The organism is Micromonospora sp. KC723 (assembly GCF_004348595.1).
Taxonomy (GTDB): Bacteria; Actinomycetota; Actinomycetes; order Mycobacteriales; family Micromonosporaceae; genus Micromonospora.
Genome location: NZ_SMKD01000025.1, coordinates 1 through 55,399, shown reverse-complemented (window position 1 = coordinate 55,399; position 55,399 = coordinate 1). Strand labels below are relative to the sequence as shown.

Below are 55,399 nucleotides of genomic sequence, written 5' to 3'. Positions count from 1 at the left end.
ATCACGAGACAGGTTGCGAAGGGTCCATCGCTGGTTCGCGCCGCCGTTGCACGACCAAAGGATGATCTTCGTGCCGTTGGCGCTGGCGGCACCACTCGCATCCATGCACAGTCCGGACTGGGCGTTCGTGATGGTGCCGTTGGCGTTGATGTTCCACTGCTGGTTGAGTCCGCCGTGGCAGTCCCAGGTGATGACCGTGGTGCCGTTGCTCGTGCCTCCGCCGTTCGCGTCCAGGCACTTGTTGCCGAACACGGTCAGCTGCCGGCCGGCGGTGTGGGTCCACCGCTGGTTCGTGCCGCCGGAGCAGTCCCACAACTGCACCTGGGTGCCGTTGGTGGTGCTGGAACCAGGCACGTCGACGCACCGGCCGGACTGGCCGCCCACGATCTGGCCGTTCTGCTGACTCCCGCCGCTCTGCTGCCTGACGATCGACCTGGACTCGGGTGACCGATTGCCTTGGGCGTCGAGGACGTAGAGCCGGTACTCGCCCGGCGCCGTCGGAACAGCTAACGACGTGGCGGTGCCGTCCGCCCTGGTCATCGTCGGGCCGGCGACGAAGGTGGTGGTACCGGAGGGGGCCAGCCAGATCGTCCTGGTCTGATCGCCGGTGCTGCGGACCGGAATCGACGACGTCCCGCTGCTGACGGACGTGCTGGCCGGTAGTACGTAGTCCGGCAAGGAAAGATTGCTCTGCGGGATGATGTCCTGATATGCGCTCTCAAGGCCCGAGTTCACGGCGATACCATATGCTGCCGCCGGCCAGACATAGTCGGAGGAGACGAGAATATCCTGGACGGTGCTGTTCGGCAGATTCTTGTTGGAGACCTTGTTGATCGGGCCGTAGGTCTGCGTGATGTTCAGGTCGTGCTTGCGTCCGAAGTCGTCGGAGTTGATGAGCCACGTGACATTCTTGTCCACGCTCAGGACGTTGTCCCGGAAGGTGATGTACGCCGAACCCTCGTCTGGGTGCAGCCCGTACTTGTGGCCGGCCGGGACGCCTTGGAGATAGTTGTCGTGGATGGTGGTCCCGGGCTGGCTGCCCAGCGTGTATATGGGAGCGGTGTCGCTGAGCCGCTGCACCGTGTCGATGATGTGGTTGTAGCTGATGTTGTTGTTCTTCGCCGTCGTGGTCGGCCGGTTGGGCGCGATCGAGCCGGATGACCCGTCGAAGTTCCACCACCCCCATCCGAGCGTTATGCCCGACCACGGAGTCTTCTCGATCCTGTTCCGCTGGATCGTGAGGGTGTCGGCGAAGTACGCCGAGATGGGACTGTGCCCGTTGAACAGCACGGCACTGTCATAGATGTAGTTGTTCTTGATCTCGATGTTCTTGGGCAGTCCCTCGACCTGAGGGGGGTACTTTTCGCGATTGGTCGACGTGTGGTCGCCGATATAGACGTGCTGCGGGTGGCCGACGGTAACAGCAGACCCGGCGATGTCGTTGGTGTGGTTGCCGGTCAACTGCGTGTTCTGCACGTCGTTGACCATGTTGATCCCGTCGGCACCGGTGTGCTGGATCCGGTTGCGCTGCAGGACCAGCCCATCGGCGTTCTGGATCTGGACTGTCCCGGGAGTGACGTCGACGTTGCGATAGTAGTAGACGTGGAAGTTCCCCTTGGCGTATGCCTGGGCGCCCAGGTTGCCCTGCTGGGCTTGCTTGAACGCGGAACCGGCCACATTGAACAGGTTCCAGTCGGAGTGCTGTACCGTGAGCCCGGAGAGCGTGATGTTACGGGCGTGGACGCTGGTCGAGGTCCCCGCGACCCGCAGCACGGTGGACACGTTGTTCGGCGCGAAGACCGACGCGGTTGTCATGTTCTCCGAACTGGCCTTGTAGTAGTACACCGTACGGCTGGTCTTGTCGAAGTAGAACTCTCCCGGCGTGTCCAGGAACTCGTAGGCGTTCATGACCTTGTGGCTGCCGCCGATCTGGGCGTTGCCGTTGAACGCGCCCTGGGCGATGGCCGCGCCGGGTTGCTGGAACAGCGCAACCCGGTTGGCGCCGTCAGCTGTCGTGGTCACCTGGCGGACTCCCACGATGGCCGTGGTCCAGGTGGTCGCCGTTTCGATCTCGATATCGTCGTGGTTGCGGGCGATGGCAGGGAAGTCGGACAGGCTGTATCTGGCGCCGTCGCACTGTGAGCCCGATTCCCAGGCCCATGCGGCTTGCCCGGCCGTGATGTTGTACGTCCCGTGGCATCCCGCCGAGTTGATCGTCTTCGAGGCCATGTACGCCCGCTTGTCGTTGACATAGAGCGTACGCAGCTTGTTGGCGCGGTCGAGCGGCGCTTTCCAGATGTTACCGCTGTGCTGGGTCCACCCTGTCACCTGAACACCGGCATCCAGGACCGGGGTCTCGTTAGGGTAGGCGGAGTATATGACCCGGTGACCGTTGGTGCCCGAGTCGCTCGGCCCGAACTCGATCGTGTTGCTCACCGCATAGCTTCCGCCACGGAGATAGACGTAGATATCGCCTGTCATGTTCGCGTTTATCGTGCGAACGGCGTCCCGTGCGCGCTGTACGGTTCTGAATGGTGACGTGATCGTTCCGGTGTTGGTGTCGTTGCCGTCGGGAGCGACATAGTAGGTCGCCTGGGTCGCGGCCGAAGCCGGCTTGTGATCTGTCACCACGGCTGTCGACGCGGCGGCGGCGAACACCGCGACTGCCAGCAGCGACCTGCCAATGATGGAAACGGCTGACTTCACGCACTGTTCCTTTCGGGTCCGGATGCTGAGCCGCGAGGACGTGGGCCATCATGGGCGCGGAGGAACTGCCGACCGCGATCCGGGCCGGGGCCAGTTGTCCCGAGTCCTGCCGCACCCGCGATCTCGAACGCCACGACCGCCATGGCCGGCCACAGTGTCACTGCTTCATGGCTGCTCACTCTCGACGTGGAGATGATGAGATCGGCTGCTCCCAGCGCTGCGACCGCAATGTACGTGGAACATAGGTCGTGTGATGTATGATGTCAACAAGCTTCAATGTCTTGTGGTTAGAGGTGTCGGTGCCGGGGGCGGGTCGAAACACTGGCGCGGGTCCGCCTCGCTGTCGTCGGTGATCGCGACAGGCGCTGGGCTGACTGTCCGCGGGCGCGACCGAGCGCTGGTGGGCGTGCGCCCGCACCGCCACGTGTCGGCCGCTGCGGCGGTCGCTGGCGCCGGTGGAAGGGTTGCGACGTGGCACCGGATCGGTCGGGGCTGACGAGGTCGAGCCTGGGCGGGGTTCGGCGGGTTTCGACGAACTTTCCGAAACATTGCCGAAACTTCTTGACGCGGTTCGCTGTTGTCGTTCACAGTCCATCGCATGGTGCGGTGAGTCACACCACCCAGTGGCAACTTGTCGCCACGTCCCTACACCCTTCTGCCTCGGGCCACTACGGAGAGAGCACTCTGTTAGCGCTAACAGCCAGTGGTGTCGATGCCTGGGCCGCTGCTCGTGCACGGGTGTCGTCGGTGCCCGCACCGACGTGGCGCGCTTCATGTCGGCGGTTCGGATGATCGAAAGGAGAGATGCTATGCCGGTTGGATCTGCGCGCACCGCGAGGTGGCGTCGGTGGCGGTCGGGGTTGGCCGCCTCGGTTGCCGCGGTCGTCGTGGGCAGCGCGCTCGTCACGGTTTCCGCGACGTCGGCGTCGGCGGCCACGGTGGACACCAATGCGTGGTACGTCTTGGTGAATCGAAACAGTGGCAAGGCATTGGACGTGTACAACCTGGCCACCAACGACGGCGCGCGGATCACGCAGTGGTCGCGAAACGACGGAAACCAACAGCAGTGGCAGTTCGTGGACTCCGGCGGTGGCTACTACCGGATCAAGTCCCGCCACTCCGGCAAGGTCCTGGACGTCTCCGGCCGCTCCACCGCCAACGGCGCCGCCATCGTCCAGTGGGCCGACGTGAACGGCACCAACCAGCAGTGGCGACTGGCCGACTCCGACGGCGGCTACGTCCGGTTCATCAGCCGCCACAGCAACAAGGCCATCGACGTCGCCGGCGCCTCCACCGCGGACGGCGCCAACATCCAGCAGTACGACGACTGGAACGGCACCAACCAGCAGTGGCAGCTTGTCCGCGTGGACGGCGGAACGCCTCCCACCACGCCGCCGCCGACGACGCCGCCGCCCGGCACGTGCAACCTTCCGTCGTCGTACCGCTGGACCTCGACCGGCCCGCTGGCGCAGCCGCGGTCGGGGTGGGTCTCGCTCAAGGACTTCACCCACGCCCCCTACAACGGCCGGCATCTGGTCTACGCGACGACGCACGACCATGGAACGAGCTGGGGCTCGATGAATTTCGGCCTCTTCACGAACTGGTCCGACATGGCCTCGGCCAGCCAGAACCAGATGCCGTTCTCCGCTGTCGCGCCTTCGCTGTTCTACTTCGCCCCGAAGAACATCTGGGTGCTCGCCTACCAGTGGGGTGGCCCCGCGTTCTCCTACCGGACCTCGACCGACCCCACCAACGTGAATTCGTGGTCGCCGCACCAGACGCTCTTCACCGGGAGCATCTCTGGCTCCGACACCGGCCCGATCGACCAGGCGCTGATCGGTGACGACACGAACATGTACCTCTTCTTCGCCGGGGACAACGGCAAGATCTACCGGGCCAGCATGCCCATCGGCAACTTTCCGGGCAGCTTCGGCTCCAACTACACGACGATCATGACCGACACGAAGGCGAACCTGTTCGAAGCGGTTCAGGTCTACAAGCTCCAGGGACAGAATCGGTACCTCATGATCGTCGAGGCGATGGGCGCACGGGGTCGCTACTTCCGCTCGTTCACGGCCACCAGCCTGGGCGGTACGTGGACACCGCAGGCCGCGACCGAGAGCAACCCCTTCGCCGGCAAGGCCAACAGCGGTGCCACCTGGACCAACGACATCAGCCACGGTGAACTGATCCGTACCAACGCCGATCAGACCATGACCGTCGATCCCTGCAACCTGCAGTTGCTCTACCAGGGTCGTTCGCCCAGTTCCGATGGCACTGACTACGGCCGCCTGCCCTACCGGCCGGGTCTGCTGACCCTGCAACGCTAACGGCTCGGTTTCCGACCAGGATCACGTAGGACCGCAACGGCGGGCTCGGTGCAAGACCGAGCCCGCCGCTGCAATTCCAGCATCCTCTCGGGGATCGCTCACGTTGCGTGTTGGCCGAGAGCGGCTGACGCTCGGGCCGCCGCAGGTCCGACAGTCTGGTCGAGGGGTATCGGTGTTCAGCCGATACGGGCCCGCGAGCAGTGGATCACGTGTGGGGATGGTTGGTGATGCCGTCCAAGATGGTGATCAGGTTGTGGTGGAAGGCTTCCGCGGCGTCGAGGTGGGCGCCGTCGACGACGATCCGGGCGACGGTGGGGTAGCGGCCTGTTTCGAGCATGCGTGTCAGGTAGGGCCCGAGGGCGGCCTGCCACGCGGACACGTCGGTACCGGTGGAACGGGTGGTGCGGCGCTCGGTGATCTCGCTGCGGAGCGCTCCGACGATGAACGCGTTGAGGACGCCCAGGGCCCGCTGGAGATCGTCGATACCGCGCACGCCGGGGGCCTGAATGAGTGCCGCCGCGGTCGATTCGCCCACGGCGAGCGCGTGAGGTCCCAGGTGTGGTCTTGCGCCGAGCAGGTCGGCGAACCACTCATGTTCAAGGGCGGCGTCGCGGGTTGCGTGAACGATGGCCAGTACCGTGGCGCGCCACTCGGAGTGCTGGCCGGCCTCGGCGATCTGGGCGTACACGGCGTCGACCATCAGGTCGAGCAGTTCGGCTTTGTTGACCACGTAGTCGTAGAGCCGCATCGGACCGACGCCGAGCTCTTTGGCGATCCTGCGTACCGACAGCCCATCGAGACCGTGTGCGTCGGCGATCCGGATCGCCGTGGCGGCGATCTTCGCGCGGCTCAGCGGCACCGGCGTCGCCCGCGGCTGAGGCTCGGGCCGTTCCCAGACGGGCAGCGGTGCGCTACTGTACGGTGTATCCATAGCTTACATCGTACGGTAACGGAGATGAAGATGCGCATCGCGATCGCCGGTGGCGGTTTTGGCGGTCTGACGTTGGCCCGAATCCCGCATCGGCACGGCATCGGCGCGGTGGTGTACGAACGCGAGGCAAGCCGATCCGCGCGATCACAGGGCGGGTCGCTCGACCTGCACCCGGAGTCCGGGCAACGGGCCCTGGCCGACGCGGGTCTCGCCAGCCGGTTCCGGTCCGAGGCGCGGCCGGAGGGCGAGGAACATCGCATCCTCGCCCCGGCCGGACGCACCCTCGTGCACCACAAGCCACAACCCGGCTCGTTCTCCGGACGTCCCGAGATCGACCGCGGCGCGCTGCGTGATCTCCTGCTTGACTCACTCCCCGCCGACACTGTCCTGTGGCAGCACCGGCTCGTCGCGGCGACGCCACGACCCGACGGAGGCTTCCGGCTGACCTTCGCTGGCGGCCACAGCGCCGACTGCGAGGTCCTCATCGGCGCGGACGGCGCACGCTCGGTCGTATGATGCTGTCTCCCACCGCAGCGGACGACGTCACCCGCTTCTTCACGCCACGGCCCACCGAGCCGGCCCCCGCACGGTGACAACGCGCACCCTGCCGGCCCTGCCCCCGATAGCCGCTCCTGCCCTGCAGGATCGGGTGTCCGTTCATCGGGAGGTCGTCGAGGAATCTACGAATGCTCCACTCCGTCAGGTGCGGAGCCGGCGGATGTATCCCGCCGGACCGCCTCAGCGAGCAGTGTCCGCAGGCCTTCGGGAAGGTCGGCACTTTTCGTGACCCGATGGACGAACGGAAGTCGGACGTCGGTGTGCCCGTCCGGTGCCTCGGCGCGCAGCACGATGCCGTCAGCGTCGACAGCGACCGGTACGACCCGCGCGGACACCGCAGTCAACGCCGGATCGAGCAGCGTGACGAGCTGGCCGAAGACATCAGCATGCTGCTGGGTGAGGTGTTGCAGATACTCGGCTTCGTCGGCGGCGAGCGGGTCGGGGCGTGCGGTGCGATAGGCGCTGATGCTCACCGTGGTATCGCTGCTGTCGCGACCGAGGCCGACCTCGACCGGTTCGAACGCCCAGAGCGCCACGGGCGGCAGGTCGAGCAGTGACATGATGGTGTCGCCGTCGCACGAGTCCAGAACAGCCGGGTCGAGCCGGCGCACCGTACCCAGCATCCGTACTCTGGCCCGCACCCGGGACCGTACGGCGACCGGGACGAGTTGCGTGACGTCGAGGCGTACCGCACCCGGTCGACCGCGCGTGGCGACAAGCAGGCCGCCGGTCTGGGTCATCGCGTCAACCGCGAGGACCACCGTGCCATCGGGCAGGACGGCGTGCGATTCGATGAGGTCGACGGTGGCGTCGCCGAGCCGGAGCCGCAGCGACGGCGTGGCGGAGAGAACTGAGCGTGCCATCACGGCGTCGGCATCAGTCAGCGTGGCGTGCGCGCCCGCCACTGACGGTTCCGCTGTCGCGGCGGCGTCAGTGGCGGGCGGGGCAAGCTCCGCGGGTCGCCCGGCTGGGTGCAACGCCATGTCAGTCTCCTTGGCCATCAAGTAAAGGTGAGGTCGGCCTAGGGTTATGACGTTAGTAGGTAAGGCTTACCTTTGCCAAGGCGGCGTCCTGGTGTGCCGCCGTGGCCGGTCCGCCACTGCCGGTATGCCGCTGACCGGGCGGACCGGGTGCCGCGTTCTGTCAGGCGGGCTGGTAGGTGAGGCAGTCGCTGGCGGTGGCGCCTGGTCCGACGGTGATGGACTTGGCGGTACAGGCGAGGTTGGTGTTGTAGACACACTCCGAACGCGCGCAGGCGCCCACCGCGCCGGTCACCTCCGCGATCCCGCCCCGCACCGGAGACTCGACGAATGTCGCGCAGGAGGCGGCATCACCCGTCGACGCCACGGTGATCGCCGGAGCGTGGCAGCCGTTGGCGTTGAAACTGCACGCCGTAGCGGCGCATTCACGTACCGGGGGTGTCTGGAGCAGGGTTTTCACGGGGTGCCCTCCATGCTGTTTCAGACCAGCGGGCAGAGGAATACGTCCGCCCGCCTACTCATTCGTCAGTTCGTAGTTGCCGCGCATGGGGAAGGTGAAACCACGGGCGGCGCCTGTTCTTCGGAACGAACTGTAGCAGCGAAGCGTTACTCATAGCAGGCTGGCCGACGTTTCTGCCACGTGTCGGCGATGAATAATGCTAGCCTTTCTTTTGGTAAGGCAAGGCTGGCTTTACCTTATCGGGAACGAAATCAGGGTGGCCGGCCGTCCGCGATTCGGCTGGAAATAAATAGCTGTCGACCGATTGGTCATCGCCGTCTTGCGGAGGTGGCCGACCGGACGCGGCGGTCCGGCCCGGAGCCGCCGTGTCAGGGTCACGACCGGGACGGTCGAGCCGCCCAGTCGGCGGCCAGCCGCTCCGGATCACCGGTACGGAACTCCGGCGGGTCGTGCAGCAGGAAGTCCCGGTGGCTGATGTTCCAGGCGTACGCGCCGGCCATGGCGAAGAGCAACACGTCGCCCACACCGATCGGTCCCGCCGTGCTTGACCGGGACAGGACGTCCTTGGGGGTGCACAGCTGCCCGACCACGGTGACCGGCCCGCCGTCGGTGCAGGGGCCCCCGCCGTCCCGCCGCCGGTGCACCGTGAACGGCTGCGGATGCCCCTTGGCCGCCGGTGTGCGCAGGTGGTGCGTGCCGCCCGCCACCACCACGAACCATTCGCCGCGCGAGCGCTTCACGTCGATGACCTCGGTCAGGTAGGCCCCGCAGTAGGCGGTGACCGACCGCCCCGGCTCGACCCGCAGCCGCAGCCCGGGGTACGCGTCGAGGACGTCCGCCAGCGCCCGGCCGTAGCCCACCCAGTCGAACCGCACGGCCGGGTCGGCGTAGTCGACGGCCATGCCGCCGCCCACGTCGACCTCCGTGGCGCCGACCTCGGCGACCGACCAGCGGACCACGGCGGCGGCGACCGCGCCGGCGAGCGGGGCGTCCAGCCCGCTGGCCAGGTGGGCGTGTACGCCCCGCACCTCGACGCCGGCGGGTGGGTGGCGGACGCATTCCACCGCGTCGGCCGGGTCCATGCCGAACGGACTGGGCCGTCCGCCCATGATCAGGCTCGCCCCCGGGGCCTCCACCGGGAGGTTCACCCGGAGCAGCACCCGGGCCGGCGTGCCGGCCGCGACGGCCAGTGCGCCGAGGCGTCGCAGCTCGGCCGGCGACTCGACGTGGATGCGGTCCACCCCGGCGGTGAGGGCGGCGGCGAGGTCCTCGTCGGTCTTGCCCGGGCCGACGTACGCGGCCGGGACCCGTCCGGGCAGCACCTCGGCCATCCGGCGCAGTTCGCCGCGACTGGCGGTCTCGAACCCGTCGACGATCGGGGCGAGGATCCGCAGTACGCCCGGGTCCGGGTTCGCCTTGACGGCGTACAGCAGTTCGACCTGCCTGGGCAACGCCGCCCGGACGGCGCGGGCATGCATGGCCAGGCCGTCGAGGTCGTGTACGTAGACCGGCCGGCTCACCGCGGCGCTCCGATCGGGTTCGGCACCGGCACGAACGGCGCGGCGCGGTCGGCATCGCGCCCCCACCGCACCAGGAGGTTGGCCTTGGCCACCAACGGTTCGCCGCGCAGCAGCGCGCGCAGTTCCGGAGGATCGTCGAGGTCGGCGGCGACCGCCGCGAGGACCACGCCGAGCTCCCGCCACAGCTTAGGCTCGATGCCGGGCCGCGCGTCGGCGAGCGCGCCGCAGATGCCGGCCAGGTGGTTGACGAACAGGCAGTAGATGACCCGGCGGCGGGCGTCCCGGGGCTCGTACCCGGCCTGCGACGGGACGCCCGGTGGCCAGGTGGCCCACCGGCTGGTGTCCAGCTTCGCCCCCTCCAGGTCCCGCAGCAGTAGTCGCACCGGGCGACGCTCGGAGTCGAGCACCACGACCACGTTCTGCAGGTGCGCCTCGTACACGACGCCATGACGCAGCCAGCTGTGCAGCACCGCCGGCACGAGCAACCCGACGTACGACCGCCACCAGGCCACCGGATCCACCGCCGGCAGGGGCGCGGCGGCGAGCGCCGCCGCGAGCAGCGGCGTCTCCCCGGGGCCCAGGTGCGGGCGCAAACCGGTGCGCAGGATCGTGCCGTACGCCTCGTCCGCGCCCGGCGCGTCGACCGTGCGGTAGGCGGGCTCGGTGAGCAGTGCGACGCCGGCCGGCAACGGCACCCGGGAGAGCAGATCGGTCAGGGCGACCGCGCCGGTGAGTTCGTACCGGGCGTTCTTGCGCAGGCAGTTGGTGATCCGCACGTGCAGGCTGGTCTTGAGGAACAGATCGGCCTCGGCGGCGTAGAGGGTGCGCACACTCGCCGTGGGGCGCACCGGGACGCCGGCCGGGCCCAGCCGACGCAGCCGGAGATGCGTCGGCGGGACAAGCGCCAACTGCCAGGGATGCACGGGCAACACCTGGTGCCCGGCCGGCGGACGCGGGGGATCGAGGGCCGCCACCAGCGGATCGAACGGCCCCGCGCCCGCGACCAGGTCGTCCGGGACCGCGAGCCAGTGCAGCCGGAACGCGCGACGCAGCTCCGGCGCGTACGCCCGCCAGCTGTCCGCGTCGCCGCTACGCCACTTCGGGGCAGGGTGGTGCGGATGGCCGAAGAGCAACGACTGTTCGGAAGCCACGTACGCGTCGATGGCCGGATCCCCGGTGGGGGTGGGATCCCGCTCCGGCCGCTCGGCCAGCAGCCGGGTCACCGCGTCCCGACTGGCCCGCACCTGGCCGGCGAACTCGTCGTTCGTCCGGCCGGTGCGGGCGGTGAGTTCCGCGGCGACCAGCTCGGCCAGCCGGGCGGCGTCCAGATCCGTCCACCGGTCGCCGTCGAGCCCCAGCTGCACCGGGCCGGCGTAGCGGTGCGCGCCGACCGGTGAGATTCGCGCGACGGCGCAGCGCAGCGCCACGTCGAGGTGCCGTAGCCGGAGCACCGCCGCACCCCCACCCACGGTCATGTCGCCGTCGGGCAGGGCGATCTCGCGTAGCAGGCAGCCGAAGAGAGCGTGCGCGGCGGCCAGGTCGGCGTGCCGGTCGGCGTCGAGGCGTTGCCGAGGTCGCGACAGCGTGTCCGTCAAGGTGTCTCCCGCAGGTAGTTCGGGCCGGTACGCCGGTAGTACTTGTTGACGTCGGCGCAGCCGAGCCGCTGCTTGGGCAGCAGGGTGCCGGCGGTGAGCATCGCCTTGACCGGTAGTCGGGCGGCGCGCAGGACCCGCTCGGTGAAGAACCGCGCCGTGGGCCCGTCGCCCCAGCGGTCACGAGCCGCGGCCAACCTCGGTGCCAGCGCGGCGGCCGGCGACGGTAGGCGTACCCCCCGGGCGGTGAGAGCGAGCAGCGGCGCCGCCGCGGCCAGGTGCAGGGTGATGGTGATGAAGACGTCGGCCAGCTCCTGCGGATCGCGTACCCACATCCGGTCGTCCCGCAGCGCGAGCCCAGCGGGTGCGCGATGAGGCGGGTCCAGCCGGGCGCCGTCGTTGTCCTTGTAGAGCAGGCCGACCGTCCCGTCCGGATGCACCAGCAGGTGGATGTTCTGCGGGTGGGACTCGAGGGCCACCCCGTACCGCAGCCACAGGCAGACGTGCCAGTCGAGCAGCAGGTCGAGGTAGGACTCCACCAGCTCCGCGGGGCGCGCGGCGATCCGTTCCAGCACGGTGCCCGCCACCGGGTCGGGCGCGGCGAGGGCCGCGACCGGCACCACCTGGACCCCGACCAGGTCGCGTGGGAAGCGGCGGATCAGGAAGCTGAGCCGGTCGTCGTCGCCGGCGTGCCCGTAGACGCTCTCGTCGGCGTGCCGGATCCGGCCGGCGAAGGCCGGTTCCGCGCTCGCGATCCGGTCGAGCAGCCCGGCGACCGCCGCGCCGTCGGCGAGGGTGTCGGGATGCAGGGTCCGCCGGTTCCGGGCGCCGAGGGTCGCGGTCGGCAGCGGCAGTTTCAGATGGGTGTACGGGTCCTGTGCGAGCGCCACCGTCCGCATGGAGAGGGTGGGCCGTACGGTGATCGCCGGCTGGTCGGTGACCGGCAGTCCGTGGCGTTGCGCGGTGAGCGGATGCACCGGCATCAGGAACCGGTCGGTCCGGGGCGTCCGTGGCCACCAGTCGGGAAGGTCACCGGCGAGCCGTACCGCCTCGGCGCGGGCGGCGTACCAGCGCAGGGTGAAGCGGGGCGCGTGCTCGGGGGAGTACCGGCGCAGGTCGTCGTCGTCGAGTCCGTGCCGGCACCGGTCGGTGGGATAGACCGGATGGCCGGCGTACGCGGCGAGCACGTCGTCGAGCAGTGCTGCCGGCATGCCGGTGGGGGCGGGCGTGCGTTCGGCCACGACCTCGGCGAGCACCCGCCGCCGGGCCGCCGCGGCGAGCCGGCGGGCCCGCAGGTCGGCCTGGCACTCGGTGGTGAAGGCCTGCCAGCCAGCCTCGGCCTCCGGGTCGTCCTGCGGAGCGAGCACCGCCAGCAGGCCGTCCACGGTGGTGACGTCGCGGGCGTCCGCGTCGTGGGCGACGACGCGCAGCACCGGTGCGGCGCTGCGCAGAGCCTGCTGGAAGCCGTCCGCGCGGACCGGGACCCGCAGCAGCCCGCCCCGGTGCCGCACCGCCCACCAGCCGGGGCCGTCGGGCCGGCCGCTGCTGAACAGGCCGAGGTGGTCCTCACGCAGCAGGGCGTCGAGCACCCGGCCGAACACCTCCCGCTCGCTGTCGTCGATCATCCGACGATCGTCCACCGCAGGCCACGTCGGAAGGCGGCCAGCGCGGCCCGGACGGTGTCCCGGTCGGGGCCGACGGCGTGCAACGACGCGAGGTAGTCGCGGTTGGTGCCGCTCCGGTCGGCGACCCTGCCCACCTCGCGCATCGGCCGGCAGGCCAGCCGGACGCCGTCGCGGACGGTGTCCAGCCGGCCGGGAGCCGCGGCGAGCCGGCCCGACCGGTCGGCGCAGACGTACTCGACGCGGGCGTGCCGGGCGACGGTGGACGGGTCGGGCAGGTCGAGGGCGGTCAGCGGCTCGCCGAGGTGCAGCCGGATGACGTGCTCGAACAGCGGCACACCGAGCAGTTCGGCGAGGATCAGGTCCATCCGGTCGCCGATCAGGCGGTAGTTCACCTCGATCAGCCGCACCCGGCCGTCCCGCACGACGTACTCGGTGTGGCAGGCGCCGAAGCGCACGCCGAGCGCGTCGAGCCGCGCCCGGAGCGCGAGGTCGTCCCGCTCCGGCGGGGGCGACCAGTCGAGGCTGGTCTCGGTGAACGTCGGTGGTGGGCCGAGACCGGTGTGCCACCCGCCGAGGACGGCGAGGCCGGCCGCGTCCCCGAGGGTGTCGTAGGTGCGTAGTTCGCCGGCGAGGTACTCCTCGACCACGAGCGCGACGTCGGGCCGTCGTCGGCGGATCTCGGTGATCCGGGCGGCCAGGTCACCTGGGTCGGTCACCAGGTAGGCATCCTCGCTGGCGACGCCGTCGCGGGGCTTGACCACGGCGGGAAACATCCCGTCCGGCACCGCGGGCGCCGTACCCGGGTCGACGGTGACGGTGCGAACCAGATCGAGCCCGGCGGCGGCGACGGCCCGGCGGGCCGCGGCCTTGTCCTTGCAGAGCCGGGCGGCGTCGGGGTCCTTGCCTGGCAGGCCAAGCCGGCGGGCGGCGATCGCGGTCGCCTCCTGGAGGTGGTCGCTGTTGGACAACAACGCCGCCGGCCGGGCCGCCGCCGTGACGACGGCCGAGGCGTCGCGGACGGCGCACCCGGCGACGGGCGACCCGGCGGGCCACTGCTCCGGCCGGTCGGTCAGCACCGTGACCGGCAGGCCGAGCGAGGCCGCCGCCGGTAGGAATCCTTCCAGGACGGCGTCGGTGGGGTTGAGCGCGGTGAGGTACAGCCGCATCCCGCCTCCGTCGACTGGTTGATCATTCTGGTTGCCCACCCTAGTCGGGCATGCCGGCGCGTCTCGACGGCGCGGTTGCTGCCGGGTGTGCGTCGACTGTAGGGCGTGGTGGCCCACCTGTCGCTACCAAAGACTATAAGGGTAGCCTCACCTAAGAAGTGCCGTTTGATGTGCGCACGAGTCGCGGTGCCCGGCGTCGGCAGGGGGCCGCCTGTCGGAGGAGGCCACCCGGGTGGAACGTCGTGGATTGTTGGAAGACGACCGGAAGCTCGTCAGTCGTTACTACTCCGGTCGGTTGACCGGCGTCGCCGATCCGCTCCGGCTGGCCACCGAGCTGGCCAGGACGATGCCGGGCCCGTATGTCCTCTACGAGAACAGCGGCACGTGGTCGGTGGCGTCAGGATCGGCGTACGAGCTGGTGCTGTACGCCGACGAGCTGCACGTCCGGGACGCCGACGGCTGGTCGACCAGCCCGTCCGGCGCAGAACCGCTGCAGGCCGTGGCGGACGCGCTCGCCCGCTGCCCGGTCGAGGGCGCGCGGGCGTACGGCTGGGCCGGATTCGCCCTCAGTCACCTGCTGCACGGCGATCCCGCGGCGGCCCGTGGACCGTTGCTGCGTCTGGTGGTCCCGACCCGTGAGGTGCGGATCTCCGCCGACACCGTCGACGTCCGGGCGGTCGACACCGCGGACCTGCTGCCGCTCACGTCCCAGGTGGCCGCCGCGGCGACGGCCGCCACCGTCGCCGGCACACCGCTGCCGCCACCGGACCCCGACCACGGCGCCGAGTTCTACCGCTCCGCGGTGTCCCGTGCCGTCGCGGAGATTCGGGCCCGGCGGTACCAGAAGGTGATCCTGTCCCGTCTCGTACCGGTCGACGGCGACGTCGACCTGTTCGCCACCTACGAGGCGGGACGCCGGGCCAACACCCCGGCCCGGTCGTACCTGCTGGACCTCGGCGGCGTGCGGTGCGCCGGGTTCAGCCCCGAGACGGTCGTCGAGGTGACGGCCACCGGCCGGGTGTCCACCCAGCCGTTGGCCGGCACCCGGGCCCGGCACGGCGACCCGATGCTCGACGGTGCGCTCCGCACCGACCTGCAGGCCGACGCGAAGGAGATCTTCGAGCACGCCATCAGCGTGAAACTCGCCTTCGACGAGCTGACCGCCCTCGCCGTGCCGGGCAGCGTACAGGTCGACGACTTCATGGACGTCAAGGAACGCGGCAGCGTGCAGCACCTCGCCTCGCGGGTCAGCGCCACCCTGAGCGGCGGACGCAACGCCTGGCACGCGCTCGCCGTCCTGTTCCCGGCGATCACCGCCTCCGGTGTGCCGAAGGCCGCCGCGTGCGAGGCCATCGACCGCATCGAGAACGCGCCGCGTGGCCTGTACAGCGGAGCCGTGCTCACCGTCGACGCGGACGGCTCGTTGGACGCGGCACTGGTGCTGCGGTCGATCTTCCAGCAGGAGGGCCGGACCTGGCTGCGCGCGGGCGCCGGCATCGTCGAACAGTCCACCCCGGAGCGTGAGCTGGAGGAGACCGCCGAGAAGCTGCGCAGCATCAGCCGCTACCTGCACCGCTGATCCGCACCGCGGGCCCGGTGACCCGCACGGTTACCGGGCCCGCCGCCTCAGCCCGGCGGGCGGGCGGTGAGCGGTTCCCGCACGGTTACCGGGCCCGCCGCCTCAGCCCGCCGCGCGAACGGTGAGCAGTTCCGCCAGGGCCGCCGCCGTCGGGCGGGCGAAGAAGTCGGCGATGCCCAGGTGGCTGCCCGTGGCGTCGCGTACCCGTTCGCGCAGCGGCACCAAGAGCAACGAGTGTCCGCCCAGATCGAAGAAGCTGTCGTCCGCACCGACCTCGGTTATGTCGAGCAGCTCGGCGAAGAGGTCGCAGAGCAGCGCCTCGGCGGCGGTCTCCGGGCGGCGGCCCGGCCGCCGGTCGTCGGCTGCCGGCGTCGGCAGCGCCCGCCGGTCCAGCTTGCCGTGCTCCGTCAGCGGCAGCTCGTCCAGCGCGACGAACGCCGCCGGGATCATGTAGTCGGGCAACATCCGGCCCAGGCGCGCGCGCAGCGCCGCCGGATCGAGCGCGGCGCCGTCGGCCAGGACGCAGTAGGCCACGATCCGCTTGCCGGCGGGCGGATCGTCCCGGACCACGACCGCCGCCCGGGCCACGGCCGGATCGGCGGACAGCGCCGCGGTGATCTCGCCCAGCTCGATGCGGAACCCGCGGATCTTGACCTGCTCGTCGGCGCGGCCCAGGAAGTCGATCGCGCCGTCCGGCATCCAGCGCACCAGATCGCCGGTGCGGTACATCCGGCTCCCGGGCGGTCCGTACGGGTCCGCGACGAACCGCTCGGCAGTGAGTCCCGGTTGGTTGAGGTAGCCGCGGGCCAGACCGGCACCGGCCAGGAACAGCTCGCCGACGACGCCGGTGGGCACCGGTCGCAGCGTCCGGTCCAGCACGTACGCCCGGGTGTTCGCGGTGGGCCGACCGACCAGGGGACGCTCGCTGTCGGCGACCCGGGCGGCGAGGGCGTCGACCGTGGCCTCCGTCGGGCCGTACAGGTTGTAGCCCGTGGTGCTCGGCAGGTCCCGTAGCTGCCGCCAGAGCGGCGTGGGGACCGCCTCGCCGCCCACGCCCCAGGCGAGCAGCGGCGACCGCCCGTCGCGGATCAGCCCGGCACCGGCCAGTTGCAGTGCGTGCGACGGTGTGACCTCGATGAAGTCGATGCGGTGCCGGTCGACGAAGTCGACGAGCAGCGCCGGGTCGCGCAGCGTGTCCTCGGTGACCAGGTGCAGTGCGTGGCCGTCGAGCAGCCACAGCTGGGGCTGCCAGGACGCGTCGAACGCGAACGACCAGCCGTGCGCGACCCGCAGCGCCCGGCCGCCGGCCGCGGCGACCGTGGGCCGGTACAGCAGTTCCCGGTGACTGTGGAACAGGTTGGCGATGCTGCGGTGTTCCACCACCACGCCCTTGGGCAGCCCGGTCGACCCGGACGTGTAGATGACGTACGCCGGATGTTCGGGCCGCGGCCGGGGCAGGTCACCGGCGCTGGGGTGGGCCAGCCTCCGCTGCACCTGCGGCGCGTCGAGCAGGAGGACCGGTGCGCCGGCCAGCGGGGCGAGCCGCTCGGTCGTGACGGTGAGCAGCGGACCCGCGTCGGTGAGGATGTGCGCGATGCGCCCCGGCGGGTACGCCGGATCGATCGGCAGGTACGCCGCCCCGGCCCGCAGCACGGCGAGCAGCGCCACGACCGTGTCGGCGGTGCGCGGCAGCAGCAGCGCGACCACCGTGTCCGGGCCGGCACCGTGGTCGGCGAGCAGGCGCGCCAGCTCGGCGCTGCGGGCGTCCAGCTGGGCGAACGTGTACGCGATCTCGCCGCACACCAGCGCAGGGGCGTCCGGTGTGCGGGCCACCTGGTCCTCGAACAGCTCGACGAGGGTACGCCGCGGCGTGTCGACCACCGGCCCCGCACCCTGGGCGAGCATGCGCTCGTACCCGTCGGCGCTGAGCAGTTCCAGGCTGCCGATGGGGCGCTCCGGGTCGCGGGTGACGGCGTCGAGCAGCCGGACGAGTCCGGTCGCCAGGCTGTGTGCCGTGGCGGCGTCGAACAGGTCGGTGCTGTACTCGACGCCCACCGTCATTCCGGCCCGGCCCGGCTCCTCCACGACCTCGAACGCCAGGTCGAACTTGGCGGTCGCGGTATCCACCTTTTCCTGCGTCACACGGCACCCGCCGAGCCGCAGTCGCAGGTCCGGCCGGACCTGGTGGCTCAGCATCACCTGGAACAGCGGGTGCCGCGCCATCGACCGGGCCGGGTTGAGCACCTCCACGAGGCGCTCGAAGGGCACGTCCTGGTGGGCGTACGCGGCCAGGTCGGTCTCCCGGACCCGCGCCACCAGGGCGCGGAACGTCGGGTCGCCGCTCGTGTCGGTCCGCAGCACCAGCGTGTTGGCGAAGAAGCCGACCACGTCGTCGACGGCGTCGTCGGTACGTCCCGCGATCGGCGTGCCGATCGGGATGTCGGTACCGGCCCCCAGCCGGGTCAGCAGGGCCCCGAGCGCCGCGTGCAGCACCATGAAGACGCTGGCGTCGCACCGCCGTGCGAGCGCCCGCAGCGCCTGGTGCACCCCGGCCGGGACGGTGACCTCCACCGAGGCACCGCGCAGGCTCGGCACCGCGCGGCGCGGGCGGTCGGTGGGCAGGGTCAGCTCCTCCGGCAGCCCGTCGAGCGCCTTGCGCCAGTACCCGAGCTGGCGGGCGGCCAGCGAGTCCGGATCGTCGTCGTCGCGAAGCAGCTCCCGCTGCCACACCGTGTGGTCGGCGTACTGTACCGGTAGGGGCGCCCAGCCGGGCTCCTCCCCGCCGGTGCGGGCGGCGTAGGCCGTGGCGAGGTCGCGCAGCAGTGGTAGGGCCGACCACCCGTCCGCCGCGACGTGGTGCACGGTCAGCAGCAGCACGTGTTCGTCCGGGCCCAGTTCGAACAGCTCCGCGGCGAACGGCGGCTCGGCGTCGATCCGGAAGGGCCGGCGGGCGGCCGCCGCCAGCAGGTCCGCCAGCTCGCCGTCGGCCGCGGCGGTCACCGGCAGCGCTGGCCGGGCCGCGGTGGCGGGCAGGATGACCTGACGGGGGGTGCCCGCCTCGTCCGCCAGCACCGTGCGCAGTGCCTCGTGTCGATCGGTCAGGTCACCGAGCGCCGCGCGAAGCGCCGTGACGTCAAGGTCGCCGGTGACGCGTGCGGCGAAGGCCATGGTGTACGCGGGGTTGGGGCCGTCGAGCCGGTACAGGAACCACATCCGGGCCTGGGCGTACGACAGCGGCAACGGGTCGGGTCGGACCCCGGCCCGCAGCACCGGCCGGGTGTCCCGGGCGTCGAGCCGGGTCGCCAGCGCGGCCACCGTGGGCTCGTCGAACACGGTACGCAGCGCCAGCTCCGCCCCGAACACCGTGCGGACGCGGCTGGCCAGGCGCGTGGCGAGCAGCGAGTGGCCACCCAGCGCGAAGAAGTCGTCGTCGATGCCGACCGTCTCCACCCCGAGCACCTCGGCGAACAACTCGCAGAGCAGTTCCTCGGCGGGAGTCCGCGGCCGGCGCGACGCGTCCGCCGGCCGCCGCGTCGGCGCGGGAAGCGCGGCCCGGTCCAGTTTGCCGCTCGGCGTCACGGGCAGGGCGTCGAGCACCACGACGGTGGCCGGTACGAGGTGTGCGGGCAGTGTCGTGGCCAGGTCCTGCCGTACGCCGGCCGGGTCGAGTGCCTCGCCGACGACGTAACCGACCAGCCCGAGCTCCGGTCGGGCGACCACTGCCGCGGCGCGGACGCCGGGCAGCCCCAGCAGGGCCGCCTCGACCTCGCCCGGCTCCACCCGGAACCCGCGGATCTTGACCTGGGTGTCGGCGCGGCCGAGATATTCGACGGCGCCGTCGGCGGTGCGCCGAACCAGGTCACCGGTGCGGTACATGCGCGTGCCGGGTGGGCCGAACGGGTCGGCGACGAAGCGTTCCGCGGTCAGCGCCGGGCGGCCGAGGTACCCGTCGGCGAGCTGCCGACCCGCCAGGTACAGCTCGCCGGGCGTCCCGACGGCGACGGGTCGCAGCGCCGCGTCGAGCACGTACAGGGCGGTGTTCCACACCGGCCGGCCGATCGGCACGGTGGCGGCACCGGGCGGGCACGGCCACGCGGTGACGTCCACGGCGGCCTCGGTGGGCCCGTACAGGTTGTGCAGCTCGACGGCGCCGCCGTAGCGGTCGTGGAAGGCCTCGGCGAGGTCGACGCTGAGGGCCTCACCGCTGCACAGCACCCGGGTCAGGCCGGTACAGGCTGCCGCCTGCGGCTCCGCCAGGAAGGCCCGCAGCATCGACGGCACGAAATGCACGGTGGTGACCCGTTCCCGCTGAACGAGGCGGGCCAGGTAGCGCGGGTCGCGGTGACCCCCGGGCCGGGCCACGACCAGCGTGGCGCCGACGATCAGCGGCCAGAAGAACTCCCACACCGAGACGTCGAAGCTCGACGGCGTCTTCTGCAGCACCCGGTCGTCCGGGGTGAGTCCGTACTCGTCCTGGGTCCACAGCAGCCGGTTGACGATCGCCCGGTGTGACACGACCACGCCCTTCGGGCGGCCGGTGGAGCCGGAGGTGTAGATGACGTACGCCGGGTCCGCCGGCCGCACCGCCGGGGCGCCGGGCGCGGCGTCCGGCAGGACGGCGCTGTCGAGCGCCAGCACCGCGGTCGCGTCGACCGGCAGGACCGCGCGGGTCGTGGTGTCGGTGAGCAGCGCGGCGGGTCCGGCGTCGGCGACCATGAGGGCGAGCCGGTCGGCGGGGTAGTCGGGATCGAGCGGCAGGTACGCGGCGCCGGCGCGCAGCACCGCGACCAGCGCCACGACCAGGTCGGCCGAGCGGGGCAGGGCCACCCCGACCACACCGCCGGGCCCGACGCCGTGCGCGGCCAGCAGGGCGGCCACCCGCCCGGCGCGGTCGTGCAACTGGGCGTAGGTGAGCCGGACGCCGTCGGCGACCACCGCGGTGGCGTCCGGCGTGCGGGCGGCCTGTTCGGCGAGCAGCGTGGTCAACGTCGTGTCCGGTACGGCGGCGACGGTGCCGACCAGCGGCTCCACCTCCGCGGCGTCGAGCACCTCGACGCGGCCCAACGGCACGGCGGGCGCGGTCGCGAACGCGGTCAGTGCCCGGATGAGGCGCTCGGCCACCCGTCGCGCCTGCGGCTCGGTGACGGCGTCCGGGCGGTGTCCCACCTCCAGCTGGAGCCGTTCGCCGGGCAGGACCGTGACGGCGAGCGGGTAGTGCACGCCCTCCTCGCCGGAGAACCCGGCCAGCCGCAGGCCGGGGGCGAGGTCGGCGAGACGGTCCGGGTCGAAGGGGTAGTTCTCCACCGTGACCAGGGTGTCGAACAGCTCGCGCCCGCCGGCGACCCGCTGGATGTCGGCCAGCCCCAGGTGCTCGTGCGCCACCAGCTCCGACTGCTGGTCCTGCAGGCGGCGCAGGGCGGTGGCGTACGGCTCGGCCGGCGGCAGGCCGACCCGCACCGGGACGGTGTTGACGAACGCGCCGATCATCGACTCGGCGCCCGGCAGGTCGGCCGGCCGGCCGGACACCACGGTGCCGAACACCACGTCGTCGCGGCCGAGGGTCCGGCCGAGGGTGAGGGCCCACGCCCCCTGGACGACCGTGCCGAGGGTCAGGCCGTGCGCCCTCGCGGTCGCGGTCAGTTGGGTCGTGGTGGCGGCGTCGAGGTGCACGACGACACGCTGCGGGTGCTCCCGCACGCCGCTGTCGGCGCCCGGCGACACGAGCGTCGGGGCGTCGAGTCCGGACAGTGCTTCCCGCCACGCCGTCTCGGCGGCGGCGCGGTCCTGCGCGGCGAGCCACTCGAGGTAGCGTCGCGGCGCCGCTGCCGCCGGCGGCGGGTCGCCGGCGTACCGGGCGAACAGCTCCCGTACCAGCAGGGGCTGTGACCATCCGTCGAGGACGATGTGGTGGGCGGCGAGGACGAACCGGTGCAGGTCGTCGGCGAGCCGGATCAGCGTGAACCGCACCAGCGGCGGGCGAGCCAGGTCGAAGCGCCGCCGGCGGTCCCGCTCGGCGAGCCGTCGCTCGGCGGTGTTTCGTTCACCGCTGGGCAGCGCGCCGAGGTCGGCGTACTCCCACGGCACCGGGACGTGCCGGGCCACCAGCGCGGCGGCCCGTCCCTGCCGGTTACGGCGGAACGCGCTGCGCAGCGCGGGGTGGGCGTCGAGCAACCCCTGCGCGGCGGCGCGCAGCCGGTCGGCGTCCACCGGGCCGCGCAGGGTGAGCACGAGCCGTCCCGCGTACACGTCCGGGCCTTCGGCGTCCAGCTCGGCGCGGAAGAGCAGGCCCTCCTGCAGCGGGGTCGGCGGGAGAATGTCGTCGAGCGCGGGACGGCCGGTCACGAGAGGCTCCAATCGGTGACGAAGTCGTCGATCTCGTCCTGGCTGATCGCCATCAGGGAGACATCGGAGGGGGTGAGACCACCGGCGGCCGGGTCTGCGGCGTGTGTGGCGAGAGCGGTCAGGTAGGCGGCCCAGCGGTCGGCGAGGGTGCGCACCTCGGCCGCGTCGAGGGCGGCGCCGGCCCAGGACCAGGTGGCGTGCAGTACCGCGCCACCGGGGCCCGGCCGGATCCAGGCGTCGATCTCCAACTGGTGGGCGAGCGGCAGCGCCGGGTCGACGTGGTGGAACAGCCCGTCGTCCGTCGGCTCCCAGAAAGCGTCGCCACCGCCGGCGAGGCGACCCAGATAGTTGACGCAGACAGCCGGTACGGGCAGCCGCGCCAACTGCGGGGCCGCCTGCGGGTTCAGGTGCCGCAGGGCGCCGTACCCGAGGCCACCGTCGGGTACGGCGCGTACCTGTTCCTTGACGGCCTTGAGGGCACGACCGATCTCCACGCCGCCGGCCCGGGCCGCGGCGAGGTCGACCGGCCCCGGGTCGAGGCGGACGGGGTACACGGCGGTGAACCAGCCGACGGTGCCGGCCAGGTCGGTGCCCGGGGCGATCGCTGCCTCCCGGCCGTGGCCTTCCACCGCGACGGCGAGGGCCGTGTCGGATCCGCTGCCGTGGCGGGACTCGGCGACGGCGAGCGCCAGGGCGGTCAGCAGGGCGTCGGCCGGGTCGACCCGGAACGCGGTGGGTAGCCGCGTCAGTAGCGCTTCCGTGACGTCCGCGGTAAGGGTGACGACCCGGCGCTGCTGAGTGCCGGTGACGTCCCGGGCCGGGTCGAGCCGGCGTTCACCGAATGGTCCCGGCGCGGCCAGGGCGCTCGTCCACTGTGCCGCCTGTTCGCGGGTGGCCGGCCGGTCGGCGTACTCGCGCAGCCGCTCGGACCAGGCCCGCAGCGAGGTGCCCGCCGGCGACAGCGCGGTACCGCGCCATGCGCCGGCCAGATCGGCGCAGAGGATCCGCCACGACACCCCGTCCACCACGAGGTGGTGCGCGACCAACACCAGCTGCTCGCGCGCGGGCAGCCAGACCGCCTGCAGCAGCACGCCGTCGGCCGGTCGCAGCCGCTGCGCGGCGGCCCGTGCCTCGTCGGCCGGAGTGCCGTCGCCGACGCGCAGCAGGTCGCCGGCGCGCACCGCGCCGCGAGGCGCGGTCACCAGATCCCAGCGTCCCCCCGCCGTGGTCACGAGCCTGGCGCGCAGTGCCGGATGCCGGTCGAGGACCTGCTGGAGCAGACCGGTCAGCTGGTCGACGGTCAGCCCGGCCGGGGCGCGTAGCGCCATGCCCTGGCTGTAGCTGTCGGCCGCCCCCGGCCGGCCGGCGGCGGCCAGTTCGCGTAGCCACCCGACGATGGGCGTCTCGGCGATGCCGCCGACGCCGTCGTCCGCCGCTCGGATGGTCGCGCCGGGGACCGCCCGCGCGACGGTGGCGAGGGCGGCCGGTGTCTGGTGGCGGAAGACGTCGCGCGGCTCGATCGTCCACCCGGCTGCCCGGGCCCGGCTGACCAGTCGCAGGGCGACGATGCTGTCCCCGCCCAGCTCGAAGAAGTTCGCGTCGGCGGCGACCCGGTCGTGGTCGAGCAGCGCCGCGAACAGGTCGCAGAACAGGGTCTCGCCGGCGTCGGCGGGAGGCCGCCCGCCGTCCGCGGCGGGCACCTGCGGCACCGGGAGGGCCGCCCGGTCGAGCTTGCGGTTCGTGGTCTGCGGCAGCCGGTCGAGGGCCATCCACAGCGACGGCACCATGTAGTCGGGCAACGCCGCGGCGGCGTGCGCCCGCCAGCCGTCCGGGTCGGCCGGGTTGCCGGGTGCGGGCACCACGTAGGCGACGAGCCGGCGGGAGCCCGGCAGGTCGTCGCGGGCGATGACGGCGACGTCGGCGACGCCCGGGTGTCGGCTGAGGACGGCCTCGATCTCCCGGGGTTCGATCCGGAACCCGCGGATCTTCACCTGGTCGTCGGCGCGGCCGAGGCACTCCAGGTCGCCGTCGACCCAGCGGGCCAGGTCGCCGGTGCGGTACATGCGGGTGCCGGGTGGCCCGAACGGGTCGGCGACGAACCGCTCGGCGGTGAGCGCCGGGCGCCGCAGGTAGCCGCGCGCCAGGCCGGTGCCGGCCAGGTACAGCTCGCCGGTGACACCGGGCGGTACCGGTCGTAGCCGGGCGTCGAGCACGTACGCGGTCATGCCGGCGATGGGCCGGCCGATACGCGGGGCACCCTCGCCGGTGACCGGGGCGACGACGGCGTCGACGGTGCACTCGGTCGGCCCGTAGAAGTTCCAGGCGTGCAGGCCGGGCCGCGCCCCGAGGTCCCGCCACAGCGCGTCGGGCATGGCGTCGGCGCCCGGTCCGAGCAGCGCCGGCCGGTGGCGGCCCGGGGCGAACAGGCCGTGCTGGATGAGCTGCTGCAGGTGGGCCGGGGTCAGGTCGAGGTAGTCGATGCGCTCGTCGGCCACGTACGCGGTGACGGCTGCCGGGTCGGGGTAGCTCGCCTCGTCGAGGACGTGCAGTTCGTGGCCGCCCACCATGAGGACCACCGGGTCGAGGGCGGCGTCGAACGCGAACGACGCCACGTGGCCGACCCGGATCCGTCGCCCGCCGACCGCGGTTACCTCGGGCGGAAAGAGTGCCGAGGTGTGGGCGGCGAACAGGTTCGCCAGGCTGGCGTGGCTGACCACCACACCCTTCGGGATGCCGGTGGAGCCGGAGGTGTAGATGACGTACGCCGCGCTGTCCGGGGCCGGCGGGCGGGGATCCCACACCGTCGCGGGCGGCGGGTCGTCGTCGAGGTACACCATCGGCAGGCCCGGCGGGTGAGGCAGGGTCGCCGCGAGGGTCCGGGTGGTGAGCAGGCAGACCGGCTGGGAGTCGGTGAGCGTCGCCGCCAGACGGTCCTGCGGGTACGCGGGGTCCAGCGGCAGGAAGGCGGCACCGGCGCGCAGCGTGCCCAGCATCGCGGGCACCACGTCGCGGCGCGCCAGCGCCAGTGCCACCACTCGATCGGGTCCGGCGCCGTGTGCCGTGACCAACCGCCCGATCCGCTCCACCTCCGTGGCCAGGTCGGCGTAGGTCAGTCGCGACAGCTCGCCGGAGGCGGCGCGTACGACCAGGGCGACGGCGTCCGGGGTGCGGGTGACCTGCCGGGCGAACGCGTCCGGCAGCGGCGGCGCGGCGGGGGCCGGCACGGGCGGCGCCACCAGCGCCGAGCGCTCGTCGGCGAAGAGCAGTTCGTGGTCGTCGATCGGCCGGTCCGGTGCGGCGACGGCGGCGGTGAGCAGCTGCACCAGCCGCGCCGTCAGGGCCTTCACGGTGCCGGGGTCGAACAGGTCGGCGCTGTACTCGGCGAACCCGCCGACCGTTCCCGGCGCCTCGGGGTCGAAGTCCTCGATGAAGGTGAGGCTCAGGTCGAAGGTGGCGGTCTGCGTGGCGACGACGTACGGGCGGCTGACCAGCCCCGCGACGGGCAGCCGCGACGCGGTGCCGCTCTGGTGCACCACCATCACCTGGAACAGCGGGTGCCGGGCGGTGGACCGCGGCGGGTTGAGAATCTCGACGAGCCGCTCGAAGGGCAGGTCCTGGTGGTCGTAGGCGTCCAGGTTGGTCCGCCGGATGCGGTGCAGCAGCTGGGTGAGGGTCGGTGAGCCGGACGTGTCGGTGCGCAGCACCAGTGTGTTGACGAAGAAGCCGACCAGGTCGTCGAGGGGTTCGACGCCGCGACCGGCGACGGGTGTGCCGAGCGGGATGTCGTCGCCGGCGCCGAGCCGGGTGAGAAGCGCCGCCACGGCGGCCTGGTACACCATGAACGGGGTGACCCCGAGCCGGGCGGCCAGCTCCCGGACGGCCTGCGCCTGCCCGGCGTCGATGGTGAACCGGGTGAGCCCGCCGGCGTACGACGACTCGGCCGGCCGGGGCCGGTCGGTGGGCAGGCGCAGTTCGGCCGGCGCGCCGGCCAGGGTCTGCCGCCAGTAGGCCGCCTGCCGGGCGGCGCGGCTGCCGGGGTCGTCGGCGTGCCCGAGGGCCTTGCGCTGCCAGACGGCGTAGTCGGCGTACTGCACGGGTAGCGGGGTCCACGCGGGCGCCGCGTCGGCGCGCCGGGCCGCGTAGGCCGAGGCGAGGTCACGGGTCAGCACGGGCAGCGACCGCCCGTCGCCGGCGATGTGGTGCAGCAGTAGCAGCAGGACGTGCCGGTCGGGGGCGAGCCGGAACAGCGTGACGCGCAGCGGCGTTTCCCGGCGGAGGTCGAACACCTGCGCGGCGGCTGCCGACACCTCGGCGTCGAGCGTCGCCGGGGTGACGTCTCGGACGGCCAGGCGCCCTCCGGCCGGCAGGACGACCTGGTGGGGTGTCCCGTCGCGCTCGGGGAAGACGGTGCGCAGGATCTCGTGCCGCGCGACGACGTCCCGCAGTGCGGCGTCGAGCAGGCCGGCGTCCAACGCTCCGTCCAGGGCCAGCCCGAGCGGGATGTGGTACGCCGCGCCGGCGTCCTCAAGGCGGTGCAGGACCCACAGCCGAAGCTGCGCGAACGACAGCGGGGCCGGGCCGTCGTCGCCGCGCGGCGCCAGCGGCGGCAGGTCGTCGGCGGGTGTGGCAGCCGGGGCCAGCGTGCGGGCCAGCGCGGCGGGCGAGGGCCCGTCGAACAGCGACCGCAGGAGGGGGCGCACGCCCAGCTCGGCCTGTACCCGGGTGATCAGCCGGGCGGCCAGCATCGAGTGGCCGCCCAGCGCGAAGAAGTCGTCGTCGGGCCCCACGGCGGGCACGTCGAGAACGTCCGCGTACAGCGCGCACAGCCGCGCCTCCAGCGCCGAGGCGGGCGCCCGTCCGGTCCCGGCGGAGTAGACCGGCGCGGGCAGGGCCCGGCGGTCGAGCTTTCCGTTGCTGGTCAGCGGCAGCCGGTCCAGCACGACGATCGCGGCCGGAACGAGATGCGCGGGCAGGGCGCGGGCCAGGTCGTCGCGCAGCCGCCGGGGCGACGGGTCCGTCCCGGTGACGTAGGCGACCAGCCGCACGTCGCCGGGTGTGTCCTCGCGGGGCACGACGGCGGCCTGCGCGACGGTGGGATGGGCGCGCAGCAGCTGCTCCACCTCGCCCGGTTCCACCCGGAAGCCGCGGATCTTGACCTGGTGGTCGACCCTGCCGAGGTACTCCAGTACGCCGTGCGCTGTCCAACGGGCCAGGTCGCCGGTGCGGTACATCCGGCTGCCCGGCGGGCCGTACGGGTCGGCGACGAAGCGGGTGGCGGTGAGAGCCGGCCGGTCGTGGTATCCGCGGGCGAGGCCGTCGCCGGCCACGTACAGTTCACCGGCGGCGCCGGGCGGGACCGGGTGCAGCCGTTCGTCGAGCAGCCGGACGGCGGTGTTGTGCACCGGCCCCCCGATCGGCACCACCGGCCCGGAGTGCTCCGGCGTACACGCCCACAGGGTGGCGTCCACCGTGGTCTCCGTGGGCCCGTACGAGTTGAACATGCGGCAGGTCGCCGCCCAGCGCCGCATCAGTTCGGGCGGGCACGCCTCGCCGGCCACGATCAGGGTGACGTCGGCCGGGAGCGCGTGCTCGTCCGGCAGGGAGGCGAGCACCCCCGGTGGCAGCGTCAGGTGGGTGATGCCGTGGCGGGCGCAGAAGTCCGCCAGCGGGGGGCCGAGGCGCTGCTCCGCCGGCACGATCACCAGCGTGGCGCCGGTGAGGAGCCCCATCGTCCATTCCCACACCGACGTGTCGAAGCTCATCGACGCGAACTGCAGCACCCGGTGCCCGGGTCCGACGCCGAGCTCGTCGACCATCGTCGAGACGAGGCTGGGGATGCCCTCGTGGGTGACCACGACGCCCTTGGGGCGGCCGGTCGATCCGGAGGTGTAGATGACATAGGCGGCCTGCTCCGGCCCGGCCGGGCACGGCTTCGGGACGCACCCGGCGGCGGTGTCCTGGTCGATGAGGAACGCCGGCGGCGCGGCGGGCGGCAGCGCCGGCACGGTGGCGGTGTCACTCACCAGCAGGGTGGGCCGGGCGTCGTCCAGCATCAGCGCGATCCGCTCCGGCGGGTACTCCGGGTCGATCGGCAGGTACGCCGCGCCGGCCTTGAGCACGGCCAGCGCGCAGACGAGGAACTCGCCGCGGCGGGGAAGCGCGACGGCGACCACGGTCTCGGGTCCGGCGCCGCGCGCGGCGAGTGCGCCGGCGAGGACGTCCGAACGCTCGTCCAACTCGGCGTAGCTCAGGGTCCGCGTTCCACCGTCCTCCCAGCGCAGGGCCTCCGCGTCGGGTGTGTGTCGGGCCCGCGCGCGGAACAGCTCGGCGATCGTGGCCCGGTCCACCGGCCGGGAGTCGCTGCCCCAGCCGGCGAGCACGAGTTCCCGCTCGCCGGGGGCGAGCAGGTCCAGGTCGCCGAGCGGGGCGTCGACGTCGGCCAGGGCGGCGTCGAGCATCCGCGCGTAGCGGCCGACGAGGCCGTCGACGGTGTCGGCGTCGTACCGGTCGGCGCGGTAGGTGACGTCCAGACCCAGCGTGCCGTCGGGTTCCAGCACCGCGGCGACGGCCAGGTCGAACGCCGCGGCCCCGTTGTCGACGCGCCGTTCGGTCACGGTGACGCCCGGCAGGTCGAGGGCCGCCCAGACGTCGCTGCGTACCGAGAACAGGATGTCGAACCAGACGTGGTGCCCGGCGCTGCGATCCGGGCGCAGCTCCCGCACCATGGTGTCGAACGGCACCCGCTGGTGGGCGTACGCGGCGAGGCACTGCTCACGGACGTGCTGCAGGAAGGCGCGGAACGTCGTCGCCGGGGTCGCCCGCGTACGCAGGGCGAGTGTGTTGCCGAAGTTGCCGATCAGGCGGTCGGCGCCCGGGTCGGTGCGGGTCACGACGGGGGACCCGACGATGAGGTCCGGCACGCCACCGACGCGGTGCAGCAGACCGGTGAACCCGGCGAGCAGTGCCATGAACGGGGTGACGCCCTCGGCGCGGCAGACGGCGTGCAGTCGTTCGCGCAGCGCCGCCGGCAGCCGCCGGGTGAGCCGGCCGCCCGTCGCGGACCCGTCGGTGGTGCGCAGCCGGTCGGTGGGCAGTGGTACCGGGGCCGGTGGGTCGGCCAGTCGGGCGCGCCAGTGGTCCAGGTCCGTGGCGGTCCACGGTGGCGTGCGGTGTTCCGCGGCGGCCAGGTCGGCGTACTGCGCCGGCAGGTGGGGCAGGTCCCGCCCGGCGTACCCGGCACCGAGGTCGTGCAGGAGCACCTGCCAGCTCGCGTCGTCCCAGGCGATGTGGTGCGCGACCAGCAGCAGGACGTGCTCGTCCGCGGCGAGCCGGAGGATCTCCAGCCGGATCGGCAGCTCGGTCGTCAGGTCGAACGGGCGTTCGGCGAGCCGCGCGGCGGCCCGGTCGACGGCGGGTTCGCGCTTCTCGGGCGCCAGGGCGGTCAGGTCGGTGGTGGTCAGCTCCAGCCCGTCGACCGGTACGACGACCTGGTGCGGTTCGCCGTCCTCGCCGACCCGGTAGACCGAGTGCAGCACGTCGTGGCGCTGCACGACGTCGCGCAGCGCCCGGGCGAGGTCCGGCGCCGACAGCGCACCGGACAGTCGCGCGCCGACGCAGACGTGGTACGCGGTGTCCTCCGGCCGGAGCTGGTGCAGCAGCCACATCCGGCGTTGCGCCGCGGACAGGGGAGCCGGTCCGGTGACGTGGGGGACGGTCGACGGTGCCTCCGACCGACGGGCGATGCCCCGCTCCGCGAGTCTGCGGCGGACGAGTTCCCTCCGCCGGGCCGTCAGGTCGGCGTTGCCGTCGCCGTCCATGTTGGGCACGTTCCTGTCACCTCCGATTGCGCCGGGTCAACCGGAGGGACCCTAACTTAGGTTAGCCTAATCTTGCTATAGCGACGGGTGGAGGTGGCGCGTGCGCGTCCGTGAGTTCGGCTTGGATCTGCGTCCGCTGCGGGGCGGTTCGCGGCTGGCCTGGGTGCTCGCCGCCCGGCTGCTGGGACTGCTCAGCATCGGACTCACGTCCGTCGCCGTCGTCGTGCAGGTGTACGCGCTGACCGGTTCGTCGTTCCAGGTGGCGACGGTCAGTCTGGTGCTCGGCGCGGGCCTGCTGGTCGGTCTGCTCGCCGGCGGGGTGCTCGCCGACGGCCGGGAACGCCGGTCCCTGATCCTGCTCGGCAGTGGCTGGGCGGTCGTGACGTTCGGCGCGCTGGCGCTCAACGCGGCAGCCGACAACCCGCGGTTGTGGGTCATCTACCTGCTCGGCGCTCTCTTCGGCCTCACCGAGGGCTGTGCCGAGAGTGCGTTGACCGCCGTCGTGCCGAGTCTCGTGCCGGCCGATCAGCTACCGGCGACGGGCGCGCTGGTGACCGTCACGACCACCGTCGGCGCCATCGCCGGTCCGGTGGTGGGCGGAGCGCTCGTCGCCGGTCCGGGACTGGCCACCACGTACGCGCTGGCGGCGCTCGGCGCGGCGGGCGCCCTTCCGCTGCTGGCCCGGCTGGGCGCGCTACCGCCGGGGGCGCCCGGCGACGCGGAGTCCGTGGCGCCGGCAGGCCGTGCCGCCTGGTGGCCCGCGCTGCGGGAGGGTCTGGCGTTCATCCGTCGCAGCCGGATCGTCGCCGCTGTGCTCGTGGTGGACCTCGGTGGTGCGCTGTTCGCGACCCCGGCGGCACTGTTTCCGCAGTTCGCGGAGCGCGTCTTCGCCGTCGGCCCGAGCGCGGTGGGCCTGCTCACCGCCGCTCCTGCCGCCGGCGCCGCCGTCGCTTCCCTGCTGTCGGGCTGGACGGGACGGCTGCGCCGGCCCGGACGGGCCCTGCTCGGCGTGGTCGGTGCCTACGGGCTGGTGACGATCGGCTTCGGTGCCAGCCCGGTGCTCGGCCTCGGCCTCGTCTTCCTGGCCCTGGCCGGCGCCGCGGACACCATCTCGGAGATCCTGCGTCGCACCCTTCTCATGCAACACACCACCGCGCACCTGCAGGGGCGGGTCGGCAGTCTCTGGCTCGCGCAGGCGATGACCGCACCCGCGCTCGGCGGCGTACTGCTCGGGCTGGCGGCAGGGCTGACCGGCCCGTCGGCGGCCGTCGCTGTCGGTGGGGCGCTCTGCGTCGGCGCCACCGTCCTGGTGGGATGGTGCTACCCGCAGCTGTGGCGGCACCGGGCGGTCGGCGCCGGGCCGGAGGCCGGTCGGGACGTCGCGGAACCGCCGTGCGACGACGTGAGGACCGCGACTGTCCAATCCTAGTTAGGTGAGGCTATCCTACCTCGGTGACAATCGAGGCGACGAGCGTCGTGCCCCGCCGTTCGGCGTCGCCTGCCGTCCGGTCGCACGCGTGGGCCACGCTGAGCTGCCTGGCCCTTCTGCTGCTGCTCTGTCTGGCGTCCGTGGCGCTCGGCACCCGATGGATCCCCCCCGATCAGGTCCTCGCCCTGCTCCTGCACCCGGACGGATCGGAAGTGGCCGGCATCGTCCACCAGATGCGGGTGCCGCGGACGCTGTTCGGGCTGCTGGCAGGGGCGGCACTGGCGATCGCCGGCGCACTGATGCAGGGGCTGACCCGCAACCCGCTCGCGGATCCGGGAATCCTCGGCGTCACCGCCGGTGCCTCCATCGGTATCGTCGTCACGACCACTGTGCTCGGCATCGCGTCGGTCTACAGCTACGTGTGGTTCGGCTTCGCCGGTGCCCTCGCCGCGACGGCTCTCGTGTACGGGCTCGGCTCGGCCGGCGGCGGCGGCGCCACGCCGGCCAAGCTGGCCCTCGCCGGCGCCGCCGTCTCCGCGTTGCTGCAGTCGCTGGTCAACGCAGCCCTGCTCGTCGATGCCGCGGCTCTCGGTGACTTCCGGTTCTGGGCGGTGGGAGCCCTTACCGGCCAGCCCGCCACGATGCTCGGGCCTGTCCTGCCCTTCTTCGCGGCCGGCGCCGTGCTCGCCGCCACCACCGCGCCCGCGCTCAACACCCTGGCGCTCGGCGAGGACGTCGCCCGCGGTCTCGGGCAGCGCGTGGGCCTCGCCCGGTTGCGCGGTGCCGCCGCGGTGACCCTCCTCGCCGGTGCCGCCGTGGCGGTGTGCGGACCCATCGCCTTCGTCGGCCTACTCGTACCCCATGTCGTGCGTGCCTTCACGGGCCCGGACCACCGATGGATCCTGTGGTACTCGGCGCTGCTCGGGCCGTGTCTGTTGCTTGCCGCCGACATCGCCGGCCGGCTGGTCGCCCGGCCCGACGAGCTACCCGTGGGGATCGTCGTGACGGCGCTGGGTGCGCCGTTCTTCGTCGCGCTGGTCCGCCGCCGCGGACTGCGGGAGTTGTGACCGTGTCTGCCGCAGAGAACGCCAGGCCCCTGGTCCCGGGGGTCGTGATCCGTCTGCCGGGCACCCGGGCATGCTGGCTGGTGCGTCCCCGCGCGATGGTGGTGAGCCTGCTGCTCGTGGCGGTGGTCGCCGCGGCTTTCCTGCTCGCCGTCGCCGTCGGCGAGCTGGACCTACCGCTGTCCGATGTGGCGGCGGCCCTGGTGACCGGCGGTGACGGCGTGACCGGCCTGGTGGTACACGACCTGCGTCTGCCTCGGGCACTGGTCGGCCTGCTCGTCGGCGCCGCGTTCGGCGTCTCCGGGGCGGTCTTCCAGTCGCTCACCCGCAACCCGCTCGCCAGTCCCGACGTGATCGGCGTGTCCGCCGGTGCCGGCACCGCCGCCACGGCGGGACTGCTCATCGGTGCCGGCGCCGGGCTCGGCCTGCAGACGGTGGCGTTGCTCGGCGGGCTGGGATCGGCCCTGCTGATCTACCTGCTGGCGTACCAGGGCGGCACCAGCGGCTTCCGGATCGTACTGGTCGGCATCGGCGTCGCCGCCCTGTGCGGCAGCGTCACCACCTACCTGTTGCTGAGGGCCGGGGTGTACCAGGCGCAGCAGGCCCTGATGTGGCTGACCGGCAGCCTCAACGCCCGTGGCTGGGAGCACGTCGGCCCGCTCGTGGTCGGCCTCGCCGTCCTCGCGCCCGCCGTCGCGGTGCTCGCACCGTGGCTGTCGGGCCTGCAGCTCGGCGACACCCCCGCCCGGGCCCTCGGTCTTCCCGTTCACCGGGCCCGGGTCGCCCTGCTCGCGGTGGCCGCCGCGCTCGCCTCGATCGGCACCGCCGCCGCCGGCCCGGTGGCCTTCGTCGCCCTGATCAGTCCGCAGATCGCCGTACGGCTCGTCGGGGCGCCCGGCCCCGCGCTGGTCTCGTCCGGCCTGGTCGGGTCCGCGGTGGTGCTTCTCGGTGACGTGCTCGCCCGGGAGGCGCTGCCCGGCGTCGAACTACCCGTCGGCGTGGTGACGGGCGCACTCGGCGCACCCGTCCTGCTGTGGCTGCTGACCCGTGCCAACCGTTCCGGTGTAGGAGGCTGACATGGATGTGCTGGCGCACGGGCTCACCGCTGATGGACTCACCCTCGGCTATCCCGGCCGACGAGTGGTGGACGGCCTGGACGTGACGATCCCGTCCGGCCGGGTGACCGCCATCGTCGGGGCCAACGCCTGCGGCAAGTCCACCCTGCTGCGGGGCCTGGCCAGGCTGCTGCGCCCGGCGGCCGGCACCGTGCAGCTCGACGGCCGGTCGATCGACACGCTGCGCGGTAGGGAGCTTGCCCGGCTGCTCGGTGTGTTGCCGCAGGACCCGGCCGCGCCGGACGGCATCACCGTACTGGACCTGGTCCGTCGCGGTCGCAGCCCGCACCAGTCGTGGTGGCGGCAGTGGTCCGCCGCCGACGAGCGCGCCGTACGGGACGCGCTGACCGCGACCGGTCTGCTCGCCGAGGCGCAGCGCAGCGTCGACGAACTGTCCGGGGGGCAGCGTCAGCGTGCCTGGATCGCCATGGCGCTGGCCCAGGACACCGGTGTGCTGCTGCTGGACGAACCCACCAACCACCTCGACCTCGCCCATCAGATCGAGATTCTCGACCTCATCGCCGACCTGAACCGGGCCCAGGGCCGCACCGTCGTGCTCGTCCTGCACGACCTGAACCATGCCGCGCGCTACGCCCACCACGTCATCGCCATGCTCGGCGGCCGGGTCGTGGCGGCCGGACCTCCGCGTGAGGTCATCACCCGACAGCTCGTCGAGGACGTCTTCGGTCTCGCGTGCGTCGTCGTCGACGACCCGGTCAGCGGTGGGCCGCATGTCGTCCCGTACGGCCGTCACCACAGCGTCCCCGCGGCCCACTGATCCTCGATGACCTACCGACGCCGCCGGGCGGAACGCCCCGCGGCGCCTGCTGAAAGGAAACACGCACCATGTCAATGATCGGTCATCCCGTCCGGGTCGGGCAGAAGCTGCTCGCCGTGGGTGCCGCTGTCGCCATGACGGTCCTGCTGGGTGCCTGCGCCACCGGCAACCCGGCCCCGTCCACGGCCGGCGCGGGGTCCGCGAGTTCCGACGGGCCGTGGAGCTTCACCGACGACCGGGGTACGAAGATCGACCTGCCGAAGCGTCCGACCCGGATCGTGGCGCAGTCCCACCCGGCGGCCGCCCTGTACGACTTCGGCATCAAGCCGGTCGGTGTGTTCGGCCCGCAGAAGACCTCCGACGGCAAGCCGAGCCCGCAGATCGGCAACCTCGACCTCACCGGCGTCGAGTCGGTCGGTACCGCGTTCGGCGAGTTCCAGTTGGAGAAGCTGATCGCCCTCAAGCCCGACCTGATCGTCACCGTGGCCTACGGTCCGATGCTCTGGTACATCCCCGACGAGGTGCGGGCGAAGGTGGAGAAGGTCGCCCCGATCGCGGTCATCCAGCTGATGGGCGTCGCGGTCCCGGACGCCGTCAAGCGTTTCGGTGAGCTGTCCGCGGCCCTGGGCGCGGATCCGAACAGTCCGGCCATCCAGCAGGCCAAGACCGGATTCGAGGCCGCGGCCAACGCCCTGAGGACCGCGGTGGCGGCGAAGCCGGGGCTGTCGGTGGAGGTTGTCTCGGGCACCAAGGAGAACTTCTTCGTCGCCGACCCCGAGTTCCACGGCGACGTGAAGTTCCTGCAGCAGCTCGGCGTGCGGTTCGTCAAGCCGGCGAAGCCCGAGGCCGGTTTCGAGTCGCTCAGCTGGGAGGAGGCCGGCCGCTACCAGGCCGACCTCGTCATGGAGGACGCCCGCCCCGAAGGCGGCCTGGACGCGACGCAGTTGGCCACGTACCCCGCCTGGCAGAACAGCCCCGCCGTCAAGGCCAACCAGGTCATCGACTGGCAGACCGAGACGCCGTTCACCTACCAGCGGTTCACGAAGGTCCTGACCGACACCACCGCCGCCATCGCGAAGGCCGACGCCACCGTCGTGCCGTGACGCCGGACCGCGCCCCGCCAGCCGTGGCGGCGGGGCGCGGAAACCCTGCGAGAGGAAGCGATCGATGCTGCTGACCAACGACTGGGCGCGCTGGTTCCGCCGGTACGTACCCAAGCCCGACGCGACGGGCCGGCTGGTCTGCTTCACTCCGGCCGGTAGCCTGCCGTCGTTCTACCTGGACTGGGCGCGGACCGCGCCTGCCGAGGTGGAGGTTCTCGCCGTCACGCTGCCCGGCCGTGAGCAGCGCGGCGCCGAGCCACCGGCGGCCGACCTGGAGTCCCTGGCCGATGCCGTCGCCCAGGCGCTGCGCCCGCTGGGGGACCGCCCGACCGCCCTGTTCGGGCACAGCATGGGCGCCGCCGTCGCCTACGAGGTCGGGCGGCGGGTCGAGGCGGCGGGTGGCTCGCTGGCGGGCCTGGTCGTGTCGGGCTGCGCCAGCCCCGCCCGGCTGCGGGAGCGACGGTCGTCCCTCACGGCGTACGACGACGACCGGCTCGCGGTGTACCTGCGTGACCTCGGCGGCACGCCGGCGCAGCTGTTCGACGACCCGGAGCTGCGCCAGCTGGTCGTCGACGCCTTCCGTGCCGACCTGGCCGTCCTCGAACCGTACCGGCCGGACGAGACGGGCAGCCGCCTGCGGACCGCGGTGCATGTTCTGCGGGGCGAGCAGGACCAGGCGACGCCGGGCCACGACGCCGCCCGCTGGGCCGAGGTGACCGAGCGGTTCGCCGGTGTCCGTTCCTTCCCGGGCGGCCATTTCTACCTGCTCGACCAGCGGTCCGCCGTACTGCACGCCGCCGTCGAGCCGCTGCGCGGCCGCGGTCTGCGGCCGATGTTCACGCACGCACACAGGAAGGGGTAGGACCGGCATGTCAGCACGGGACTCAGGCTCACCGGCGGAGCACGTCGACGACGTGGTGGGCGTGGGATTCGGCCCCGCGAACCTGGCGCTCGCCGTCGCCATCCACGAGCACAACGCGCGACGTCCGGACACCGACGCGGTACGTGCCGCGTTCGTCGAACAGCAGTCGCAGTTCGGCTGGCACCCCGGGATGCTCCTGGAAGGCGCGACGATGCAGGTGTCCTTCCTCAAGGACCTCGTGACCATGCGCGACCCCGGCAGCCCGTTCACGTTCCTGCGTTACCTGCACGAGCAGGGGCGACTGCCGGACTTCATCAACCAGAAGAGCTTCTTCCCGACCCGCATCGAGTTCCACGACTACCTACGCTGGTGCGCCGCCGCCGTGGACGACATGGTGGCCTACGGCGAGACAGCCGTCGCCATCCGCCCGGCGGCCACCGGCGTCGGGCCGGTCGACCACCTCGACGTGGTGGTGTCGCGCGCCGACGGCCGGCGGCGGGTGCTGCGGGCCCGCAACGTGGTGGTCAGCACCGGCCTGCGGCCCCGGATGCCCGCCGGCGTCACCGCGGGACCACGGGTGTGGCACAACCATGATCTGCTCTTCCGAACGCGTGAGCTCAGGGAGCGCCGGCACCGGCGGTTCATCGTCGTGGGAGCCGGGCAGTCCGCCGCCGAGACGGCCGAGTACCTGCACCGCACCTTCCCGGACGCGGAGGTGTGCGCGGTTTTCGCCCGGTACGGGTACAGCCCGGCCGACGACAGCCCGTTCGCGAACCGGATCTTCGATCCGGCCGCCGTGGACGACTTCTACACCGCGCCGGAGGACGTGAAGCAGACGCTGCTGAGCTACCACGCCAACACCAACTACTCCGTGGTGGACGGTGAGCTGATCGAGCAGCTCTACCGGATCGTGTACCAGGAGAAGGTGGCGGGCGTGCAGCGGCTGCGGATCCTGAACACCACCGCCCTGGAGTCCGTCGACGAGTCCGCCGACGGGGTGCGGTGCGTGCTCCGCTCGCTGACCACGGGGCAGCGGTACCCGCTCGACTCGGATGCCGTGGTGCTGGCCACCGGCTATGCCCCCGTGGACTGGCGGGAGCTGCTGGGGGCGCTCGCCGACGAGTGCATCACCGACGCGCTCGGGCGCCCGCGGATCGGTCGGGATCACCGGGTGCTGACCTCCGACTGGATCCGGGCCGGCCTCTACGTCCAGGGCGCCGGTACCGAGCACAGCCACGGCCTGACGGCATCCCTGCTGTCGACCCTCGCGGTCCGCTCCGGCGAGATCTGCGACTCGCTGGTGCGGCGCCGCGCGGCCACCGCCGGTCTGGCCACCGCCGTCCATCCCGGCTGATCCCCACCCGCCCTCACCGAAGGAGTACCGATGGCTGCCACGAACCCGTTCGAGGAAGACGACGCCCGCTACCTGGTGCTGGCCAACGCCGAGAACCAGCACTCGCTCTGGCCCGCCTTCGCCGCCGTGCCGGCGGGCTGGTCCGTCGTGCACGGCGAGGACTCCCGCCAGGGCTGCCTCGAGTACGTGCAGACGCACTGGACGGATCTGCGCCCGGCCAGCCTGGTCGCGCAGGGATGACCGACGCCCCGCCGTCGCGAGGCTCGCGACGGCGGGGCGGGCGGGGACGTCAGGAGGCGTGCGCTGGCGGCGTCACGGCGCGACGGCCGCCGCCAGCGCACGCTTGTCGATCTTGCCGATGGCGGTCAACGGCAGGTCGTCGACGACGGCCAGCAGGTCCGGCAGTTTGAACGCGGCCACGCCACGCTCCAGCAGGAACGCGCGCACGTCCGCCAGTTCCGGTGGGGTGGCTCCGGCGGGCGGCCGCAGCGCCACGCAGATCAGCTGCCCTTCGGCGCCGTCGGGCACGCCCACCGCGGCGCACCGGTCGATGAGCGGGTGGGCGTGCAGGTGGCTCTCGATCTCCTCACCCGAGACGCTCTCACCGTTGCGGTCGATGGTGTCCTTGACCCGGCCCTCGACCACGAGATGACCGGACGGCAGTGCCCGGACCAGGTCTCCGGTGGTGTAGTACCCGTCCGGCGTGAACGCCGTCGCGTTGACCTCGGGCGCCCGGTAGTACCCGCGCAGGGTGTACGGGCCACGTACCAGCAGCTCGCCCACCTCGCCCGAGGCGACGTCCGCCCCGTCGGCGTCGACGACGCGCAGCTCGTCGTCCGGGCACATCGGCCGGCCCTGGGTGCTCACCACGGTGTCCTCGTCGTCGTCGCCGCGGGTGTAGTTCAGCAGCCCTTCCGCCATCCCGAACACCTGCTGGACCCGGCAGCCGAGCGCGTCGGGAATGCGCCGCGCCAGCTCCGCGGACAGCTTCGACCCGCCGGCCTGAAGGATCTCCAACGTCGACAGGTCCGCCGGATCCCACGCCGCGGTCTCGATCCACAACGGGATCAGTGGTGGGACGAGGGCGGTGTGGGTGACGCCCTCGGCCTCGATGAGCGGGAACGCGTCGTCGGGCGCGGGGGAGGGGGAGAGCACCACCGTGCCTCCGACCGAGAACGTGCCCAGCATGCCGGGGCAGGCGAGCGGAAAGTTGTGGGCGATCGGCAGGCAGGCCAGGTAGACCGTGTCGCGGTCCAGCTCGCACACCTCGGCGCTGGCCCGGGCGTTGTAGCCGTAGTCGTTGTGGGTACGCGGAATCAACTTCGGCACACCCGTCGTCCCGCCGGAGACCAGCAGCAGGGCGATGTCGGCCGGGTCCGGTTCGGCGAACTCGCGCGGCGGGGCGTCGACCGACGCCAGCGCCGTGTACGGCCCGGGCTCACCGTCGACGAGCACGTGGCGCAGCTCCGGCGCGTGCGCGGTCACCTGACCGGCCAGCTGTCGGTAGTCGAACCCGGCGACCTCGTCGGCGATGACGTAGGCGACCGCACCGGAGAGTTTCGCGAGGTGGGAGATCTCCGTGAACCGGTGCGCGGGCAACGTCAGCACCGCGACGGCACCGATCCGCGCCAGGGCGAACAGCAGCGGCGGGAAGGATCCGGTGTTGGGTAGCTGGACGAGGACCCGGTCACCCGCGCGGATGCCGAGGTCGGCGAGGCCCGCGGCCATCCGGTCGGCCCGCTCGTCGAGCTGCCGGTACGTCAGCCGCTGCTCGCCGGCGACCAGGGCGAGCCGGCGGCCGTGCGCCGCGGTCCAGTCCCGCAGCAACCGGCCCAGGGTGCGCCCGTCCCAGTAGCCGCGTTCGACGTAGCGTTCGGACAGCTCCCGGGGCCACGGTGTCAGGCCGGAGGATAGAGGGGCGACCAGGTCGTCCGGTACGCGCATCGCTGCTTCTCCTTAACGGCACGGCAGGTGAGGGGTCCCGAGGAACATCCCCGGACAGTAGGTTAGGTTAACCTAACCATTGGCCGGTGGTGGCCGGCGGCGGAGCTTCCCGCACCATGACGGAGGGTTGGCGATGTCCACTGTGGATGACCTGCGGCGACTGGTGTTCGAGCTGCTCGGCGGGGACACCACCCCGGGCGACGACGACCACCTCATCGCGCTCGGTCTCGACTCGCTCAAGCTGATGCGCATCGCGGGCCTGCTCCGCCAGCGCGGCGTACGGGTGAGCTTCGCCGACCTCATCGCCACCCCCACCCTCGGCGCCTGGTCGGCGCTGCTCGCGACCGCCACGCCACCCGGCCGACCCACCACGACCGAACGTCCGGGTCCGGCCACCGTCACCGAGGGGGAACCGTTCCCCCTCGCGCCGATGCAGCACGCGTACTGGGTGGGGCGCGAGGCGACCCAGCAGCTCGGCGCGGTCGCGGCGCACCTCTACACCGAGTTCGACGGGCACGGCGTCGATCCGGCCCGGCTCGGTGTCGCCCTCGCCACGCTCGCCGGGCATCACCACATGCTGCGTGCCCGCATCCTCGACGACGGCCGGCAGGTCGTCGAGCCGTGGCGGCACGGCACCGAGTTGCCCGTCCTCGACCTGCGCGACGCCGCCCCGGACGAGGTCGCCGCGGTCACCGCCGCCCTGCGCGAGAGGATGTCCCACCAGCTCCTGCCGGTGGACCAGGGCCGGATGCTCGACGTACGGGTCACCCTGCTGCCCGAGGGCCGCACCCGGGTCCACGTCGACATCGACATGCTCGCCGCCGACGCGCGCAGCTACCGGATGCTCCTCGCCGACCTGGTGCGGCTCTACGAACACCCCGAGCGGCCGCTGCCGGCCCTCGACTACCAGTACGCGCAGTACCTCGCCGACCGGCGTGCCGAACCGCCGCGACCCGCGGACGTGCGGTGGTGGCAGGAGCGGCTCGCCGACCTGCCGGGCGCCCCCGAGTTGCCGGCGCGACCCGACAACCGCAGGACCGACCCGCACCGGGTCGTCCGGCTGCACCGGTGGCTCGACCCCAGGACCCGCGCGGGCCTGGTACGCCAGGCGCGCCGCCACGCCGTCACCCCCGCCGTGGCCGTCGCCACGGCCTTCGCCGAGGTGCTCGGGGCGTGGAGCGGCGTACCGCGCTTCCTGCTCAACGTCCCGATGTTCGACCGTCAGCCGATCCATCCCGACGTGGAGCGCCTCGTCGGCGACTTCACCAGCTCGGTGCTGCTGCCGGTGGACGTCTCCCAACCCGTCGAGTTCGCCGAGCGCGCCCAGGACGTGCAGCAGTCGATGCACGACGCTGTCGCGCACTCCTCCTACCCCGGCCTGGACGTGCTGCGCGACCTCTCCCGCGAGCACGGCACGCAGGTGCTCGCCCCCGTCGTCTTCACCAGCGCGCTCGACCTCGGCGAGTTGTTCGGCGCGGAGGTCGAAGGTGTCCTCGGCGAACCGGTCCACATCATCTCCCAGGGCCCGCAGGTCGTGCTCGACGCCCAGGTGACCGAGCTGCACGGTGGCCTGCTCGTCAACTGGGACGTCCGCGCCGACGCGCTGCCCGACGGCGTCGCGGACGCGATGTTCGCCGCGTTCGGTGACCTGCTCGGCCGCGTCGCGGACGGAACGGCCTGGGACGAGCCGGTGGGCGATCTGCGCCCGGCCGCGTGCCGATCGGTGCGCGAACAGGTCAACGCCACCGCCGGGCCGGTGCCGGAACACCCACTGCACCATGCCTTCTTCGCCCGCGCCGGCCGCGAGCCGGGACGGCCGGCGGTCGTCGGCGCAGCCGGCACCGTCCTCACGTACGGCCAGCTGGCCGACGCCGCCCTGCGCCTCGCCCGCACGCTGACCGACCGGGGCGTCCGGCCCGGTGACGCCGTGGCCGTCCGGCTGCCCAAGGGCCCGGAGCAGGTCGTCGCCGTGCTCGGCGTGCTGGCGGCCGGCGCCCACTACGTGCCGATCGGGGTGGAACAGCCGGCGGCACGGGTACACCGCATCCGCCAGCGGGCCGGCGTCACCGCCGTCGTCGCCGAGGCCCCCGCCGGCGACGACGAGATCGGGTACGCCTCGGCGGTCGCCGCCGATCACCCCGCTCCCGCCCCCGTCCTGGCCGATCCGACCGACGTGGCGTACGTGCTGTTCACCTCCGGTTCCACCGGTGAGCCGAAAGGCGTCGAGGTATCCCACCGGGCAGCCGCCAACACCGTCGACGACCTGGTGGAGCGGCTCGGACTGGGCGCCGACGACCGCACCCTCGCCCTGTCCGCGCTGGACTTCGACCTGTCGGTCTTCGACCTGTTCGCGCCGCTGTCCGTCGGTGGTGCCGTCGTCGTGGTGGACGAGGCGACCCGCCGCGACGCCACGGCCTGGGCCACTCTCGTCCGCGACCGCGCCGTGACGGTACTCAACTGTGTGCCGAGCCTGCTGGACATGTTGCTCACCGCGGGCCGCACCGAGCCGCTGGGCGGCAGCCTGCGGGCGGTGCTGCTCGGCGGCGACTGGGTGGGCACCGACCTGCCCCGGCGCCTGCACGCCCAGGTGCCCGGCTGCCGGTTCCTCGCCCTGGGCGGTACGACCGAGACGGCGATCCACTCCACGGTCCAGGAGGTCCACGGCGGCCTGGTGCCGGAAGGGTGGACGAGCGTGCCGTACGGCACCCCGCTGCGCAACGTCCAGTGCCGGGTGGTCGACCCGCAGCGCCGCGACTGCCCGGACTGGGTCCCCGGCGAGCTGTGGATCGGCGGTGCCGGTGTCGCCGACGGGTACCGCGCCGACGAGGACCGCACGGCCGACCGGTTCGTCACCGTCGGCGACGTGCGCTGGTACCGGACCGGCGACCGCGCCCGGTACTGGCCCGACGGCACGATCGAGTTCCTCGGCCGTGCCGACGACCAGGTGAAGATCCGCGGTTTCCGGATCGAGTTGGGCGAGGTCGAGGCAGCCCTCTCCGACCATCCCGGCGTCCGGCAGGCGGTCGCCCTCGTCCTGCGCGGTTTGGGCGCGCCGCGCCTGGCCGCCGTCGCGGTCGCTTCCGCCGTCAGCGCCGTGGACCTGGCCGCGCATGCCGCTCTCCGGCTGCCGCCGCACATGGTGCCCGACCCCCTGGTCGTCACGTCGGAGCTGCCGCTGACCCCGAACGGGAAGGTCGACCGCAAGGCGCTCACGGCCCTCGCCGAGGCGCGTCCGGTTGACGGGACCCGGGTACTCCCCGAGACACCCCTGCAGCAGCTCGTCGCCCACGTCTGGGCACAGGCCCTCCGGTCGGGCCCGGTCGGCCTGCACGACGACTACTTCCAGCTCGGCGGCGATTCCGTGCTCGCCACGGCCATCACGGCGCGGCTGCGCGCGGCCCTCGACACCGACGACGTGCGCGTGCACGACGTGCTCGGCTCGCTGACCGTCGCCCGACTCGCGGACGCACTGCTGCGCCGGGCTGCCGACCCGGCGGTCCTGACGGCCACCGCGGAGATCTACCTGGAGGTCGAGGCCCTCACCGAGGAACAGCTCACGGCCGAACTCGGGGACCGCAGCGGCGTACCGCACGGCTGACCGAGGCACCCGCCGATGTGGACAGCGGCACGCCGGGGCAGGTGCCCGGGACGGGACGGGCCGGAGCAGACCGACCCTGCATGATCCACTCCGCATGCGGCAGGTCGCGGTGTCTGGACCGCCCGACACCGCGACCTGCCGCAAACTGCGAACGCTGACTGAGGACGGCGTCCATGCGGGCCAGGTGGTGCAGGGACGCCGTCGACGGTGCTGACGGTCGACAGCCACCGCGGCTGTCGATGACCTGGCCACTGTTGCGGTTGCTGACCCCCCCTACGACGTCGACGCGGTGCCGCCGCCGAACTGCCACCAGTTGACGTTGAACAGGTTGCCGCTGCCGCCGGCGAAGCGCAGGTACAGGTCGCGCGTACCGGTGGCTCCGCTCACCCCGCAGGTGGTGGTGGTCCAGTTCTGCCAGCCGCCGGTGCCCCCGACGGTGCAGGTGCCGACGATCGGGCCGCTGGCGGTGTCCAGCCGTACCTCGATCCGGCCGCCGCTGGTGGCGGAGGCGACCCGCGCTGAGAAGGACCGGGCACCCGCGCCGAACGCGACGCCCTTGACCTTGATGTAGTCGCCGTTGGCGATCCAGCCGACGTTCATGCCGCCCTCGCTGGCCGGCTCCGTCTCGATTCCGGATCCCCAGGCGATCGTCTCGGCCTCCTGGCGCACGTACGGGTTGAGTGTGCCCACCTGGGGAGCGCCCGCGGTGGTCATGTTGATGGTGGGAAAGGTGCCGTTGGCGTTGTAGGTGAACCTCTCCACCGCGACGGAGCGGGTGTAGCCACCGCCGCCGGGCAACGCCCCGTTGTGGTAGAAGAAGTACGAGGCGCCGTTGAAGTCGATGATGCCGGCGTGGTTGGTGAAACTGCTGCCCTGCCGAGGCATGATCGTTCCCCGGTACGTCCACGGCCCGGTCGGGCCGGGCGCGGTCGAGTACCCGATGAACTCGGAGCAGCACTCCGCCGCGAACACGTTGTAGTAGAGCCCGTTGCGCTTGAAGACCCACGGCCCTTCCTCGTAGAGGGTCGGGCGGCTGGGGTTGCCGGTGCGGGTGCCGAATCCGGCGGTGGTGAGCGGTATCCGGGTCGGGCCGCCGGAGTACGAGATCATGTCGGGGTTCAGCCGCACGTACCACAGGTTCGGGTTGCCCCAGTAGAGGTATGCCTGTCCGTCGTCGTCGATGAAGGCGTGCGGATCGATCTCACCGTTACCGACCAGTGGCCGCCCGAGCGCGTCCCGGAACGGGCCGGTCGGGCTGTCCGCGACACCGACCCCGATGACCATCTGTTTGTTCGACCGCTGGCGTACCGGCACGTACCAGTAGAACTTCCCGTTGCGGGGGACGACATGACCGGCCCAGGCGTCGGCGTCCGCCCAGGCGAAGGTCGCGAGGCTCATGGGCACACCGTGATCGGTCCAGTTGACCATGTCGGCGGAGGAGAAGACCCGCCACTCACGCATGGTGAAGTACGTCGAGTTGTCCTCGTCGTGTCCGGTGTAGAGGTACACCCTGCCGTTGTGCACCAGCGGCGCCGGGTCGGCGGTGTAGATGTGCTGGACGATGGGGTTGTCGGCCTGCCCTGGGCCAGGCAGCAGGGCGACGGCGCAGAGCAGGCCGAGGAGTGCGGCGACGGCGCGCCTGAGTGTCGGGCCGCTCCGGTGTGCAGCTGGCAACTTCAAGGCTTACCCCCAAGGGTGTGAAGCGGTACGCCGTCGGTGGCGCGGGGCAGGCGGCAACCGGGCGTCCTCGGACGGCAGGTCGACGCAATCGGCGGGTACGTCCCGGCTACGCTCGGTTCCATCGCTGGTTGGCGTTGCCGTGGCAGGACCAGACGATCACCGCGGTGCCGTTCGTGGTGCCGCCGTTGTTGACGTCCAGGCACAGCGACGGGGAGCGGACGTTGCTCACCGTGCCGTTGGTGTTGAACGTCCACTGCTGGTTGGTGCCGCCGTGGCAGTCCCAGATCTGCACCCGCGTGCCGTTGGCCGCGTTCGCCGGAAGGTCCAGGCACTTGCCGAGGATCCGCAGCGTCTGGCCGTCTTGGGTGATCTGCTGGTTGGTGCCGCCGTGGCAGTCCCAGATCAGGGTTCCGGTGCCGTTGGCGGTGTTGGAGTTGTCCAGGTCGAGGCAGCGGCCGGCCGACTCGCTGCGCAGCCGGAATGTGGTGGGGGACGGTGGTTCGGTGGTGGTGCCGCCGCTGACCCGGTACACCACCGTGCCGTGGGCTGGGACGCTCGCGGTGATGGCCCCGGTGGTGGTGGCGGTGCCGTCGGTCCACGCGTCCCGCAACGTGAACGACGTGCCGGTCTTGCCGATCGCCGCCGCCGTGGTGGAGATCGTCGTGGTGGAGGCGCCCTGGTTGAACAGGGCGACCGCGACATCGCCGTTGGCCAACCGTTTGGCCAGGATCCGCCGGGTGCCGTCGTGGGACACCTGGACCGCCTGGCGGCCGAGGGTGTCCTGGTTGATGGCGATGAGCTGCTGGTTCCTCAGGATCGTCAGCGTCGCCGCGCTGGCCGAGCGTAGATCGTTGCCCATCATGAGTGGTGCCGCCATCATCGCCCACAGCGCGAAGTGGCTGCGCATCTCGGTATCGTTCATGCCGCCGTTGCCGACCTCCAGCATGTCCGGGTCGTTGAACCCGCCCGGTGCGGCATACCCGGCGAGGGGTACGTTGACGTTGACGATGTTCTGGATGCCCATCGGGTAGCCGTTGGTCTGGCCGGTGTTCCACGCGTTGGTGATGTCTTCGGTGGTCCGCCAGAGGTTCGCCACGTCGCTCCAGTTGCGCTGCGGCCCGGTCTTCTCGTGGATGCTGTTCGGGTTGATGCTGTAGACGATCGGCCGGCCGGTGGCCGCCAGTGCGTCGCGCATGATGCCGAACCTGGCCACCTGGTCGTTGATGGTCCCGGTGGGGGAGCACCAGTCGTACTTGAGGTAGTCCACGCCCCAGGCGGCGAACTGCCGGGCGTCCTGGTACTCGTGCCCCAGGCTGCCGGTGGAGCCGGGAAAGGCGTCGAAGTACTGGGCGCAGGTCTGGTCCAGCGGGGCCTGGTAGATGCCGAACAACAGGCCCCGGGAGTGCAGATAGTCACCGAGGGCCTTCATCCCGCTCGGGAACCGCTGCGGATGGGCCTGGAGGTTCCCCTGCGCGTCCCGGTCCGGGTTGAACCAGCAGTCATCGACGACGACGTACTTGTATCCGAGGTCCCGCAGGCCGTGGTTGACGATCGCGTCGGCCATCTGCCGGATGAGCGTCTCGTTGATGTTGCAGCCGAACGTGTTCCAGGTGTTCCACCCCATCGGCGGAGTGCGGGCCACACCGTTGTTCAACGCCTGCGCCGGGCGGGGCGCGACAACTCCGTCAGTCACAGCCGTCGCGAGCGTCAACGCCAGGACGCCCAGGACAGACGTCAGCCATTTTCTCGGCTTGCGCACGTGATCCTCCTCGGTCGAGGGGTGACCGGCACCGGCGCTCCGGCTGCCGGCACCGAGCTACGAACATCGCGGACGACGCCGGTCGTGGCCGGTGGGGGATGGCTTCACGCCTGGTCCGTGCCGTTCTTGGTGTCGCGCGAGGGCAGCCCGCCGCTTCGGTCGACGACACCCCGGGCCACGCCGGCCGTTGGGCAGCCGGCCGTGTCGGTTGCCGTGGTACGACGTCATACCTTACTGCCGACATCCATCTCTGTAAATGGCAGTCGGGGTGGCGTCGCGGCTTCGCCCAAGCCGCGTGTTACGTCTTGACTAAGCACCTGTTATCGCTCACAGTCGATGAACGGGACGTTCGACATGAGCGGCGATCTGGGCTCATGGCCGTTCCCGTAGCTCATACGGCCAGTACGCGGCTCATGGGCAGGGGCACGTCTGTTAGCGGTCACATCCATTGGTGCAGTCGCAGGCGGGTGGCTCGGGTGCCGGTATGACGGCCCGCGGCCATGTTGGTGCCTGTCAATCCAAGGAGGATCATGGTTGCCATCGGTGGGCTTCCGAAGGCCGCGCCGGGTCGGCGTGGGTGGTTGTCGCGGGTCGTAGCGGCGGCCGTGGCGGTGGTGGCGGGCGTTGCCCTCGTGGGCGTCGCGCCGTCGCCCGTGTCGGCGGCGACGGTGGACCCCAACGCGTGGTACGTGTTGGTGAACCGCAACAGCGGTAAGGCGTTGGACGTGTACAACATGGCCACGAACGACGGCGCGCGGATCACCCAGTGGTCGCGCAACGACGGGAACTGGCAGCAGTGGCAGTTCGTCGACTCTGGTGGTGGCTACTACCGGCTCAAGTCCCGGCACTCGGGCAAGGTGCTGGATGTCTACAACTTCTCCACCGCCAACAGCGCGGCCGTCGTGCAGTGGGCCGACCACAACGGCGCAAACCAGCAGTTCCGCCTGGCCGACTCGGCCGACGGTCACGTACGACTGATCAACCGCAACTCCAACAAGGCCATCGAGGTGCAGAACGGCTCAACCGCCGACGGCGGCAACATCGTGCAGTACGACGACTTCAACGGCAACCACCAGCAGTGGCAACTCGTCCGGGTCGGCGACAGCAACCCCGGTGGCGCCTTCACCAACCCCGTCGTCTGGCAGGACTTCGCCGACGTCGACATCATCCGGGTCGGCGACGTCTACTACATGTCCGCCTCGACCATGCACTACTCGCCAGGCGCTCCGGTGCTGCGCTCGTGGGACCTCGTGAACTGGGAGTTCGCCGGGCACTCCGTGCCCCGGCTGGACTTCGGCTCGAAGTACGACATGGCCAACGGCAGCCAGGCGTACGTCGACGGCATCTGGGCCTCGACGCTGAACTACCGGCCGAGCAACCGGACCTTCTACTGGGCCGGCTGCATCGATTTCGCCCAGACGCACATCTACACCGCGTCCGCCGTCGACGGCACGTGGAGCCGGCACGCCACCATCCCGAACTGCTACTACGACGCCGGGATGTTGATAGACGACAACGACACCATGTACATCGCGTACGGCAACGGCACGATCAGCGTGGCCCAACTCTCCGCCGACGGGCGTTCCCAGGTCCGGGCCCAGCAGGTGTACCAGACGCCGTCGAACATCGGCACGCTGGAGGGGGCCCGTTTCTACAAGCGCAACGGGGCGTACTACATCTGGCTCACCCGGCCGGCGAACGGCCAGTACGTGCTCAAGTCGACCAACGGCCCGTTCGGCCCCTACGAACAGCGGCAGGTGCTGCTCAACATGCCCGGTCCGATCTCCGGCGGCGGCGTGCCGCACCAGGGCGGACTGGTGCAGACCCAGAACGGCGCCTGGTACTACATGGCGTTCACCGACGCCTACCCGGGCGGGCGGATGCCGACGCTGGCGCCGATCACCTGGACCAGCGACGGCTGGCCGCAGGTGCAGACGGTCAACGGCTCCTGGGGCGTCAACTACCCCCACCCGCTGCCGCTGCGTCCGGTGAAGGCCCTCACCGGCACCGACACCTTCCCGGGCACCACTCTCGGCCCGCAGTACGAGTGGAACCACAACCCGGACAACAGCCGGTGGTCGGTGAACGACGGCCTGCGCCTGCAGACGGCGTCGGTGACCCATGACCTCTACCGGGCCCGCAACACGGTGACCCACCGGATCCAGGGTCCGACCTCGACCGGAACCATCGAGTTGGACTACTCCGCGATGCGTGACGGTGACCGGGCCGGGCTTGCGATGCTGCGCGACACGTCGGCGTGGATCGGCGTCAGACGGGACAATGGCGCCACACGCGTGGTCATGACCAATGGCCTGACCATGGGCACCAACTGGGACACGACCGGCACCGGGACCGAGATCGCCAGCGCCCCGGTGTCCGGCGGGCGGATCTGGTTGCGGGCCAACGCCGACATCCGTCCCGGCTCGGGTCGACAGGCGAGGTTCTCGTACAGCACCGATGGGGTCACCTTCGTCCCGCTCGGCAACGGACTCACCCTCAACAACGCCTGGCAGTTCTTCATGGGCTATCGGTTCGGCATCTTCAACTACGCCACCCAGTCACTGGGCGGCGCGGTGACGATCCGCCGGTTCGCCCTGACAACGCCGTGATGCCGGTGATCGTCTAGGGGGTACGGCACGCTGGGGCGCCGGAGATCACCGGCGTCCCAGCACCCTGCGCCCGGCCGGGACTGCGCCATCCCGGGGGAACGGGCCACGGGACGCCCGGCGCATGCCGATGTCAACCGGTGGCCGCAAGCCGGCGTCAGGATGGCACGCACGCCTGGTATGCGTCGAGCACGCGCGCCTGACACCCCCGGCTCACCCTCCAGGCGGCGTGTTCATGAGTCCGACACCCGCGTGGCCGATGCGGATCTCGGTCGGGTGCGAGGGTGCCGAAGGAGCGGGAGCGTGACACTGGCGGTCGCCGGCGCTGTCCAGGCCGAGGCTGTCCTCATACACCCCGACCTTGAACCTGATCAGGTCGAGGCTCTCTGCCAGCTTGCTGATCTGGGTGGTGACGTTCGCCTGGTGCTCGCGCATGAGTGCCAGTCGTTCTCCCTCGTTCCCGGCTCCTTGCCTGACGAGGTCGGCGTATCGGCGTAGCGCGGGCAGGGGCATGCCTGAGGCGCGCAGGATGACGCAGACGGTGAGCCAGTCCACGTCATGTTGGCTGTAGACGCGGCGTCCGCCAGGTCCGCGTCGCACGGGGTTGACGAAAAGGCCCTCGTGCTCGTAGAAGCGCAGCGCGTGAACGCTCAAACCGGTGCGTTCGGCGACCTGCCCGATGCTGAGACTTGCGGCGACCTCGGCCATACCGCTCAGGGTAGCGACTTGACCTAGAGCCGACTCTAGATCCTAGGGTCCTCCGTGATCGACGCTCTGTCGCTCCGCACGACCGCTTGAACCAGCGAGGGGAGCATCACCATGCGCTATCGCACGCTTGGCGGAACCGGTATCGAAGTCAGCGCCTACTGCCTCGGGACGATGATGTTCCAGGATGGCAGCAACTCCGATCACGACGATTGTGTCCGCATCATCCACGCCGCCCTCGACGAGGGGATCAACTTCGTCGACACCGCCGACATGTACGGACAGGGAGAGTCCGAGGAGATCGTGGGAAAGGCGCTGCGGGGGCGCCGTGACGACGTTGTACTCGCCACGAAGGTGCACTTCAAGATGGGCGAGGGCCGCAACCGCAGTGGCAACTCACGACGTTGGATCCTCAAGGCGGTCGACGACAGCCTCCGGCGCCTGAACACCGACTGGATCGACCTCTACCAGGTCCACCGCCCCGACCCCTCGACCGACATCGAGGAGACGCTCTCCGTACTCAGCGACCTCGTGCACCAGGGAAAGATCCGCGCCTTCGGCTGCTCGACGTTCCCCGCCGAGGAGATCGTGGAAGCGCATCACGTCTCCGAGCGGCGTGGCCTCGGACGCTTCCGTACCGAGCAGCCGCCGTATTCGATCCTGGCCCGCGGGATCGAAGCCTCAGTCCTTCCCGTGTGCCAACGCTACGGAATGGGGGTACTGGTATGGAGCCCACTGGCCTTCGGGTTCCTCACCGGCAAGTACCGCAAGGACCAGCCCATTGACCTGTCAACTGGGCGTGCGTCGATCCGGCCGGCACTGTTCGACCCCACGGACGCGGCAAACGTCGCCAAGCTCGACGTCGTCGAGAAGCTCGTCGAACTCGCGGAAAGCATCGGCCGCACCCTTCCGCAGCTCGCCATTGCGTTCACCGTGGCCCATCCGGCCGTCACCTCGGCGATCATCGGACCGCGGACGATGCCGCAGCTGGTGGATCTCCTCAGGGGCGCCGCGCTGACCCTGGGCGATGCGACTCTCGACCGGATCGACGAGATCGTGCCGCCCGGAACCAACCTGTACAACCCCAACGCTCCTCTACCTCCGCGTTCACTGACCGACACCGCACAGCGTCGTCGCCCACTCGCCGACCGCGCGGCCGCGTGAGCTGATCGTGGCGGGCCAGATCTCGTAACGTGGGAGACGGACGTCCTCCCATCTCCCTCGCGCCTTCCGAGTCTTCCGGTTCGGTGAGGCCACCAGCCTGTTCGGGACCGCGACCACGGTGACGCTAGCGAAGGACGGCACCGTCTTCGGATTCGTCACATCAACGGTGAATCCCTGCACCAGCGTGCGACCGCCACCGATCGGGGTAGCTTTCGCCTCAAACGCCACCCGCAGCGCCCGACGGTGCCGGATCGCCTGGACCTCGAAGAGCTGAGCAGCACGTCGAGGTCGTCGCTGACCGGCCTCCACCGCGGCCCTGACGACGACCGGACGGTCGTCGTCAGGGCCGCGATGGAGCTGCTTCCATGAGCGCTCGCTGGGCTGGGTCGGTCGTAGCCGGGTTGCCCCGCGCCGCCGGTGCGATGTTGGCGTCGCGACGTGTCCTACGTCGACAGCAACGAGAACACGTTGTCGTTCACGCCGCCGCCGGGCAGGGCCGACCAGGCAGAACCGTTCCAGCGTGCGATCTTGCTCGCCGGCTGCCCCCCTGCGTTGTCGAAGAAGCCACCGACGACGAGGAAGCCGGCGTGGGGGGTCACCGCGAACACCCCGTCGTCCGTTCCGACGCCCGAAGGGCCGGAAAGCGCCGACCAGGTGGAGCCGTTCCACACGGCGACGTTGTTCACCACGACCCCGCCCACGTGGGTGAACTGCCCACCGGCGACGAGTAGCCCGTTGTAGACGGTGAAGTCGCGGACATCGCCGTTCAAGCGGCCACCGGGCTGTCCGCCGAGCGCCGACCACTGGCCGTTGGAACGCACCGCCACGTCGTTGACGCTGAAGTTGTTTTCGCTGTAGGCCCGCGACGCCACCAGCGCGCCATTGTAGTTTTCCACGGCCAGTACCGTGGCACCCTGGATCGGCTGGTCCACCGACGACCAGGTGCTGCCGTTCCATGCGGCGACGCTGTTGGCGGGCACCCCACCGGCAGTGGTGAACAAGCCCGCGACGATCAGCTGGCCGTTGACGGCGGTCAGGTCCCACACCGGCGCGCTGACAGCGCCGCCGTACTCGGTGCCGACACCCGCCGGGCCCGGCAAGGCGAACCAGTCGCTGCCGTTCCACCGGGCTATGTTGTTCACGGTCACCCCACCAGCGCGCGGGAAGGATCCGCCGACGTACAGGTCACCGTTGTAGACGGCCAGGGATGTGACGAACCCGAGCGGCCGGACCACCACACCGATCGCCCCACTCGACCCGACCAGTGGCTCCCAGGTGGTCCCGTTCCAGCTGGCGATGCCGCTGACCACCACACCGCCAGCCTCCATGAACGAGCCGGCGGCGATGAGCTTGCCGTTGTACATGGTCATCGCGTCGACCGTCTCGTCTGCGCCCTCGCCGTTGGGGCCGGAGAGTGCGGACCAGTCGACTCCGTTCCAGGCCGCGATGCTCGTGGCAACTGTCTGACCGGCCTGGGTGAAGTGGCCGCCGGCGAACAGCTTGCCGCCGGGAATGGCGTCGGAGGCCGCTGCGCTGCCGGGGAGGACCACGGTCCCGGCGACCACGACGATGAGACCCAGCACTGCCTGCGCCACTGCCCGCAGAAGACGGCGGGCAGCACCATTCGACATGGATTTCTCTGACACCTTCACGCAATCCCCCGATCTCGGAAGCGACACAATGCCGCCTCCCCGTAAGGTGATAGCAGTCGCGATGCCAAGGCCGCCGCATTTCGCCAGCAGACGATCACATAGACACGCGACTAAGTGTTGCTGCGCCAGAGTCAAGCAAGTGTTGACGTTGCGTGTCAAGCAGGCGACCGCGTGAGCCAGGTCTCTGTCCGACAAGGACCGGCCCGGCTGACGAAAGCGTCCACGACCATCCCGTCCAGCGGTATGCAGAACGGTTTGTTCAATTCTTGCAAACAAAAAAACTCAAGCCAGTAAAGTATTCGTCATCATTGGGCAACCCTCGACGCCTGCGTCGTGCTGCCCACCGACGCAGTCCTGGCACGAGTTGAGCTACTGGCGCACCTACACGACCGCATCGACCTCGCCACCACCGTCATGGCCAGCCTCGAACACGACGCCTCGATGGGGCCCGTAGTTCCCGACGACGAAGAAGCAACGTCGAGCGATACGTCGACTGTCGAAGCGCGTCGCTGTGCTGCTGTTTAGCGCGCGCGTAGCCCATCCACGATGCGTGCGGCGACCTTCGTTGCGAATGCGGGTTCGGTGGTGTCGAGTGTGGCTGCTGCTCGTCCGAGCACGGCGAGCAGGACCGCTCCCATGGCGGCGTTGGCGACGTCGGCGACGTCGGTGGCGTCGAGGTTGTGCTGGGCGGTGCCGCCGAGCGTGCCGGCGTTCACGCCTTCCTGGAGTATCCGGCGCAGGTGTGCGCCGATGACGGCGTCGTTGGCGGCGAGTACCTCGTGCATTCGTCCGCCCGCGCCGGCGGCGGTGAGCAGCCCGGTGCATACGAAGGGGCGCGCACCGAGGTAGCTGCACATCGCGGCGAGGACGGCGCGTAGTCGTTCGGGGGCCGGCAGCGCTTCGTCGTCGGCAGTGGCCATCACCTCCCCGCCTTCGCGGACGTGTGCGGCCAGGATGAACGCCAGGAGATCCTCCCGGCCGGCGAAGTAGTAGTAGAGCGTTGCCCGAGCCACTCCCATCAGCCGGGCCACGTCGGCCAGCTGCGGTGGGTCGTCAGCACGCAGCAGTTCCGCGCTGGCGTCCAGCAGTCGGCCGGCCAGGTCCGGAGGTGGAGTTCTCATGGGTCCAAGATTACCACTTGGCATGTACCGGCGTTTGGACTAGCGTCTAAATCATGATTCAACGGTACGGGCCGTGGGCCGTCATCACCGGTGCCTCCTCCGGGATCGGGCGCGCGTTCGCCGAGCACCTCGCCGCGCAGGGTCTGCATGTCGTGCTCGTCGCCCGCCGCGGCGACCTGCTCCGCGATCTGGGCCGGCGGCTGTCCGCCGCGCACGGGGTCTCCCATCGGGTGGTGGTGACCGACCTGTCCCTGCCGACCGGGGCATCCGCGGTCGTCGACGCTGTCACCGACCTCGACGTGGGGCTACTGGTGTCCAATGCTGGCAGCGCCCGGCCCGGGGCTTTCCTGGACACCGATCCCGCCGAGCTGCGGCGCGCGTTCACGCTGCACGCGAGCACCCATATGGAACTCACCCGCGCTCTCGGGCCCCGCCTGGTCGCGCGGGGTCGGGGCGGCATCGTGCTGACCTCGGCCAGCGGTGGACGCCACGGCATGCCGTGGATGGCGCACGTCGGCGCGGCGAAAGCCTACGTCCTGCACCTCGGTGAGGCGCTGCACGAGGAACTGGCGCCGGCAGGGGTGCGCGTCACCGTGCTCGTCCCGGCCAACGTCGACACCCCGATCGTCGACGCGATCGGCCTGGACCGCAAGGACCTGCCCGGACCGCTGCAACCGCCTGCCGTGGCGGTGCGCCGAACCCTGCGCGCGCTGCAGGCCGGCAAACCCGTGATCATTCCCGGGCCGGTGATCTCGGTGATGCTCAAGGCCATTCCTCGCCGGATGTCCATCCGGATGAACGGACGGCTGATGGCGAAGGCGGCCCGGGTCCACGCGGCACGCGACGCCCAGGCCCGGCGGGCGGGCTCGGCCGCATGAACGCCCGCACTCCGCACCCCGCAGTCGCCAGCGACACCGTGCCCGTCCCGCCGCGCCGCAGCCGGGTCCTAGTGACCGGCGCCACCGGGTTCCTCGGCCGCGCTATCGTCACCGCGCTCGCCACCCGGCCCGATGTCGAGGTCGTGGCCGCGTGCCGCCGCCCCGAACGCCTACCGACAGGGGTGACAGGAGAAGTACGCGCCGGGGACCTGCGCGACCCCGACTACCGGGCGGCCGTGCTCGACGGCATCGACGTGGTGTGCCACGCCGGCACCTGGGGTGCCTTCTGGGGACACGCCGAGCAGGAGCGCCGGGAGTTCTTCGAACCCACCCGTGACCTCGTCGACCGGGCGATCGACAGCGGCGTACGCCGCTTCATCCAAACCAGCACCCTCACGATCGCGGCCCGGCCCACCGGCGACGGACCCGTCGACGACTGCGCACCCACCCGCCGCACTGGCTTCTGGCCCCACCTGGACCTGCTGATCGACCTCGACGATCACATGCGCCGCCACAGCCGCCACGGCACCCAGATGGTCACCATGCGCCTCGGTCACTTCGTCGGCGCCGGCAACAACCTCGGCATGGTGCCCGCCCTGGTACCCCGGCTGCGCACCCGGCTGGTGCCCTGGCTCGCGGGCGGCCGCGCCCGGCTGCCTCTGGTCGCCGACACCGACCTCGGCGAGGCGTTCGCCCTGGCCGCCACCGCCGAGCACCTCGACGACTACGAATCGTTCAACATCGTCGGCCCGACCCTGCCCACCGCCCGCGAGGTCATCGAGTTCATCGCCGACGAGACCGGATCCCCCCGACCCGCGTTCAGCGTCCCGTACACCGCCGGCTACGCCTTCGCCCGGCTGATGGAGATGTTGTACCCCGTCCTGCCCGGCCCCGCGCCGTTCCTGACCCGCTCCCTCGTGCACGTGTCCGAGAACTGGAACTGCCGCAACGACCACGCCACCCGCACCCTCGGCTACACCC

Annotated in this window: 32 protein-coding genes; 16 read left to right on the top strand and 16 right to left on the bottom strand. The window is 71.6% G+C overall.

What is annotated here, in order from left to right; translation table 11 throughout:
- On the bottom strand, positions 1-2,706 hold a 2,706-nt coding region (locus E1165_RS08750), incomplete at its 3' end, for an RICIN domain-containing protein (protein WP_132389529.1).
- Between the two features lie 809 nt (positions 2,707-3,515).
- Between E1165_RS08750 and E1165_RS08745 the strand changes: the two genes are divergently transcribed.
- Complete coding sequence (locus tag E1165_RS08745; RefSeq protein ID WP_132389527.1) at positions 3,516-5,036, top strand: non-reducing end alpha-L-arabinofuranosidase family hydrolase; 1,521 nt, start codon at positions 3,516-3,518, stop codon at positions 5,034-5,036.
- Positions 5,037-5,241: 205 nt separating this feature from the next.
- Here the strand turns inward: E1165_RS08745 and E1165_RS08740 are convergent, their stop codons facing one another.
- Positions 5,242-5,967 (bottom strand): TetR/AcrR family transcriptional regulator, encoded by a 726-nt coding sequence (locus E1165_RS08740; protein ID WP_132389525.1) that lies wholly within the window; start codon positions 5,965-5,967, stop codon positions 5,242-5,244.
- Positions 5,968-5,991: 24 nt separating this feature from the next.
- On the opposite strand from E1165_RS08740, the gene E1165_RS08735 reads away from it, so the two are divergent.
- A complete protein-coding gene (locus tag E1165_RS08735; protein ID WP_243704662.1) occupies positions 5,992-6,483 on the top strand; it encodes an NAD(P)/FAD-dependent oxidoreductase in 492 nt (163 codons plus the stop codon).
- A 164-nt stretch (positions 6,484-6,647) separates the two neighbouring features.
- On the opposite strand, the gene E1165_RS08730 is transcribed toward E1165_RS08735, so the two are convergent.
- From E1165_RS08730 to E1165_RS08705, 6 genes are all read right to left on the bottom strand, one after another.
- Complete coding sequence (locus E1165_RS08730) at positions 6,648-7,508, bottom strand: DUF2470 domain-containing protein (protein ID WP_132389537.1); 861 nt, start codon at positions 7,506-7,508, stop codon at positions 6,648-6,650.
- Between the two features lie 160 nt (positions 7,509-7,668).
- Positions 7,669-7,965, bottom strand: a complete 297-nt coding sequence (locus E1165_RS08725; RefSeq protein ID WP_132389523.1) for a DUF1540 domain-containing protein — start codon at positions 7,963-7,965, stop codon at positions 7,669-7,671.
- A gap of 374 nt (positions 7,966-8,339) precedes the next feature.
- Positions 8,340-9,485 (bottom strand): alanine racemase, encoded by a 1,146-nt coding sequence (locus tag E1165_RS08720; RefSeq protein WP_132389521.1) that lies wholly within the window; start codon positions 9,483-9,485, stop codon positions 8,340-8,342.
- On the bottom strand, positions 9,482-11,080 hold the full coding sequence (locus E1165_RS08715) for an IucA/IucC family siderophore biosynthesis protein (RefSeq protein ID WP_243704661.1): 1,599 nt from the start codon (positions 11,078-11,080) through the stop codon (positions 9,482-9,484). The genes E1165_RS08720 and E1165_RS08715 overlap by 4 nt, the downstream gene beginning before the upstream one ends.
- Positions 11,077-12,702, bottom strand: a complete 1,626-nt coding sequence (locus tag E1165_RS08710) for an IucA/IucC family protein (RefSeq protein WP_132389519.1) — start codon at positions 12,700-12,702, stop codon at positions 11,077-11,079. Before E1165_RS08710 ends, E1165_RS08715 begins: the two co-directional genes overlap by 4 nt.
- Entirely contained in the window at positions 12,699-13,868 is a 1,170-nt protein-coding gene (locus tag E1165_RS08705) for an acetyl-CoA carboxylase biotin carboxylase subunit family protein (RefSeq protein ID WP_132389517.1), read from the bottom strand. Before E1165_RS08705 ends, E1165_RS08710 begins: the two co-directional genes overlap by 4 nt.
- Before the next feature lie 232 nt (positions 13,869-14,100).
- Between E1165_RS08705 and E1165_RS08700 the strand changes: the two genes are divergently transcribed.
- Positions 14,101-15,447 carry a salicylate synthase gene (locus tag E1165_RS08700; protein ID WP_207916781.1) on the top strand — a complete coding sequence of 449 codons (1,347 nt, stop codon included), beginning with the start codon at positions 14,101-14,103 and terminating at the stop codon, positions 15,445-15,447.
- Positions 15,448-15,549: 102 nt separating this feature from the next.
- Here E1165_RS08700 and E1165_RS08695 read toward each other — a convergent pair whose 3' ends face one another.
- On the bottom strand, positions 15,550-21,789 hold the full coding sequence (locus E1165_RS08695) for a non-ribosomal peptide synthetase (RefSeq protein WP_132389515.1): 6,240 nt from the start codon (positions 21,787-21,789) through the stop codon (positions 15,550-15,552).
- Complete coding sequence (locus E1165_RS08690) at positions 21,786-29,606, bottom strand: non-ribosomal peptide synthetase (RefSeq protein ID WP_243704664.1); 7,821 nt, start codon at positions 29,604-29,606, stop codon at positions 21,786-21,788. The genes E1165_RS08695 and E1165_RS08690 overlap by 4 nt, the downstream gene beginning before the upstream one ends.
- 100 nt (positions 29,607-29,706) lie before the next feature.
- Between E1165_RS08690 and E1165_RS08685 the strand changes: the two genes are divergently transcribed.
- From E1165_RS08685 to E1165_RS08650, 8 genes are all read left to right on the top strand, one after another.
- The gene (locus E1165_RS08685) at positions 29,707-31,035 is read left to right on the top strand and encodes an MFS transporter (RefSeq protein ID WP_132389511.1); all 1,329 of its coding nucleotides are present in this window, start codon (positions 29,707-29,709) and stop codon (positions 31,033-31,035) included.
- Positions 31,036-31,064: 29 nt separating this feature from the next.
- Positions 31,065-32,102: an iron ABC transporter permease gene (locus tag E1165_RS08680; protein ID WP_132389531.1), complete on the top strand. Its 1,038-nt coding sequence runs from the start codon at positions 31,065-31,067 to the stop codon at positions 32,100-32,102.
- Between the two features lie 2 nt (positions 32,103-32,104).
- Positions 32,105-33,175, top strand: a complete 1,071-nt coding sequence (locus tag E1165_RS08675; RefSeq protein WP_243704659.1) for an iron chelate uptake ABC transporter family permease subunit — start codon at positions 32,105-32,107, stop codon at positions 33,173-33,175.
- Between the two features lies 1 nt (position 33,176).
- Positions 33,177-33,992, top strand: a complete 816-nt coding sequence (locus E1165_RS08670; RefSeq protein WP_132389507.1) for an ABC transporter ATP-binding protein — start codon at positions 33,177-33,179, stop codon at positions 33,990-33,992.
- 68 nt (positions 33,993-34,060) lie between these two features.
- On the top strand, positions 34,061-35,095 hold the full coding sequence (locus E1165_RS08665; RefSeq protein WP_132389505.1) for an ABC transporter substrate-binding protein: 1,035 nt from the start codon (positions 34,061-34,063) through the stop codon (positions 35,093-35,095).
- Between the two features lie 64 nt (positions 35,096-35,159).
- A complete protein-coding gene (locus tag E1165_RS08660) occupies positions 35,160-35,957 on the top strand; it encodes a thioesterase II family protein (RefSeq protein WP_132389503.1) in 798 nt (265 codons plus the stop codon).
- 7 nt (positions 35,958-35,964) lie between these two features.
- Positions 35,965-37,311 carry a lysine N(6)-hydroxylase/L-ornithine N(5)-oxygenase family protein gene (locus E1165_RS08655; RefSeq protein ID WP_132389501.1) on the top strand — a complete coding sequence of 449 codons (1,347 nt, stop codon included), beginning with the start codon at positions 35,965-35,967 and terminating at the stop codon, positions 37,309-37,311.
- 30 nt (positions 37,312-37,341) lie between these two features.
- A complete protein-coding gene (locus tag E1165_RS08650; RefSeq protein WP_132389499.1) occupies positions 37,342-37,551 on the top strand; it encodes an MbtH family protein in 210 nt (69 codons plus the stop codon).
- A gap of 72 nt (positions 37,552-37,623) precedes the next feature.
- On the opposite strand, the gene E1165_RS08645 is transcribed toward E1165_RS08650, so the two are convergent.
- Complete coding sequence (locus E1165_RS08645; RefSeq protein ID WP_132389497.1) at positions 37,624-39,255, bottom strand: (2,3-dihydroxybenzoyl)adenylate synthase; 1,632 nt, start codon at positions 39,253-39,255, stop codon at positions 37,624-37,626.
- 133 nt (positions 39,256-39,388) lie between these two features.
- On the opposite strand from E1165_RS08645, the gene E1165_RS08640 reads away from it, so the two are divergent.
- Positions 39,389-42,853 (top strand): non-ribosomal peptide synthetase, encoded by a 3,465-nt coding sequence (locus E1165_RS08640; protein WP_132389495.1) that lies wholly within the window; start codon positions 39,389-39,391, stop codon positions 42,851-42,853.
- Between the two features lie 273 nt (positions 42,854-43,126).
- On the opposite strand, the gene E1165_RS08635 is transcribed toward E1165_RS08640, so the two are convergent.
- Positions 43,127-44,527 (bottom strand): glycoside hydrolase family 43 protein, encoded by a 1,401-nt coding sequence (locus E1165_RS08635; RefSeq protein WP_132389493.1) that lies wholly within the window; start codon positions 44,525-44,527, stop codon positions 43,127-43,129.
- A 112-nt stretch (positions 44,528-44,639) separates the two neighbouring features.
- Positions 44,640-46,157 carry an RICIN domain-containing protein gene (locus E1165_RS08630; RefSeq protein ID WP_243704663.1) on the bottom strand — a complete coding sequence of 506 codons (1,518 nt, stop codon included), beginning with the start codon at positions 46,155-46,157 and terminating at the stop codon, positions 44,640-44,642.
- 665 nt (positions 46,158-46,822) lie between these two features.
- Here E1165_RS08630 and E1165_RS08625 point away from each other — a divergent pair.
- Complete coding sequence (locus E1165_RS08625; RefSeq protein ID WP_132389489.1) at positions 46,823-48,901, top strand: family 43 glycosylhydrolase; 2,079 nt, start codon at positions 46,823-46,825, stop codon at positions 48,899-48,901.
- 210 nt (positions 48,902-49,111) lie between these two features.
- Here E1165_RS08625 and E1165_RS08620 read toward each other — a convergent pair whose 3' ends face one another.
- Positions 49,112-49,606, bottom strand: a complete 495-nt coding sequence (locus E1165_RS08620) for a MerR family transcriptional regulator (RefSeq protein WP_132389487.1) — start codon at positions 49,604-49,606, stop codon at positions 49,112-49,114.
- Between the two features lie 111 nt (positions 49,607-49,717).
- Here E1165_RS08620 and E1165_RS08615 point away from each other — a divergent pair, with 111 nt between their 5' ends.
- Complete coding sequence (locus tag E1165_RS08615; protein WP_132389485.1) at positions 49,718-50,767, top strand: aldo/keto reductase; 1,050 nt, start codon at positions 49,718-49,720, stop codon at positions 50,765-50,767.
- Positions 50,768-51,210: 443 nt separating this feature from the next.
- Here the strand turns inward: E1165_RS08615 and E1165_RS08605 are convergent, their stop codons facing one another.
- Positions 51,211-52,446 carry a hypothetical protein gene (locus tag E1165_RS08605; RefSeq protein WP_132389483.1) on the bottom strand — a complete coding sequence of 412 codons (1,236 nt, stop codon included), beginning with the start codon at positions 52,444-52,446 and terminating at the stop codon, positions 51,211-51,213.
- Positions 52,447-52,940: 494 nt separating this feature from the next.
- Complete coding sequence (locus E1165_RS08600; RefSeq protein ID WP_165945177.1) at positions 52,941-53,540, bottom strand: TetR/AcrR family transcriptional regulator; 600 nt, start codon at positions 53,538-53,540, stop codon at positions 52,941-52,943.
- A gap of 53 nt (positions 53,541-53,593) precedes the next feature.
- Between E1165_RS08600 and E1165_RS08595 the strand changes: the two genes are divergently transcribed.
- Positions 53,594-54,418: an SDR family oxidoreductase gene (locus tag E1165_RS08595; RefSeq protein ID WP_132389479.1), complete on the top strand. Its 825-nt coding sequence runs from the start codon at positions 53,594-53,596 to the stop codon at positions 54,416-54,418.
- A partial coding sequence (locus E1165_RS08590; RefSeq protein ID WP_132389477.1) for an NAD(P)-dependent oxidoreductase occupies positions 54,415-55,399 on the top strand: 985 nt, incomplete at its 3' end. The genes E1165_RS08595 and E1165_RS08590, both read left to right, overlap by 4 nt.

Coding starts and splice junctions, on each gene's coding strand:
- E1165_RS08710 (WP_132389519.1), bottom strand. CDS start 12,702: ATGATCGACGACAGCGAGCGGGAGGTGTTCGGCCGGGTGCTCGACGCC.
- E1165_RS08620 (WP_132389487.1), bottom strand. CDS start 49,606: ATGGCCGAGGTCGCCGCAAGTCTCAGCATCGGGCAGGTCGCCGAACGC.
- E1165_RS08625 (WP_132389489.1), top strand. CDS start 46,823: ATGGTTGCCATCGGTGGGCTTCCGAAGGCCGCGCCGGGTCGGCGTGGG.
- E1165_RS08645 (WP_132389497.1), bottom strand. CDS start 39,255: ATGCGCGTACCGGACGACCTGGTCGCCCCTCTATCCTCCGGCCTGACA.
- E1165_RS08640 (WP_132389495.1), top strand. CDS start 39,389: ATGTCCACTGTGGATGACCTGCGGCGACTGGTGTTCGAGCTGCTCGGC.
- E1165_RS08600 (WP_165945177.1), bottom strand. CDS start 53,540: ATGAGAACTCCACCTCCGGACCTGGCCGGCCGACTGCTGGACGCCAGC.
- E1165_RS08730 (WP_132389537.1), bottom strand. CDS start 7,508: ATGGCGTTGCACCCAGCCGGGCGACCCGCGGAGCTTGCCCCGCCCGCC.
- E1165_RS08665 (WP_132389505.1), top strand. CDS start 34,061: ATGTCAATGATCGGTCATCCCGTCCGGGTCGGGCAGAAGCTGCTCGCC.
- E1165_RS08655 (WP_132389501.1), top strand. CDS start 35,965: ATGTCAGCACGGGACTCAGGCTCACCGGCGGAGCACGTCGACGACGTG.
- E1165_RS08595 (WP_132389479.1), top strand. CDS start 53,594: ATGATTCAACGGTACGGGCCGTGGGCCGTCATCACCGGTGCCTCCTCC.
- E1165_RS08745 (WP_132389527.1), top strand. CDS start 3,516: ATGCCGGTTGGATCTGCGCGCACCGCGAGGTGGCGTCGGTGGCGGTCG.
- E1165_RS08630 (WP_243704663.1), bottom strand. CDS start 46,157: ATGGGGTGGAACACCTGGAACACGTTCGGCTGCAACATCAACGAGACG.
- E1165_RS08615 (WP_132389485.1), top strand. CDS start 49,718: ATGCGCTATCGCACGCTTGGCGGAACCGGTATCGAAGTCAGCGCCTAC.
- E1165_RS08690 (WP_243704664.1), bottom strand. CDS start 29,606: ATGGACGGCGACGGCAACGCCGACCTGACGGCCCGGCGGAGGGAACTC.
- E1165_RS08740 (WP_132389525.1), bottom strand. CDS start 5,967: ATGGATACACCGTACAGTAGCGCACCGCTGCCCGTCTGGGAACGGCCC.
- E1165_RS08650 (WP_132389499.1), top strand. CDS start 37,342: ATGGCTGCCACGAACCCGTTCGAGGAAGACGACGCCCGCTACCTGGTG.
- E1165_RS08705 (WP_132389517.1), bottom strand. CDS start 13,868: ATGCGGCTGTACCTCACCGCGCTCAACCCCACCGACGCCGTCCTGGAA.
- E1165_RS08660 (WP_132389503.1), top strand. CDS start 35,160: ATGCTGCTGACCAACGACTGGGCGCGCTGGTTCCGCCGGTACGTACCC.
- E1165_RS08735 (WP_243704662.1), top strand. CDS start 5,992: ATGAAGATGCGCATCGCGATCGCCGGTGGCGGTTTTGGCGGTCTGACG.
- E1165_RS08670 (WP_132389507.1), top strand. CDS start 33,177: ATGGATGTGCTGGCGCACGGGCTCACCGCTGATGGACTCACCCTCGGC.